The 57,671-nt window shown below is 53.6% G+C and carries 53 protein-coding genes (2 of these 53 only partly in view); 36 read left to right on the top strand and 17 right to left on the bottom strand.

The window, feature by feature from the left end:
- The 9 genes from ptsP to AC0VXT_RS14580 all read left to right on the top strand — a co-directional run.
- Positions 1-2,256, top strand: partial view of a phosphoenolpyruvate--protein phosphotransferase gene (ptsP, locus tag AC0VXT_RS14620; RefSeq protein WP_101299878.1) — the 3' portion only. Its footprint begins 27 nt before the window's first position; only the last 2,256 of its 2,283 coding nucleotides appear in the window; its start codon lies off the left edge, out of view; the stop codon is at positions 2,254-2,256.
- 165 nt (positions 2,257-2,421) lie between these two features.
- Positions 2,422-3,597: a helix-turn-helix domain-containing protein gene (locus AC0VXT_RS14615; protein WP_475546001.1), complete on the top strand. Its 1,176-nt coding sequence runs from the start codon at positions 2,422-2,424 to the stop codon at positions 3,595-3,597.
- Between the two features lie 180 nt (positions 3,598-3,777).
- Entirely contained in the window at positions 3,778-4,902 is a 1,125-nt protein-coding gene (ispG, locus tag AC0VXT_RS14610; protein WP_475546000.1) for a flavodoxin-dependent (E)-4-hydroxy-3-methylbut-2-enyl-diphosphate synthase, read from the top strand.
- Between the two features lie 128 nt (positions 4,903-5,030).
- Entirely contained in the window at positions 5,031-6,272 is a 1,242-nt protein-coding gene (hisS, locus tag AC0VXT_RS14605; protein ID WP_475545999.1) for a histidine--tRNA ligase, read from the top strand.
- Between the two features lie 8 nt (positions 6,273-6,280).
- Positions 6,281-7,636: a glutamyl-tRNA reductase gene (hemA, locus tag AC0VXT_RS14600; protein WP_475545998.1), complete on the top strand. Its 1,356-nt coding sequence runs from the start codon at positions 6,281-6,283 to the stop codon at positions 7,634-7,636.
- Positions 7,633-8,715, top strand: a complete 1,083-nt coding sequence (prfA, locus tag AC0VXT_RS14595) for a peptide chain release factor 1 (RefSeq protein WP_475545997.1) — start codon at positions 7,633-7,635, stop codon at positions 8,713-8,715. Before hemA ends, prfA begins: the two co-directional genes overlap by 4 nt.
- A gap of 4 nt (positions 8,716-8,719) precedes the next feature.
- Positions 8,720-9,634 carry a peptide chain release factor N(5)-glutamine methyltransferase gene (prmC, locus tag AC0VXT_RS14590; RefSeq protein ID WP_475545996.1) on the top strand — a complete coding sequence of 305 codons (915 nt, stop codon included), beginning with the start codon at positions 8,720-8,722 and terminating at the stop codon, positions 9,632-9,634.
- A 316-nt stretch (positions 9,635-9,950) separates the two neighbouring features.
- Positions 9,951-10,805 carry a DUF4167 domain-containing protein gene (locus tag AC0VXT_RS14585; RefSeq protein WP_475545995.1) on the top strand — a complete coding sequence of 285 codons (855 nt, stop codon included), beginning with the start codon at positions 9,951-9,953 and terminating at the stop codon, positions 10,803-10,805.
- 281 nt (positions 10,806-11,086) lie between these two features.
- Positions 11,087-12,670 carry a type IV secretory system conjugative DNA transfer family protein gene (locus AC0VXT_RS14580; RefSeq protein WP_475545994.1) on the top strand — a complete coding sequence of 528 codons (1,584 nt, stop codon included), beginning with the start codon at positions 11,087-11,089 and terminating at the stop codon, positions 12,668-12,670.
- 110 nt (positions 12,671-12,780) lie between these two features.
- On the opposite strand, the gene AC0VXT_RS14575 is transcribed toward AC0VXT_RS14580, so the two are convergent.
- Positions 12,781-13,545, bottom strand: coding sequence for an MOSC domain-containing protein (locus AC0VXT_RS14575; RefSeq protein WP_475545993.1), 765 nt, complete (start codon positions 13,543-13,545; stop codon positions 12,781-12,783).
- A gap of 344 nt (positions 13,546-13,889) precedes the next feature.
- Between AC0VXT_RS14575 and clpB the strand changes: the two genes are divergently transcribed.
- Together clpB and AC0VXT_RS14565 are read left to right on the top strand one after the other, a co-directional pair.
- Positions 13,890-16,481, top strand: coding sequence for an ATP-dependent chaperone ClpB (gene clpB / locus AC0VXT_RS14570; protein WP_475545992.1), 2,592 nt, complete (start codon positions 13,890-13,892; stop codon positions 16,479-16,481).
- Positions 16,482-16,586: 105 nt separating this feature from the next.
- Positions 16,587-17,432: a DUF4197 domain-containing protein gene (locus AC0VXT_RS14565; RefSeq protein ID WP_475545991.1), complete on the top strand. Its 846-nt coding sequence runs from the start codon at positions 16,587-16,589 to the stop codon at positions 17,430-17,432.
- A 9-nt stretch (positions 17,433-17,441) separates the two neighbouring features.
- On the opposite strand, the gene AC0VXT_RS14560 is transcribed toward AC0VXT_RS14565, so the two are convergent.
- Both AC0VXT_RS14560 and AC0VXT_RS14555 read right to left on the bottom strand, forming a co-directional pair.
- Positions 17,442-17,867, bottom strand: coding sequence for a P-loop nucleotide/nucleoside kinase family protein (locus tag AC0VXT_RS14560; RefSeq protein ID WP_475545990.1), 426 nt, complete (start codon positions 17,865-17,867; stop codon positions 17,442-17,444).
- Between the two features lie 8 nt (positions 17,868-17,875).
- Positions 17,876-19,696: an AMP-dependent synthetase/ligase gene (locus tag AC0VXT_RS14555; protein WP_475545989.1), complete on the bottom strand. Its 1,821-nt coding sequence runs from the start codon at positions 19,694-19,696 to the stop codon at positions 17,876-17,878.
- Between the two features lie 446 nt (positions 19,697-20,142).
- On the opposite strand from AC0VXT_RS14555, the gene AC0VXT_RS14550 reads away from it, so the two are divergent.
- The 11 genes from AC0VXT_RS14550 (at position 20,143) to AC0VXT_RS14500 (ending at position 32,143) form a co-directional block, all read left to right on the top strand.
- Complete coding sequence (locus AC0VXT_RS14550) at positions 20,143-21,918, top strand: M3 family oligoendopeptidase (protein WP_412775666.1); 1,776 nt, start codon at positions 20,143-20,145, stop codon at positions 21,916-21,918.
- 1 nt (position 21,919) lies between these two features.
- The gene (locus tag AC0VXT_RS14545) at positions 21,920-23,290 is read left to right on the top strand and encodes an ABC1 kinase family protein (RefSeq protein WP_475545988.1); all 1,371 of its coding nucleotides are present in this window, start codon (positions 21,920-21,922) and stop codon (positions 23,288-23,290) included.
- Between the two features lie 742 nt (positions 23,291-24,032).
- Positions 24,033-25,196 carry a Re/Si-specific NAD(P)(+) transhydrogenase subunit alpha gene (locus AC0VXT_RS14540; RefSeq protein ID WP_475545987.1) on the top strand — a complete coding sequence of 388 codons (1,164 nt, stop codon included), beginning with the start codon at positions 24,033-24,035 and terminating at the stop codon, positions 25,194-25,196.
- Positions 25,189-25,620: an NAD(P) transhydrogenase subunit alpha part 2 gene (locus tag AC0VXT_RS14535; protein ID WP_022733102.1), complete on the top strand. Its 432-nt coding sequence runs from the start codon at positions 25,189-25,191 to the stop codon at positions 25,618-25,620. The genes AC0VXT_RS14540 and AC0VXT_RS14535 overlap by 8 nt, the downstream gene beginning before the upstream one ends.
- A gap of 12 nt (positions 25,621-25,632) precedes the next feature.
- Positions 25,633-27,030, top strand: coding sequence for an NAD(P)(+) transhydrogenase (Re/Si-specific) subunit beta (locus AC0VXT_RS14530; protein WP_475545986.1), 1,398 nt, complete (start codon positions 25,633-25,635; stop codon positions 27,028-27,030).
- Between the two features lie 122 nt (positions 27,031-27,152).
- Positions 27,153-27,740 carry a hypothetical protein gene (locus AC0VXT_RS14525; RefSeq protein ID WP_475545985.1) on the top strand — a complete coding sequence of 196 codons (588 nt, stop codon included), beginning with the start codon at positions 27,153-27,155 and terminating at the stop codon, positions 27,738-27,740.
- Between the two features lie 121 nt (positions 27,741-27,861).
- The gene (locus AC0VXT_RS14520) at positions 27,862-28,626 is read left to right on the top strand and encodes an SDR family oxidoreductase (protein ID WP_475545984.1); all 765 of its coding nucleotides are present in this window, start codon (positions 27,862-27,864) and stop codon (positions 28,624-28,626) included.
- 540 nt (positions 28,627-29,166) lie between these two features.
- The gene (locus AC0VXT_RS14515) at positions 29,167-30,003 is read left to right on the top strand and encodes a transporter substrate-binding domain-containing protein (RefSeq protein ID WP_102784782.1); all 837 of its coding nucleotides are present in this window, start codon (positions 29,167-29,169) and stop codon (positions 30,001-30,003) included.
- A gap of 78 nt (positions 30,004-30,081) precedes the next feature.
- Positions 30,082-30,753, top strand: a complete 672-nt coding sequence (locus AC0VXT_RS14510) for an amino acid ABC transporter permease (protein WP_101299911.1) — start codon at positions 30,082-30,084, stop codon at positions 30,751-30,753.
- Positions 30,753-31,487, top strand: coding sequence for an amino acid ABC transporter ATP-binding protein (locus tag AC0VXT_RS14505; protein ID WP_276650628.1), 735 nt, complete (start codon positions 30,753-30,755; stop codon positions 31,485-31,487). Before AC0VXT_RS14510 ends, AC0VXT_RS14505 begins: the two co-directional genes overlap by 1 nt.
- Entirely contained in the window at positions 31,484-32,143 is a 660-nt protein-coding gene (locus tag AC0VXT_RS14500) for an amino acid ABC transporter permease (protein ID WP_102784784.1), read from the top strand. The genes AC0VXT_RS14505 and AC0VXT_RS14500 overlap by 4 nt, the downstream gene beginning before the upstream one ends.
- A gap of 59 nt (positions 32,144-32,202) precedes the next feature.
- On the opposite strand, the gene AC0VXT_RS14495 is transcribed toward AC0VXT_RS14500, so the two are convergent.
- The 3 genes from AC0VXT_RS14495 to rpsU all read right to left on the bottom strand — a co-directional run bounded on the left by AC0VXT_RS14495 (position 32,203) and on the right by rpsU (position 34,541).
- Complete coding sequence (locus AC0VXT_RS14495) at positions 32,203-33,627, bottom strand: PepSY-associated TM helix domain-containing protein (RefSeq protein ID WP_475545983.1); 1,425 nt, start codon at positions 33,625-33,627, stop codon at positions 32,203-32,205.
- A gap of 86 nt (positions 33,628-33,713) precedes the next feature.
- Positions 33,714-34,106 (bottom strand): hypothetical protein, encoded by a 393-nt coding sequence (locus AC0VXT_RS14490; protein ID WP_475545982.1) that lies wholly within the window; start codon positions 34,104-34,106, stop codon positions 33,714-33,716.
- A 231-nt stretch (positions 34,107-34,337) separates the two neighbouring features.
- Entirely contained in the window at positions 34,338-34,541 is a 204-nt protein-coding gene (gene rpsU / locus AC0VXT_RS14485) for a 30S ribosomal protein S21 (protein WP_007091098.1), read from the bottom strand.
- Between the two features lie 47 nt (positions 34,542-34,588).
- Between rpsU and AC0VXT_RS14480 the strand changes: the two genes are divergently transcribed.
- From AC0VXT_RS14480 to AC0VXT_RS14460, 5 genes are all read left to right on the top strand, one after another.
- Positions 34,589-34,768, top strand: coding sequence for a hypothetical protein (locus tag AC0VXT_RS14480; protein WP_475545981.1), 180 nt, complete (start codon positions 34,589-34,591; stop codon positions 34,766-34,768).
- 138 nt (positions 34,769-34,906) lie between these two features.
- Positions 34,907-35,344: a hypothetical protein gene (locus AC0VXT_RS14475; protein ID WP_475545980.1), complete on the top strand. Its 438-nt coding sequence runs from the start codon at positions 34,907-34,909 to the stop codon at positions 35,342-35,344.
- Positions 35,337-36,569 carry an HlyD family secretion protein gene (locus tag AC0VXT_RS14470; protein WP_475545979.1) on the top strand — a complete coding sequence of 411 codons (1,233 nt, stop codon included), beginning with the start codon at positions 35,337-35,339 and terminating at the stop codon, positions 36,567-36,569. The genes AC0VXT_RS14475 and AC0VXT_RS14470 overlap by 8 nt, the downstream gene beginning before the upstream one ends.
- A gap of 56 nt (positions 36,570-36,625) precedes the next feature.
- Positions 36,626-37,213, top strand: a complete 588-nt coding sequence (gene def / locus AC0VXT_RS14465) for a peptide deformylase (protein WP_475545978.1) — start codon at positions 36,626-36,628, stop codon at positions 37,211-37,213.
- Positions 37,214-37,223: 10 nt separating this feature from the next.
- On the top strand, positions 37,224-37,919 hold the full coding sequence (locus tag AC0VXT_RS14460; protein ID WP_475545977.1) for a COQ9 family protein: 696 nt from the start codon (positions 37,224-37,226) through the stop codon (positions 37,917-37,919).
- Between the two features lie 104 nt (positions 37,920-38,023).
- Here the strand turns inward: AC0VXT_RS14460 and AC0VXT_RS14455 are convergent, their stop codons facing one another.
- The 3 genes from AC0VXT_RS14455 to purE all read right to left on the bottom strand — a co-directional run bounded on the left by AC0VXT_RS14455 (position 38,024) and on the right by purE (position 40,584).
- Positions 38,024-38,707: a thermonuclease family protein gene (locus tag AC0VXT_RS14455; protein ID WP_475545976.1), complete on the bottom strand. Its 684-nt coding sequence runs from the start codon at positions 38,705-38,707 to the stop codon at positions 38,024-38,026.
- A 174-nt stretch (positions 38,708-38,881) separates the two neighbouring features.
- Positions 38,882-39,976 (bottom strand): 5-(carboxyamino)imidazole ribonucleotide synthase, encoded by a 1,095-nt coding sequence (locus AC0VXT_RS14450; RefSeq protein ID WP_475545975.1) that lies wholly within the window; start codon positions 39,974-39,976, stop codon positions 38,882-38,884.
- A gap of 107 nt (positions 39,977-40,083) precedes the next feature.
- A complete protein-coding gene (gene purE / locus AC0VXT_RS14445; protein ID WP_022733116.1) occupies positions 40,084-40,584 on the bottom strand; it encodes a 5-(carboxyamino)imidazole ribonucleotide mutase in 501 nt (166 codons plus the stop codon).
- Between the two features lie 261 nt (positions 40,585-40,845).
- On the opposite strand from purE, the gene AC0VXT_RS14440 reads away from it, so the two are divergent.
- Positions 40,846-41,685: a GGDEF domain-containing protein gene (locus tag AC0VXT_RS14440; RefSeq protein ID WP_475545974.1), complete on the top strand. Its 840-nt coding sequence runs from the start codon at positions 40,846-40,848 to the stop codon at positions 41,683-41,685.
- A gap of 182 nt (positions 41,686-41,867) precedes the next feature.
- On the opposite strand, the gene AC0VXT_RS14435 is transcribed toward AC0VXT_RS14440, so the two are convergent.
- Entirely contained in the window at positions 41,868-42,074 is a 207-nt protein-coding gene (locus tag AC0VXT_RS14435; RefSeq protein ID WP_022733119.1) for a YdcH family protein, read from the bottom strand.
- A 120-nt stretch (positions 42,075-42,194) separates the two neighbouring features.
- Here AC0VXT_RS14435 and AC0VXT_RS14430 point away from each other — a divergent pair, with 120 nt between their 5' ends.
- Both AC0VXT_RS14430 and AC0VXT_RS14425 read left to right on the top strand, forming a co-directional pair.
- Positions 42,195-43,301: an ATP-dependent 6-phosphofructokinase gene (locus AC0VXT_RS14430; protein ID WP_475545973.1), complete on the top strand. Its 1,107-nt coding sequence runs from the start codon at positions 42,195-42,197 to the stop codon at positions 43,299-43,301.
- A gap of 59 nt (positions 43,302-43,360) precedes the next feature.
- Positions 43,361-43,825 carry a TIGR02444 family protein gene (locus AC0VXT_RS14425; RefSeq protein ID WP_475545972.1) on the top strand — a complete coding sequence of 155 codons (465 nt, stop codon included), beginning with the start codon at positions 43,361-43,363 and terminating at the stop codon, positions 43,823-43,825.
- Positions 43,826-43,882: 57 nt separating this feature from the next.
- On the opposite strand, the gene AC0VXT_RS14420 is transcribed toward AC0VXT_RS14425, so the two are convergent.
- On the bottom strand, positions 43,883-44,500 hold the full coding sequence (locus tag AC0VXT_RS14420) for a UbiX family flavin prenyltransferase (RefSeq protein ID WP_101299938.1): 618 nt from the start codon (positions 44,498-44,500) through the stop codon (positions 43,883-43,885).
- 115 nt (positions 44,501-44,615) lie between these two features.
- Here AC0VXT_RS14420 and AC0VXT_RS14415 point away from each other — a divergent pair, with 115 nt between their 5' ends.
- A complete protein-coding gene (locus AC0VXT_RS14415; protein ID WP_081649532.1) occupies positions 44,616-44,780 on the top strand; it encodes a YdcH family protein in 165 nt (54 codons plus the stop codon).
- A gap of 467 nt (positions 44,781-45,247) precedes the next feature.
- On the top strand, positions 45,248-47,143 hold the full coding sequence (locus tag AC0VXT_RS14410) for a propionyl-CoA synthetase (RefSeq protein WP_475545971.1): 1,896 nt from the start codon (positions 45,248-45,250) through the stop codon (positions 47,141-47,143).
- 111 nt (positions 47,144-47,254) lie between these two features.
- On the opposite strand, the gene AC0VXT_RS14405 is transcribed toward AC0VXT_RS14410, so the two are convergent.
- The 3 genes from AC0VXT_RS14405 to AC0VXT_RS14395 all read right to left on the bottom strand — a co-directional run bounded on the left by AC0VXT_RS14405 (position 47,255) and on the right by AC0VXT_RS14395 (position 50,253).
- Positions 47,255-48,067: a DeoR/GlpR family DNA-binding transcription regulator gene (locus tag AC0VXT_RS14405; RefSeq protein WP_276650644.1), complete on the bottom strand. Its 813-nt coding sequence runs from the start codon at positions 48,065-48,067 to the stop codon at positions 47,255-47,257.
- Positions 48,068-48,237: 170 nt separating this feature from the next.
- Positions 48,238-48,918, bottom strand: coding sequence for a DUF1013 domain-containing protein (locus tag AC0VXT_RS14400; protein ID WP_022733126.1), 681 nt, complete (start codon positions 48,916-48,918; stop codon positions 48,238-48,240).
- Between the two features lie 315 nt (positions 48,919-49,233).
- A complete protein-coding gene (locus AC0VXT_RS14395; RefSeq protein ID WP_475545970.1) occupies positions 49,234-50,253 on the bottom strand; it encodes an NAD(P)H-quinone oxidoreductase in 1,020 nt (339 codons plus the stop codon).
- 128 nt (positions 50,254-50,381) lie between these two features.
- Here AC0VXT_RS14395 and AC0VXT_RS14390 point away from each other — a divergent pair, with 128 nt between their 5' ends.
- Positions 50,382-50,576 carry a DUF1192 domain-containing protein gene (locus AC0VXT_RS14390; protein WP_475545969.1) on the top strand — a complete coding sequence of 65 codons (195 nt, stop codon included), beginning with the start codon at positions 50,382-50,384 and terminating at the stop codon, positions 50,574-50,576.
- A 549-nt stretch (positions 50,577-51,125) separates the two neighbouring features.
- On the top strand, positions 51,126-51,575 hold the full coding sequence (locus AC0VXT_RS14385; protein ID WP_475545968.1) for a DUF1465 family protein: 450 nt from the start codon (positions 51,126-51,128) through the stop codon (positions 51,573-51,575).
- A 132-nt stretch (positions 51,576-51,707) separates the two neighbouring features.
- Here AC0VXT_RS14385 and AC0VXT_RS14380 read toward each other — a convergent pair whose 3' ends face one another.
- Positions 51,708-53,522 (bottom strand): adenylate/guanylate cyclase domain-containing protein, encoded by a 1,815-nt coding sequence (locus AC0VXT_RS14380; protein ID WP_475545967.1) that lies wholly within the window; start codon positions 53,520-53,522, stop codon positions 51,708-51,710.
- Between the two features lie 258 nt (positions 53,523-53,780).
- Positions 53,781-54,005: a 50S ribosomal protein L31 gene (rpmE, locus tag AC0VXT_RS14375; RefSeq protein ID WP_022733132.1), complete on the bottom strand. Its 225-nt coding sequence runs from the start codon at positions 54,003-54,005 to the stop codon at positions 53,781-53,783.
- 280 nt (positions 54,006-54,285) lie between these two features.
- Between rpmE and cyaY the strand changes: the two genes are divergently transcribed.
- Both cyaY and AC0VXT_RS14365 read left to right on the top strand, forming a co-directional pair.
- Positions 54,286-54,618 (top strand): iron donor protein CyaY, encoded by a 333-nt coding sequence (gene cyaY / locus AC0VXT_RS14370; protein WP_022733133.1) that lies wholly within the window; start codon positions 54,286-54,288, stop codon positions 54,616-54,618.
- 46 nt (positions 54,619-54,664) lie between these two features.
- The gene (locus tag AC0VXT_RS14365; protein WP_475545966.1) at positions 54,665-56,461 is read left to right on the top strand and encodes an ABC transporter transmembrane domain-containing protein; all 1,797 of its coding nucleotides are present in this window, start codon (positions 54,665-54,667) and stop codon (positions 56,459-56,461) included.
- Between the two features lie 190 nt (positions 56,462-56,651).
- Here the strand turns inward: AC0VXT_RS14365 and AC0VXT_RS14360 are convergent, their stop codons facing one another.
- On the bottom strand, positions 56,652-57,671 hold the 3' portion of the coding sequence (locus AC0VXT_RS14360) for a peptidoglycan DD-metalloendopeptidase family protein (protein WP_475545965.1). It continues 282 nt past the right edge of the window; 1,020 of the gene's 1,302 nt are visible here — the last part of the coding sequence; the start codon falls outside the window, past its right edge — the gene reads right to left on this strand; the stop codon is at positions 56,652-56,654.

The following is a 57,671-nucleotide window of genomic DNA, read 5'->3' as shown; positions in this document are numbered from 1 at the left end:
GGCCCGCGACGCCTTTTAAAGCGCGTCCGCGACGTTATGGCTGGACCGGGGACTGCGGAGGAACGCCTTGGACAGATCGTGACCATTATTGCAGCCGATATGGTGGCAGAGGTGTGTTCGGTCTATGTGATGCGTGCGGGCGAGGTGCTTGAGCTGTTTGCGACATGTGGTCTGTCCAAAGAGGCAATCCACATGACGCGCCTTCGGGTGGGTGAGGGGATTGTCGGGTTTGTTGCCGCCCATGCGCGGCCCCTGAACCTTAAGGACGCGCAAAGTCATCCGAACTTTGCCTATCGCCCGGAAACCGGCGAGGAAATCTATCATTCCATGATCGGTGTGCCAGTCTTGCGCGGGGGCCGTATCATTGGCGTTTTGGCCGTGCAGAACCGCACCGAACGCCTGTATTCCGAGGACGAGCAGGAAGCGCTTGAAAACGTTGCCATGGTGCTGGCCGAAATGGTCGCCGGTGGTGAGTTGGTCAGCCGCGAAGAACTTATTCCGACCGATGGCATCGCACTTTTGCCGCTGCGTCTTGGCGGGGCAAGGCTTGCGCCGGGGATTGGCAAGGGGATTGCCGTTCTGCATGAGCCGCGCATTGTCATTGACCGCATGGTGTCAGACGACCCGGAAGAAGAACTGACCCGGTTGCGTGAAGCCATGCGGGCCTTGCAGAACCATCTTGATAAGATGCTTGAGGCGGTTTCCGATATTGACGGCCTTGATGAGGCGGACGATCCGGGCGACATCCTTGAGGCCTATCGGATGATCGCCCAGGATACCGGCTGGCTGAACCGAATTACCGAGGCGGTCCATACCGGGTTGACGGCCGAAGCCGCCGTGCAGAAGGTCCATGATGATACCCGTGCACGCATGGCGCAGGTGACCGATCCGTATTTGCGCGAACGCCTGCACGACCTTGAAGACCTTGCCAACCGGTTGTTGCAGCATTTGTCCGGCCAGTATCAGTCGCCGGCATTTGGTGATCTGCCCGATGAAATTATTCTGGTGGCGCGCAACATCGGCCCGGCGGAACTTCTGGATTACGATCACACCCGTTTGCGCGGGCTGGCGCTTGAGGAAGGGTCGCATACATCGCATGTGGCGATTGTGGCCCGTGCCCTTGATATTCCGGTTCTTGGCGGGGTTAAGGGCGTTCTAGACAAGGTCGAAGGCGGCGATCCGCTGATTGTGGATGCCGACAATGCCCAATTGTTCGTGCGCCCCAGCGAAGATGTCCGTGCGGTTATTGACGGGGCGCTTAAGGCCCGTGCACAGCGCAAGGCGCTTTATGCGCAGATGCGCGATATGCCGTCGTGTACGACCGATGGGGTGGATGTTTCGCTTAATATCAATGCGGGGCTTTTGATTGATGTGCCCCATGTCATTGAAAGCGGCGCGGATGGTATTGGTCTGTACCGCACAGAAATCCCGTTCATGGTGCGATCTGCCATGCCCGACATCACCGATCAGACAAAATTATATAACCGTATTTTCGAGCAGGCCGAAGGCCGCCCAATCGTATTTCGGACGCTGGATGTCGGCGGTGACAAATTGTTGCCCTATTGGGAAGATATGACTGAAGAGAACCCGGCAATGGGGTGGCGTTCAATCCGCATTACGCTCGATCGGCCTGCCGTGCTGGTGCATCAGCTGCGCGCCTTGATCCGTGCGGGGCATGATCGTGATCTTTATATCATGTTCCCGATGATCGCCGAAGTTGCCGAGTTTGATCAGGCGAAAGCCCTGCTTGATGATCAGTTACGGCGTGAAGCCGAACGTGGTTTTGTGCCGCGCAAGGTTGAAGTTGGCGCGATGCTTGAGGTGCCAGCCCTTATCTGGCAGGCACCGGCCTTGCTTAAGCGTGTTGACTTCCTGTCGGTGGGGACCAACGATCTGTTGCAGTTTATGTTTGCCGCAGATCGTGGTAATCCGCGGATTGAAGGACGATATGATACATTATCACCCAGCGTTTTCGCATTTATGCGCCAGTTGGTGACGCTGTGTGACGAGAAAGATGTCCGGTTAACCATTTGTGGCGAAATGGCCGGGCGACCGTTAGAGGCAATGGCCCTTATCGGCTTGGGAATAAAGCGTTTATCTATGGCACCTGCGTCTATCGGTCCTGTAAAGGAAATGGTTAGAAGTATGTGCAAGTATGAAGTTGAACGTTATGTTCTGACGATAATGAATAATTCCACCAGATCATTGCGATCCCGTCTTAAGGCTTTCGCAATAGATCACGGTGTAAAACTTTAAAAACAATCGCTTTTGGTGGGGATTTCTGATATTTTTATTGCTAGATCGTAACGTGGGGGTGCGGAGTTGGCGATCAAAAAGCGAAAGGAAGATCATTTGAATGAGGATGCCCGCGGGCGCCTGCGCTTCAGGCCGTTGTCCGGGGATAATCCCTCGAATGATATTATGATGGAAGCAGAGAACAACCAGCTCGGCGGTCACGCCGATGTCGGACAACTCTTGAAACAGACCCGTATCGGGTTGGGGCAAACCGTTGAAGACGTTTGCCAGCTTCTTCGTATTCGTAAAATTTATGTCGAAGCCATCGAGAATGGGGAGTATTCGCTTTTGCCGAATGGTCCCTATGGTCTTGGCTTCGTCAAAGCATATGCTGAGCATCTTGGCCTTGATGGGGCTGAGATTGCGCGTCGTTTCCGTGAGGAAAACAACGCGCCGGCAGCACGAACGCAATTGACGTTCCCAAAACCGGTTCAAGAAAGCCGGGTTCCAGGCGGGGCAGTCCTTTTGATTGCCGCGATGCTTGGACTTGGGGCTTACGGCGGGTGGTACTATCTTTCAAGCCAGGGCAAAACCATTGCCGATCTGGTCGATCCACTGCCTGAACGACTGGCAAGCTATACGACGTCTGCACCGAAAGAACCTGAGCCGCGGACACTTGAAAACGCGGCTGAGGCACGGGCAGCCGAAGCGCCGGTTTCATCGACGGATACGTCTGACACTGCAAACGAACCTGCCGGGGTGGAAACACCCGTTGCAAGTTCAGCCACCACGCCGGAAGGTGAGGGTGCAGGGTCAAATGATGTTGCCGTTGTCGAAACCGCACCAGAACCTGCTGCGGCCCCGGTTGAAGAAGCCGAAAATACGGCGGCAGACGTTGCAGAACAGCCCGTAAGCGAAACGGCGCAAGCAGAACCTGCTGCGGAGCCGCAAGCACAGGTGGCTCAAACACCGGAACCGGCACCTGAAACGACACCGGCTGCGCCAGCCGCAGAAGTTGCGTCTGTACCGGAGGTACCTGACGTTGACGATGCGGGGGGTGCGCGCGTGTTTGGATCGGTCAATGTTGACAGCCGTGTAACGATTTCAGCGACGGAAACCAGTTGGGTTCGCATTCGCGAAGCTGATGGTAATGTGTTGCTGACCCGGATGTTGACGGCGGGCGATACGTACCGCGTGCCGAATCGTGACGGGCTTAAGCTTGAAGTCGGTAATGCCGGTGCCCTGACCTATAGCATCGACGGGAACGAAGCCCTTCCGGTTGGTGAATACGGGGCGGTTATTTCGGACTTTTCGTTGAATGTTGATGATTTGACCGAAGCTGAAACATCGACTGTTCAGTAAACGCTAGAGCCGGTAAAATGGTTTGTGTGACAGATTAAATGTCAAAGGCGGCCCTGTTGGGTCGCCTTTTTCGTGCCTGCCATGCAAAATCGGTGAGAAAATCCGTCAGCCAACGGTTTCTAATCGGCGTTTGATAAGCTATATACACCCCAAGACACCTTGAACATTTTGGAACCGGAAATGAGCGTCCGCCCATATCGCGATATTGAACGCCGCAAAAGCCGCAAAATCCTTGTCGGGAATGTGGAAGTTGGCGGCGACGCACCGATCACGGTGCAGTCGATGACAAACACCCTGACCACCGATGTGAACGCGACAGTTGCGCAGATCCATCGTCTGGAAGAAGCCGGTGCAGACATCGTACGTGTGTCCTGCCCGGATCAGGAATCCTCGTTCGCGCTTAAGGAGATTGTCAAACAGGTCAATGTCCCGATCGTGGCCGACATCCATTTCCATTACAAACGCGCGATTGAAGCTGCCGAATCCGGTGCGGCGTGCCTGCGGATCAATCCGGGCAATATCGGGTTGACCGAACGTGTGCGCGAAGTCGTCAAGGCGGCAAAGGATCATGGCTGTTCAATGCGGATCGGGGTAAATGCCGGGTCGCTTGAAAAAGAACTGTTGGAGCGTTACGGCGAACCATGCCCCGAGGCGATGGTTGAAAGTGCGCTGAACCACGCTAAAATCCTTGAAGACCTTGATTTCCGCGAATTTAAAATCTCGGTCAAGGCATCAGACGTATTTCTGGCGGTGGCGGCCTATTACGGGCTGGCAGAAGCATGTGATTATCCGCTGCATCTTGGCATTACCGAGGCCGGTGGCCTGCGCGGTGGGACGGTGAAATCAGCCATCGGGATGGGCAACCTTCTGTGGGCCGGTATTGGCGATACGCTGCGCGTGTCATTGTCCGCCGATCCGGTTGAGGAAATCCATGTCGGGTACGACATCCTGAAATCGCTGGGGCTTCGCACCCGTGGTGTTCAGATTATTTCCTGCCCGTCATGTGCGCGTCAGGGCTTTAACGTGGTTGAAACCGTGGCCGCCCTTGAAGAGCGTCTTGCCCATATCTCAACCCCGATTTCGCTGTCGATCATTGGCTGTATTGTTAATGGGCCGGGCGAAGCGCGTGAAACCGATATCGGTTTGACCGGTGGCGGTGGTGGCAATCACAAGATGTATATTTCCGGGCGCCCGGATCATAATGTCAGCACGGAAAAGATGGTCGATCATATCGTCGATCTGGTCGAAGAACGTGCGGCAAAAATCGAAGCCGAAGAAGCCGCCAAGCTGGCTGCGGCGGAATAGCAAAGTTGTATTGATCAGTTTTGGCTTTCCGCCACACCGGCGGAAAGCTATTTTCATGTTCGCATGAATTTGCGCCCAATTGCCTTGTGCGCAAATTGCTGGATTTAAAGAAAGATCGGAGACCCAAAGTGGCATCGCTTCAACCCGTCCGTGGTACGCATGACCTTCTGCCTGAACAGAACCGTCTGCAGGATCATATCGCGAATACCGCACGCGACATTGGCGAGTTGTATGGTTATCAGCGCATGACCACGCCGATCTTTGAATTTACCGACGTGTTTGCCCGCACCCTTGGCGATACATCCGATGTCGTAACCAAGGAAATGTACACCTTTGAAGATCGCGGTGGTGAGCGCATCACCCTGCGCCCCGAAGGAACAGCCGGTATTGCGCGTGCCTATATGTCCAATGGCATGCAGCAGATGTCCCCGGTCAAGGTCAGTTACTATGGCCCGATGTTCCGTTATGAGCGTCCGCAAAAAGGCCGCCAGCGCCAGTTCCACCAGATCGGTGCCGAACTGCTGGGTGTTGAACAGGTTGCCGGCGATATCGAGATGATCGGGTACGGCGCGCATATCCTTAAAACCCTTGGTCTTTGGGACAGCATCACGCTGGAGCTGAATACCCTTGGCGATCCGGAAAGCCGTGCGGCATACCGCGACGTTCTGGTTGATTATTTCAAGGGTCATTTTGACAAGCTGTCGGAAGACAGCCGCAATCGTCTTGAAAAGAACCCGCTGCGTATCCTTGATTCCAAGGATGACGGGGACCGCGAACTGGTGGTCAATGCGCCGCTGTTTGCCGAGTACCTTAACGAACACAGCAAGGAATTCTTCAAGGGCCTGACCGAAGGGCTTGGCGATATCGGGATCAAGTATGAATTGAACCCGCGTCTGGTGCGCGGGCTGGATTATTATTGCCACACCTGTTTTGAATTCACGACCAACACCCTTGGTGCGCAGGGCACTGTCATGGCCGGTGGCCGGTATGACGGGCTGATTTCGACCATGGGTGGCCCGCAGACGGCTGGTGTTGGCTGGGCGGCAGGTGTTGAACGACTTGCCCTTATGGTCGGCGAGGCACCAGCAGGACCACGCCCGGTTGCGCTTATTCCGATGGGGGATGCTGCCGAAGCCAAATGCCGTGCACTGGCCCAGACGTTGCGCGAAGCCGGTATTGCGGTTGAGCTTGGCTATTCCGGCAATATGAAAAAACGCCTGAAACGGGCAGACAAGGCCAATGCCCGTATGGCGGTGATCCTTGGTGATGACGAACTGGCAAACGGTGTTGCCCAGTTGCGCGATCTTGATAGCAGCGAACAGCGCGAAGTGGCCCTTGATCAACTGGCTGGCGTGATCAGCAAAGGATGAGTTAAGGCGTGACAGACGGGGCAGACGGGATTTCGCATGAAGATGCCGGGGATTGGCCGCTAGATCGCCTATTGGTGATCGGCACCAATCATCGGCGGTCCAGCGAAGATACCCGCGATCGTCTGTTCATTGACGAAGCCCGCCTGCCACAGTTTCTTGCCGCGATTGCCCAAGCCCGTTTGGGGCAGGCGGTTGTGGTGTTGACCTGCAACCGCACTGAAATCCATCTGTTGGCGTCCGAGGCCGAACGCGGCCGGGAACGGTTGATTGATCTGATGTCGCTTTGGGCGGATGTCGATCGGGATCAACTGGCCGCCGAGCTTTATATTCGTTCGGGCCGCGATGCGCTGCGCCATATGTTTGCGGTGGCGGCATCCCTTGACAGTCTGGTGATTGGCGAGCCGGAAGTTTTCGGTCAGGTCAAGGATGCGCACCGGATTGCGCGCAAGCATGAGCTTGTCGGGCGTGAACTTGAACTGGTCTATCAGGCGGCCTACGCCATTGCCAAAAAGGTCCGCAATCAAACCGGCATCGGGCAGGGGGCTGTTTCAATTGCGGCGGCGGCCCAGTCGGTGGCGCGCGATTTACACGGTGATCTTAAAAACTGCACCCTGTTGCTGGCAGGGGCCGGTGACATGGGTGAATTGATTGCCGCATCGCTAGCCGAACGGGGCATTGGCCGCATTCTGGTGACGGACCGTTTGGCCGCACGCGCCCGTCTTGTGGCGCGACGCCTTGATTGTCATTGGTCGGAAATGGATGACCTTGATCGTCTGATGGCAGAGGCGGACCTTATTCTGACTGCGGGGGGATCGCGGCGTTACATGATTGACCGGGACCGTGCGTTGGCGGCGGTCAAACGCCGCCGGTATCGCCCGGTCTTGATGATTGATACGGCTGTGCCCGGTGATATCGACCCGCAGGTCGATGAGATTGACGAGGTTTTCCTTTATCGGATCGAAGACCTTGAAAATATCGCCGCCGAAGGGCGCGGTGGCCGTGAACAAAAGGCCGAAGAAGCCTGGGCCCTGATTGAAGCGGAAATCGACGGGTTTGTGCGCGACCGTGCACAGCGGGCCGCCGTTCCGGCAATTGCAGATTTGCGCAAACGATTTGAAACGGTGCGTTCTGATGTTTTAAACGAAAGCCAGGGGGATGCGGAAAAGGCAACGCGGCTTTTGATTAATCGATTGTTGCATACGCCGACCCAGGCCCTAAAAGATCTGGCGACGACAACGGATGGTGCAGGCACTGTCGAATGGGTGAAGGCCCAGAAACTGTTGGCGCGCTTATTTGAACTTGATGACAAACCGGTTGGCGATAAAAACACCCCAACCGACCCCGAACAGGAGAATAAAGAGTGAGTTTGGACCTTGGTAAGCTTGATGGCGTCGTACGCCGGTTCGACGAGCTCAATTCCCTACTGTCGAGCGGCGAGCTTGATGGTGATAACTTTGTCAAACTGTCGCGTGAACATGCGGAACTGTCGCCGATTGTTGAGGCGATTGAGGTCTATACAAAGCTTCTGAGCGATCTGGATGATGCCAAGGAAATTCTGGCCGACCCGGATGGCGATCGCGATATGCGCGAAATGGCCGAGGCGGAAAAATACGAAATTCAGGACAAGCTGCCTGAGGCCGAACACGCTGTTAAGCTGATGCTGATCCCCAAGGACAGTGCGGATAGTAAAAACGCCATCCTTGAAATTCGTGCGGGTACGGGCGGCGAGGAAGCCGCGCTGTTTGCCGCCGATCTGTATCGGATGTATCAGCGTTATGCCGAAGGGCGCGGCTGGAAGTTCGAACAGATGGACGCCAGCGAAAACGATCTTGGCGGGTTTAAGGAAGTCATTGTCAATGTGTCGGGCACGGACGTGTTTGCCCGCATGAAGTTTGAAAGTGGTGTTCACCGCGTACAGCGTGTGCCCGTTACCGAGGGCGGCGGGCGCATTCATACGTCTGCGGCAACAGTGGCGGTTCTGCCCGAGGCCGAAGAAGTTGATATCCGCATTGATCCAAAAGACCTGCGGATTGATACCTATCGCTCGCAAGGGGCGGGTGGCCAGCACGTCAATACCACCGATAGTGCGGTGCGGATTACCCATATTCCGTCCGGGGTGGTTGCGGCCAGTCAGGAAGCAAAATCCCAGCATAAGAACAAAGAAAAAGCGATGAAGATGCTGCTGTCGCGCCTATATGATCAGGAACGCGAAAGCAAGGACACCGCACGTGCGGCTGACCGTAAATCGCAGGTTGGTTCCGGGGATCGGTCCGAACGCATCCGGACATATAACTTCCCGCAAGGACGTGTGTCGGATCATCGCATTAACCTGACCCTTTATCGTCTTGATGATTTCATTGCCGGTGGCCCGTCAGTTGATGAAATGATTGATGCGCTGATTTCCGAAGAACAGGCACAGAAACTGGCTGAAATCGAAAGTTGAGGGGATGGTGGCCAGTAATTCGCAGCATGATGGATCGACCCTTGGTGTCTTGATGGCCGATGGGGTGTCGGCGTTGAACGCCGCCGGGATCGAAAATGCGCGTATGGATGCGCGTATTTTGCTGGCACGTGCCGCCGGTGTCGATGGGGGCCGGATCACAGCATGGCCCGAAGATGACGTTGCGCCCGAAAAGGCCGCAATATTTCGCGATATGATTGCGCGCCGCGCCCGACATGAACCGGTTGGACGGATTTTGGGCGAGCGCGATTTCTGGCGCCATACCTTCAAACTCGCCCCTGATACGCTTGAGCCGCGTCCCGATAGTGAAACGCTTGTTGAGTGGGCGATTGATTTTCTTGAGGATGCGGATGCGCCGCGCATCCTTGATTTGGGGACGGGGACCGGATGTCTGTTGTTATCGGCCCTTGGCGATTTGCCGGGCGCAACCGGTATTGGTCTTGATATCAGTGAAGGGGCGGTTGACTGTGCGCGTGAAAATGCCCGCGCACTTGATATGGCCGAGCAGGCCGAGTTTCGGGTTTCGGACTGGGCGGGGGCGCTTAGTGATGGGGAACGGGCCGAGGGGTTTGACCTTGTGATGTCAAACCCGCCCTATATCACGCGCAACGAGATGGACATGCTTAGCCCGGAAGTGCAGAAATTTGATCCGCGCCGTGCCTTAACCGATGAAGGCGACGGATTGGCGGCCTATCGGATATTGTCGCAGGTGGCGTTTGATCTGACCAAGCCAGCGGGATTTGTCATATTTGAAATCGGGCGCGGTCAGGAAAACGATGTTGGCCGCATGCTTGTCGAGGCGGGATTTGTCGGTGTGGAACATCGCGAAGATCTGGGCGGAATTGTCCGTTGCGTCGCGGCAAAGAAAACCCGTTGTTCGGTAGGGCGCTGCGTGATGTAGAGCGTGCTGCACTTAATCTGCAGCATTTTGCATATGTCCTATGTGAAAAAAAGCGTTTGGGACTGAAAAAAACAGTTGGAATAACCGAACAAGCCATATAGGTTGATTTGAACGGGCCGGGTGCCCGACGCGCTTATGAAAGCGCCGTGTTCCCCAGTAAACAGTTAATAATCTCCGTTCCTGATTAGGTTCTTGGTTGATTTGTCTTGAGACCGTTTGATCGGTGCTGTTTAGCGGGAAATATGTTTTTCAGACGGAGTGGTTCCGGGGCCGATGATGTCACCGGATTGTCCTTCAACACCAAAGTCATGTTGATATGAGAAATAACAATAAACGTCCGCGCGGACGGCAACAGCCTAATAAACGTCCAGTAAATCCTAAATTTCAAACTTTTGACAGCAACGGTCCAGATGGACGCGTTCGTGGCAATGCCCAACAGGTTCAAGAGAAATACGTTTCTCTGGCCAAGGATTGCACCGACGATCCGGTTTTGGCTGAAAACTATTACCAGCATGCTGAACATTACCATCGCATCCTGCAAGCTGCGCAGGAGTGGGAAAATCAGCGTCGCGACGAACGCGGCAGCGATAATAGTAACAACAATAACAACAGCAATAGTAATAATCGCCCGCGTAATCAGCACGTTAACCGTGATGGCCGCGGCGAGAACCAGTCCAATCAAAGTGATGATCAGGGCGAAAACACTGAAAATGCGGCAACGTCTGACACTCCGTCAAACGCGTCCGCAAACAGTGAAAACGCCAGCCAGGAAAATACAGCACCTGCATCGGCTGATGGCGTAGAAGACAAACCGAAACGTGCACCACGTGCACGCCGTACGGACAGTCGTAGCAGTCGCAGCCGCAGACCTGAAAATTCCGATGGTGCACCGAACTCTGATCGTCCCAATGCCAATGCCGGTTCTTCGGCTGAACCCCCGGCGCCAGTTGCTTCTTCATCTGAGGGTGAAAGCACGGCACAGGATTCAGGGCAGGATGCCGGTTCGGACGGTGAAGAAAAGAAACCGCGTCGCGCATCAAGCAGCACGACCCGCACACGTGGGCGTCATCCGACCGCACGTCGCGGGCGCAGCCGGGCTGCTGGTCGTGATGAAGACGGCGAAGGTGGTGAAACCGTATCTGATGATGGTTCCGAACCCGTTTCGGCCTGATACGAACAACACCTGATATCTTTTACGTAAAAACACCCCCGCAGAAATAGATCTGCGGGGGTGTTTTGCTGTGTGCGATGCGTGCTTTTCGCGGCACCTTGTGGGGATGGTTGCGGGTAAAATGCAGTGTAAAACTTTGGATTATAAAGCCGAATAAACCGTGCAACCGTTGATTATTATTGGTATCAGTTTAACCAACGTCACACATAATAAGTGACGAGATGACCGCAATGCGGCGATGGGTTGGCGTGGTGCAGATTGCCACTACTTGGGAGTCTTTGATGGGGACTGGCTTATTTCGCGTCGTCATGGTGCTGCTTTGGGCGCTTGGCGCAATGGTTGTTGCTCTTGGGTTGTTTAACGGCGACTACGAGTTAGCACTTCTTGGTGCGGTCTGCTTCATCATTCCAATGTTCCTTCCTGTTGTGGTGATTGCCTTGAACCGGATGAAGGGATCATCCCCAAGCAAGAACAAGAAATCCATGTCACCGGCACAGGCCGCCAAAACAAAGGCCGAAGGCCAGTGGGCAAAGCGTGAAGATTTAAACGCGCGCAAAATGCTTGAAAGCAATCCGTCGATGGTTCTTGGCCGTTGGGGCGATGACAAAAGCCTTATCGGGGCATCCGGGCTTAAACGTGTTTTGACATTTTCGACATCGCCCGAAGAATATTACCGCGCATCAGCAGAACCGAATGCGTTGCTTCACACCGGAAATCTATTTGTTTATGAACGCCATGGCAGCATTTTTCGCGCCATTCATGATCGGCGCAAGAAGCTTGGTCAGAACCTGATTGTCATTGATCCGCACGGTCAGAGCGGCTTTGAGTCAGATCAGTTTAATCCGTTTGATTTCATCCGCCAGCAGGGCGAAGGCATGATCACCGATACCGGTTTGATCGCCGATACGTTGCTGGCCCCGATGTTTGTTCAGGAACTTGACGAGCAGGAAGTGCGCATCGCGCGTTCGCTGTTGCAGGGCTTTATTGTTCATACGATCCAGACAAGCCCGAAAGAAAACCGCAATCTTGGCGAGGTGCGCCGCAACCTGATCATGCCGTCACACCGGTTTTACAAGATCCTTGAAGAATTGATGAACATTGAATCCGCCGACGGCCGGATTTCAGACGTTGCGCTTAATATCCTTGATATGACCGAAGATCAGCGCATGAAGATCATCGAAGCCTGTCGTGCGTTGACCGCAGAATTTGATAATCCGCAAATTTCGCGTGTTCTAAGCAAAAGCAGCTTTGACATTGACGACATTGCCAGCAGTGCGGTTTCGATTTTTGTGATTGGTCAGGTGGGCGGGGATACGCCCGATGTTCAGCCGTCCTTTAGCCGCGTCATGCTGGCCGGGATGATGAATATGATCAATCAGCGCAATTGGAAAAGCGGTGATCCCGAGTTTCTTGTGCTGATGGACGGGATCGAAAGTGTTGGGCGCATGCCACTTTTTGAACGCTTGCTGGGCGGTGGGTACGGCGAAGGCATGATCGTCTGGCCGGGCTTTAGCGGCGTCAGTGCCTTGATGGATGTGTGTCTGAACTGGGAAAACGTTGTGGGCCGGGTGGATGCCATTTCAGTGCTTAGTCAGGATGGGGCATTCAACCTTGATTGGGTGGCTGGCCTGACGGCGATGTCAAAATTTGATGATACGGGGGGTGGCAGTTCGACAGACCGTCCTGTTCATTTAAAGGGACAGGATGCTCAGCCAATTCTGCGGTCAGCAGAAGTCGCACGGTTCCCCAAAGAGGAACAAATTCTGTTTCGCAAGGGCGTGCCGCCGATCAAGGCGCACCGGATTGACTGGTATCACGATGAACTGTTCACCGGGATTGCTGTTCACGCGCCGACGTTTAATTAGGGTCTGAACCCAAGAGAGGGTTCTCCCAAAGAAAACGCCGGACCCCGAACGGCGTTTCATCGCAGCAAAAGATCAGGCGTTTTAACAGGCGGCTGTTGTGTTCGATAAGATCAGGCGATGGTTACGGTGTCGCCCGGTGCGATGACCGCATCGCTGACGGGCTCAATATACATGCCCATATAAAGGTGATTGACCCCTTTGCGCAGCATCAACGGCACATTGATATCCGAGACAGCGGTATCGGGATTGATGCTGGTGGCTTTGCAGCGCGTAATGGGGTGAACAACCCGGAAGGTGCCATCATTGATTTTGATGATCTGGTCTTCTTCCCATTCCAGTTCTTTCCACGGAGCCAATCCGTCAATCAGCAGGTTTCCACGAAAACGCATCGGATCGATTTCGGCCTGAACAATGCGTTCGCCAAAATCACGGATCGAGGCCAGATTGAGGATCGAAATATAGGGTTCCTTCATGTCGCCAAACTGGGTGTTCGGAACAGAATATATTTTCGGTGTGCCGGCAATGTCGTTTTTCAGGAATGCCTTGAGGAAATCCTCGATGACAGTGCGGCCCATGGCGTCATCAAGTTTGCCTTTGCAGATTGCCCGACCATTGCGCATCACCGTCAGGGTTGATGTGGCGTCGTCATACTCGGTGCCAAGCTCGGCCAGTTTCGGGGTGTTGACCAATTGCAGGAAATTGCTTTTGCGCGTCCACTCATGCACACCGTCCTGCCCGGTTGACGACTGGGTGGCAATCACAAAACGCCGATCATCGGGTATCATTTTGTGGGCGGTGATGGTGGCTGTGGGCATATCAATCCCGCGCATCCCCTTGACGGGGTAACGTCGGATGGCTTTGAGCTCGACGGTCATTGTCTTGTTTCCTGTATGGCGCATTGTCCATGCCGTTTAAATTTGGGCGAGCCAGCATGGATTTATCGTGACGTTAATGTGTTGTTTTGCGCTGGGCAACCCCTGCTTTCGCAGTAAATTCAGGTCGTTTTCACGCAGACTGTAACAATGACAGAAAATCGTGTTGCGGTGCACAATTAATTCTTGCAACTTTTGTAGGGGTATCTGCTTGCAAACGGGTTAAACTGAGACATATCAAAGTAGTCGGCGGTGAAAAAATCTATAATTTCTTCATCGCTTACGCCGTGGATGCTTCCAAGAAGGTCCACATCTCATAAACACTGTTGGCTCAAGGAGTGACAGGAATGGAATTTGAAAACTTTACGGATCGGTCCAAAGGTTTCCTTCAGTCTGCGCAATCGCTGGCGTTGCGGGAAAACCATCAACAATTTGTGCCCATCCATCTTCTCAAGGTGCTGCTGGACGACGAAGAAGGTCTGGCAGCCAATCTGATCAAGGCATCGGGGGGCAACCCCAAACTGGCACAGCAACGCTGTGCGGCCGAGCTTGCCAAACTGCCGAAGGTTTCCGGCGGGAATGGTCAGATTTACCTTTCATCGGAATTTGCCCGCCTGATGGATCAGGCGCAGGAGGTCGCCAAAAAAGCCGGTGACAGCTATGTCACGGCGGAACGGTTGCTTTTGACCATTGCCCTTGATCCGAAATCAACGGCGGGCAAGGTTTTGGCCGATGCCAGTGTGACCGCGCAGTCGCTTAATGGTGCGATCAATGACATCCGCAAAGGCCGCACAGCCGACAGTTCCGGTGCCGAAAGCCAGTATGACGCGTTGAAAAAATACGCCCGCGACCTGACCGAAGCGGCGCGCGACGGCAAACTTGACCCGGTGATTGGCCGGGACGAGGAAATCCGTCGTGCCATTCAGGTCCTGTCGCGCCGGACAAAAAACAATCCGGTGATGATCGGCGAGCCCGGTGTGGGTAAAACCGCGATTGCCGAAGGCTTGGCCTTGCGGATTGTGAAGGGGGATATCCCTGAAACGCTTAAGGACAAGAAGCTTCTGTCTTTGGACCTTGGTGCACTGATTGCCGGGGCGAAATTCCGCGGCGAATTTGAAGAACGTCTGAAAGCGGTTCTAAGCGAAATTGAATCCGAGGCCGGTGAAGTCATCCTGTTTATTGACGAGCTGCATACGCTTGTCGGGGCGGGCAAGGCCGAAGGATCGATGGATGCCTCCAACCTTTTGAAACCGGCGTTGGCACGCGGTGAGCTTCATTGCATCGGTGCGACGACACTCGATGAATATCGCAAGCACATCGAAAAGGACGCGGCCCTTGCCCGGCGGTTCCAGCCGGTGTTTGTGTCTGAGCCAACTGTGTCTGACACGGTATCGATCCTGCGCGGGATCAAGGATAAATACGAACTTCATCATGGGGTTCGCATTGCCGATGCAGCACTTGTTGCGGCGGCAACGCTTTCGAACCGCTATATCACCGATCGGTTTTTGCCCGATAAGGCAATTGATCTGATGGATGAGGCCTCATCGCGGCTGCGGATGGAACTGGATTCCAAGCCAGAAGAAATCGATGAACTTGATCGCCGGATCATCCAGCTTAAAATCGAACGTGAGGCGCTTAAGAAAGAAGACGATGCGGCATCGAAAGATCGTCTTGGTCGCCTTGATAAGGAGCTGTCGGCCCTTGAAAGCAGTTCGGCCTCGCTGACTGCGAAGTGGGAAGCACAGAAAACTGAAATGGCGGCATCGACCCATATCAAGGAACAGCTTGATATCGCGCGTGGTGAACTTGAACGTGCGATGCGCGATGGCAAACTTGATCGTGCCGGGCAGCTTCAATACGAAGAAATCCCTGCCCTTGAGCGTCTGCTTGAAAAAGCCGAGGACGATCAGGCCGATGGCATGAAGGAAGAGGCGGTGACTGAAAAGCACATCGCATCCATCGTGTCACGCTGGACGGGTATTCCGGTGGATAAGATGCTGGAAGGTGAACGCGAAAAGCTGCTTGAAATGGAAGACACCCTGCGAAAAAGGGTGGTCGGTCAGGACGATGCCGTGCGCTCGATCTCCAATGCGGTGCGGCGCGCACGTGCGGGCCTTCAGGATCCGAACCGTCCGATGGGGTCGTTCCTGTTCCTGGGGCCAACCGGGGTGGGTAAAACCGAGCTTACCAAAGCACTGGCGCAGTTCCTGTTTGATGATGAACAGGCCATGGTACGGATTGATATGTCCGAGTTCATGGAAAAACACGCCGTTGCGCGGCTGATCGGTGCACCTCCGGGCTATGTCGGTTACGAAGAAGGCGGGTCGTTGACCGAGGCTGTTCGTCGCCGTCCGTATCAGGTGATCCTGTTTGACGAGGTCGAAAAAGCACATCCTGATGTGTTTAACGTCCTTTTGCAGGTTCTTGACGAAGGGCGTTTGACCGACGGGCAGGGACGTGTTGTCGATTTCCGCAATACGCTGATTATCCTGACGTCCAACCTGGGTGGTGAAATTCTTGCCAAGCAGGAAGAAGGTCATGACAGTGGCGAGCTTCGCAGTCAGGTGATGGAAATTGTCCGGGCATCGTTCCGGCCGGAATTCCTGAACCGTCTGGACGAGGTGATTTTGTTCCATCGTTTGCAACGTGCGCAGATGGGGACAATTGTCGAAATCCAGCTGGGTCGTTTGGCAAAGCTTCTGTTTGATCGCAAGATTGATCTGGCTTTGGATGACGCGGCCAAGGATTGGCTGGCGGAAAAGGGCTATGACCCGGTTTATGGCGCACGCCCGCTTAAACGCGTGATCCAGCGGTATCTGCAAAACCCGTTGGCGATGCAGATCCTCGAAGGTGGAATCAAGGATGGCGATAAAGTCCCGGTTTCTGCCGAGGGTTCCGATCTTTTGCTGAATGGTAAAAAGGTCGATGTCGTTGAATAACGCGGCCTAACCGCATACATGCAAAACCCCGATCATCGCATCGGGGTTTTGTCTTTTTCGGGCCATGATTATTGGCCACCATGTAACAATCGCCAGTAAACACACATGACAGTAAACACACATGACAGACCGGGATATGAAATGCAGCTTTTGAAAAACCATTCGACGGTGCGCGTGGGTGCCGTGACATTTGCCATTGCGATCATGGCAGGCGGCATCGCGTCGCCGGTGATGGCGCAGTCGTTTTTTGACAAGGCAAAGGACGCGCTGGGCGATGTTATGGAGCAAAATGGCAGTGGTAGCACGTCTTCTGGAACTGCGAGCAATTCGGCCATTTCTGCCCTGTCGTCAGACACGGTTGAGCAGGGATTGAAACAGGCACTTGATGCCGGGGTGGAGGCCGTTACCGCCCAGCTTGGCGTGAAGGATGGCTTTAATGCCGATCCGGTGGCGCATATCCCCCTGCCTGACAGTGTGAAAACCGCCCAGCAATTGATGAATAAGGCCGGACTTGGCAGCTATGCCGATGAAATCGAATTGCGCATGAACCGTGCGGCGGAAGATACCATGAGCGAGGCCGGTGATATTTTGGTCAATGCGGTCAGTCAGATGACGCTTGAGGATGCCAAAGGCATTCTGAGCGGCCCTGATGACGCGGCGACAAGCTATCTCCGTCGCGTTTCGGGGACCGATATCGAAGCCCGCCTGCGCCCGGTGATTACCGATGCCCTGGCCGATACCGGGGCACTTTCGATGTATGATCAGATGGTCGGGCAATATGATACTTTGCCGTTTGTGCCTGATTTGAAAACGTCGCTGACCGATCATGCGACGGATAAGGCAATGGAGGGGCTTTTCCATTATATCGCGCTTCAGGAAGCCGATATTCGCAGTGACCCGGCGCGCTGGACAACGGATGTGCTCAAAAAGGTGTTTTCCGCCGCGAATTAAGATCAAACCTTAGCGATATTTGGCGGGCGGGGCTTCCCAGCGGTCCTGCATCGCCTTGATCTTATCAACCGGCACGCCGTGGATATTGTCAAACTGGCCGTGGCATTCGATGACTTGCAGGGCAACGCCATGGCGGTCTGCCATGTCGAGATAAGACTGCATTTCCCATATCTGGGTGAAGGTATTGGCAACAATGACGCTGTTGCCGGTACGGAGGGCCTCATCGCATGCGGTTTCGCAGTGCTGGTGGGCATCGCGAAGCTTTCGCGCATCGAACCGGTATTTCCCCGCCCGGTCGACCATAAATTGATCGGCTTCAAAATGCTTGGCACCGGTTTGGGCGGCCAAGGCAATGGCCATGGTTGATTTCCCTGATCCGGGAAGACCACGGATCAGGGTCAGGGTTTGTAGTTTACCGTCATCGGGGGTGCCCATCGCGACGGTTACTGCCCTTTACGTTTGCGTTGATACAGCCCGTCTAGCTGCTGACCATAGGCATCGCGGATTTTATGACGGCGGATTTTCATTGATGGTGTGAGCATTTCGTTGTCGATGCCAAAGGCGGCCTCGGCGAACATAAAGCTGCGCACCTTTTCAATCGTCAACAGGCGGGTATTCACCCGGTCAATCGCGGAGCGGATAATTTTGCGGAACGTGTCATTCTGCGACAGTTCGTCAATGTCATTGTTGATCGAATTGTCACGGGCAAATTCGCGCATGAAATCTTCGTCCGGCCAGATCACCGCCACCAGATACGGTTTGTCATCGCCGTAGACCATGGCTTGGGAAATCTCGGTTTCCAAGGTCATCAGGCCTTCGATCCGCTGCGGCGAAATATTGTCACCGCCGGAATTGACGATGATGTCTTTCTTCCGGTCGGTGATCATCAGGCTGCCCTGTTCATCGAACTTGCCAATGTCGCCTGTCTGAACCCAGCCATCAACAATCGTCGCGGCGGTCACGTCGGGCAGGTTCCAGTATCCCTTCATCATGCTTTCGCCGCGCAGAAGGATTTCACCGTCATCGGCAATGCGAACTTCGGCCCCGACCATGGGCGGCCCGACCGTGCGCAGTTTGTTGTTTTCAGCACGGTTGCACGAAACGACCGGGGCAAATTCCGTCTGGCCATATCCTTGCAGGATGCGGATGCCGCACGATACAAACAAAACACCCAGTTCGTAATTCAGCGGCCCGCCGCCTGATACCATGGCCTTGATCCGGCCGCCAAAACGCTGACGCAGTTTCCGGCGCAGCAAAATCTCGCAGGCAAAGTTCTGAAGCTTTTCAATCAGGCCAAGATGCTCACCTTCGTAGGTTTTGCGACCAAGGCGAAGGGTCAGTTCAAACAGTTTCTGTTTGATGCCGCCTTCCTTTTCGACCATGCGGCTCATGCGTTGATAGAGCATCTCATAAAGACGCGGCACAGCCGTCATGATGGTCGGGCGGACTTCGGTCAGGTTGGCGGCAAGCTTGTCGATGCCTTCGGCGTAGTAAATCTGAGCACCGATACTGATCGGGAAATACAGCCCGGCAGTATGTTCATAGGAATGTGACAGCGGCAGGAATGACAGAAATACTTCTTCGCCGATGCCAAGCGTTTCAATGATATCAAACGCGCCCATACAGTTTGATATGATCGCCCCGTGCGACAGCATTACACCCTTGGGCGCGCCACCGGTGCCCGATGTATAGATCAGGCAGGCCAGATCATCGCGTTTGATGTTGGCAACCCATTCGTCAATATCATGTGCAAGGCCACGGCCCTTGGCGATGACGTCGCTCCAGCGGGTGATGGTGATATCGCCGACAAAGCTTTGGCCCCATTCTTCCATCATGATCGCATGACGGCAGCGCCCGCTATCAAGGGCGGCATGTAAAAAGGGTTGGGCCAGTTTTTTGGTCGAAATGATGGCAATCGCCGCACCACTGTCTTCGATCGCGTGCAAGTGGTCGCGCTCGGTATTGGTGGTATAGGCCGGAACAGTCATGGCGCCGACACACATCACGGCAAGGTCGGAAATGCCCCATTCGGTGCGGTTTTCCGACACCAGCAAAACACGGTCGCCACTGCGCACCCCAATGTCATAGAGCGACCGGGCCAGTGCGCGCACCTGATCGGCGGCCTCCGCCCATGAGGTCGCGACAAATTCCCCTGTCTCGCTATCCTTGGTCCACAGAAACGGCGCGTCGCCGTATGTCTGGGCTTTTTCGAAAAACATCGAGGGCAAGTTCTGCCAGTTGGCATAATCCTGCAGGCTTGTCATGACGTTTCCTTGCCTTGTTTTCGTTTCTATTTATCGCATCAGATGGATTTCAAGTCACTTAATACGTGATCCGCGTGAGACAGATCATGGTGGCATGCGCACGATGTAGCGGCGAAATCTACAGGCGCAATCCATCTTCTTTTTGTTATCAGGGATTAAGTCGTTTCGCAGCCGGAAAATGACAATCCCTGTCATGAAATCGCAATCTTGTGATCTGGCGTGCAGAAATAATACACCGATTTGGGCAATCGGAGGTGTGATCTTGGTTGCAGCCCGCATCATGACTTATATGTTCAGCAACAAGACAAGGCCGGATATAACGACTGGTCTGAGCATAGGGACTGGCACAGGCCGCATGCGCGTCATATATGATCGTTGCGCATCGGCCTGCCCAACCCATAAGATGCAGCGCACAAGATACATAACGCCGACCGTCTGGAGGACAAATGAACGCGATCAACAAGAATTTGCCGACCTGGGATCTGACTGATCTCTATAACGATCCGAAAGACCCGGCCATCCGGCGCGATCTTGATGATGCCAAGTCCCGCTCGCAAGCGTTCCAGAAAAGCTATCAGGGCAAATTGAATGATCTGACCGGGGATGAGCTGATGGCAGCCATCGCCGAATATGAAGCCGTCAGCGAAATTTGCGGCAAAATCGGGTCATATGCACAACTGCTGTATGCCGGGGATAGCTCGGACGCGGCAATTGGTCAGTTCTATCAGTCGGTTCAAGAAGAAATGACCGGCATTTCCAGCCTGACCTTGTTCTTCGGGCTTGAGATCAACCGCATCGACGACGCATCGCTTGATGCCAAATACGCCCAAAGCGAAGAACTTCGTCGGTATCGCCCGTTTCTCGATGAAAACCGTGCGTTCCGCCCGCATCAGCTTTCTGATGAGGTCGAGCAGGTTTTGCATGAACGCCGTGTTGCCGGATCGGCCGCATGGGTGCGCCTGTTTGATCAGACGATGGCTGAGCTTCGTTTTCCGATCAACGGCGAAGAGTTGACCATGTCAGATGTCGCCAACATGCTGTCCTCGACCAAGGTTGAAGAACGTAAAGCTGCGGCGAAATCCATTGGCGACGTTTTGGGCAAAAACATCAAACTTTTGGCGCATGTCACCAATACCCTTGCCAAAGATAAGGAAATTGATGATCGCCTGCGCAAGTTTGCCACCCCGGTGTCATCGCGCAATCTGGCCAATCAGGTCGAAGACGAAGTTGTCGATGCGCTTAATACCGCGGTGAAAGACAGCCATGCGGACCTGTCGCACCGTTATTACCGTTTGAAGGCCAAATGGTTTGGTGTCGATCAGCTTGATTATTGGGACCGTAATGCGCCACTCCCGGATGATGATGATCGTCAGATTGACTGGGATACTGCGCGTTCGACCGTGCTTAAGGCATACGGCGAATTTTCGCCGGAACTGGCCGAGGTTGGTCAGAAGTTCTTTGATAATCCATGGATTGATGTGCCGCCGCGTGCGGGGAAATCATCGGGGGCCTTTGCCCATCCGACGGTGCCGTCCGCCCATCCTTATTTGCTGTTGAACTATCACGGAAAAACCCGCGATGTGATGACGCTGGCGCATGAATTGGGCCATGGCGTGCATCAGGTTTTGGCCGGTGAGCAGGGGTATTTCCTGTCTGATACGCCGCTAACACTGGCGGAAACCGCGTCGGTGTTTGGTGAAATGCTGACGTTCCAGTCGATGTTGCGGGCGGAAACTGATCCGAAGATGAAGCGCATCATGCTGGCGGGCAAGGTTGAGGATATGCTCAACACGGTCGTGCGTCAGATTGCGTTCTTTGAGTTTGAAAAACGCGTTCATGAAAAACGCCGTGAAGGTGAATTGACGGTCGATGAGATCTGCGACATCTGGATTGCCGTACAGCATGAAAGTCTGGGTGATGCGATCCGCTATGAGGACGAGTACAAATATTACTGGTCCTATATTCCGCACTTCATCCATTCACCGTTTTACGTTTACGCCTATGCGTTTGGCGATTGTTTGGTCAATTCGCTTTATGACGTTTATGAAAATGCCGAAGACGGTTTCCAGCAGAAATACCTTGATATGCTGAAAGCCGGCGGCACGAAGCGCCATAAAGAGCTTCTTGCACCGTTTGGTCTGGATGCATCTGATCCGGCCTTCTGGCAGCGTGGGCTTAACATGATCAAACGCATGATCGACGAGCTGGAGGAGCTTTCCTGATATGAGTAACGACGACGATTATACCGCGCCAAATGAAGAAAATCGATTTGGCGGACGGGTTCGTCGTTACGCACGGGTGGGGGCGTCGGCCAGCAAGCTGGCCGCGCGCCTTGCCACCGGGAAAGTGTTCGGCGGCGACGTTGATCATGCCAAATACGCCGCCGAACTGACATCTGCACTGGGCGGGCTTAAAGGCCCGTTGATGAAGGTTGCACAAATCCTGTCAACCATCCCCGATGCGCTGCCCAAGGAATATACCGAGGCGCTGGCGTCCCTTCAGGCCGATGCACCCAGCATGGGGTGGCTGTTTGTCAAACGCCGCATGCGCAGCGAATTGGGGGCGGGATGGCAATCAAGCTTTCCCGAGTTTAGCCGTGAAGCCGTGGCCGCCGCATCCCTTGGGCAGGTGCATAAGGCGACCTTGCCCGATGGGCGCGCGGTTGCGTGCAAGCTGCAATATCCTGATATGTCGGCAACCGTTGAAGCCGATTTAAAGCAGCTTCGTGCCGCCTTTGCGATCTATAAGCGATATGACAGTGCGATTGACGCGCAAAACATTCAGGAAGAACTTTCCGCCCGCCTGCGCGAAGAGCTTGATTACAAGCGCGAAGCAAAACACATGCGGCTGTATCGCCATATGCTGGCCGATGAAAATGCGGTGCATGTGCCCGAACCGGTGGATGATTTAACCACCAGTCGGTTGCTGACCATGACCTGGCAGACCGGGCAGAAATTCCAAAGTTTCCTTGATAGTGATGCCGATCAGGATGCGCGCAATCAGGTCGCCCTTAATATGTTCCGCGCATGGTATGTGCCGTTTTATCGGTATGGCGTGATCCATGGTGATCCGCATTTGGGCAATTATACGTTGCGCGAAGATCGGTCGGTGAACCTTCTTGATTTCGGGTGTATCCGCATTTTTAAACCCGATTTCGTGCACGCGGTGCTGACCCTTTATGAGGCATTGCGTGACGGGGATGAGGACAAGGCGGTTTCGGCTTATGAAAGCTGGGGCTTTGAAAATCCGTCGCGTGAATTGATTGATGTGCTCAACATCTGGGCCAGCTTTGTCTATGGCCCGATTTTGGATGACCGCAAACGCAAAATGGGTGAAACCAACTCGGTCGCCTATGGCGCGGAGGTCGCGGCAAAAGTTCATAAGGAACTTAAAGCCGTTGGCGGGGTAAAGCCGCCACGTGAGTTTGTTCTGGTGGATCGGGCCGCCGTGGGCCTAGGCGCGGTATTCCTGAGGCTTGATGCGCACGTAAACTGGTATCAGCTGTTCCATGATCTTGTCGGGGATTTTGATCCGGCCAAGCTTGCAGCCAATCAGGAGGCAGCACTTCAGTCGGTTGGGCTGGAACGCCCATAAGTAAAAGGCGCAAATGGTTGGTGGTGGGCGTGTGGCGATTCGTCCAAAACCCGTGCTGGAATCGCGATATCACTGCCGGAAGTTTCCCCCAAAGCCACTTAATATTATTTGAAAATGCCGCCGGGTTTGAAGCCTGCGGCATTTTTTTTCGAGAACCTTTTGCCTTATTGCGCGTTCCGTTAGAGTTGTTATCGTGCTTATTGATGCAGACTTCTGCGTTCTTTTGTAAGATAATGTTCACTTACCGCGTGGGGGTAAAATGAGGGAAACTGCCCAATATCAAGGATCTATTGTGTGAGTATGGGTTCAAAGACCTGTTCCACAGTGGAAATAAACTGTGCGGTTAATCGCACATTAATCGCGTGAAAATGATTAAACTTAATTCCGGTTAAAGTGTTTTTTCGTCGTTTTTTGATATTGAGGTTATCGGTCGGAAATCGCATCTTGCTTTCAACGCAGACATGGCAGGGCGTCATTGATTGTTTGTCCTGAGCACCAATGGCGGGTGGGACCTGACATGTCGCCAAGGCTTTATCGCCTTGGAATGCGTGGTGGGAAAGTGGGCGGTTTCTTCTGCGTAAGCTGGAAGAACCGCCTTTTTCTTTTCTGGTTCTTTACTTGGCAAGGGAAGCTTGTAATCGGATGCAAACAGGGCGCACTGTGATGTCCTGATATCGATCACACCGTAAATAATAAAAAACACCATGCTTATCATATGATTTAGGGAAGGAGGTCGAACGCGATGAAACTGGCCGTTCCAAAGGAAATATGGCCCGGAGAGAAGCGCGTTGCCGTCACGCCAGAGACAGTCAAGAAGCTGAAGTCACTGGGGTTTGACGTTGCAATTGAGGCTGGCGCCGGAATAGATGCCGCCATACCGGATGATCGCTTTGTCGATGCCGGGGCAACCATTGCCAAAACAATGAAAACCACCGTCAAGGATGCCGACGTTATCTTTAAGGTACGTCCACCTGTCATTGACGGCAAAACCAACGAATTGACCGCCTATAAAAAGGGGGCCGCGGTTGTGGCCCTGCTTGAGCCGTTTGACCGTAAAGAGCTGCTTGATGCCATGGCCAAGGCCGGTGTTGATGGTTATTCCATGGAACTGATGCCGCGTATTTCGCGTGCGCAGTCGATGGATGTTCTGTCATCGCAATCGAACCTTGCGGGCTATCGCGCCGTGCTTGAGGCCGCCCATGAGTTTGGCCGCATTTATCCGATGATGATGACAGCAGCAGGGACACTTGCTCCGGCGCGTGTTCTTGTGGTTGGGGCCGGTGTTGCCGGTTTGCAGGCGATTGCAACCGCCAAGCGCCTTGGTGCTGTGGTGTCGGCATTTGATGTGCGCCCGGCGGTCAAGGAACAGGTCCAGTCGCTTGGCGGGACATTTATTGAAGTCGAAGACGACGAAGCGGACGCTGCCGAAACATCGGGCGGCTATGCCAAGGAAATGTCGGACGACTATAAGAAAAAGCAGGCCGATAAGCTTAAAGAGGTTCTGGCGAAAACCGACATCGTCATTACCACAGCGCTTATTCCCGGCCGTCCGGCCCCGGAAATTGTCACGACCGACATGGTTGCAGGCATGAAGCCGGGTTCGGTGATCATTGATCTTGCGGCCGAACGCGGCGGCAATGTCGCCGGGGTTAAACTTGGTCAGACCATCACGACGGCCAATGGGGTCAAACTGATTGGTCCGGAAAACATCACAAGTGCGGTCGCAACCGATGCAACCGCGATGTATGCCAAGAACCTTTTGAATTTCATCACGCTTTCTGTTGATACGGAAAAGGGCGCATTAGTGTTTAACGGCGAAGATCAGATCATTGCCGAAACCCGCCTGACCCATGATGGAAAGATTGTTCACCCGAAATTCGGTGGGGAGGCGGTCGCAAATGGCTGATCAATCCGTTACCCAGAATGCTAACGAGCTGCGCGATGCAGCCCTTGGACTGGCCGAGCAGGCCGCACAACTGGCCGATAAATTGGCCAATGGTGCGGGTGATGCGGCAATGACGGTGACAACCACTGTTCAGGGATCGGGCGTCAGCCCGACCGTGATGGGGTTGACCGTTTTCGTACTGGCCTGCTTTGTCGGCTATTACGTTGTGTGGAAAGTCACCCCGGCCCTTCATTCGCCCTTGATGGCGGTGACCAATGCGATTTCATCGGTGATCATTGTCGGCGCGCTTCTGGCGTCCGGTCCGGTTGACATGAACCTGTCAAAGGTCATGGGCTTCCTCGCCGTGGTGTTGGCGTCCGTGAACATCTTTGGCGGCTTCATCGTTGCGCAGCGCATGCTGCAAATGTTCAAGAAAAAGAAGTAGGGGGAACACACAATGTCGGAAAACCTATCGGCTTTCCTGTATCTGGTGGCCTCGGTCTGCTTCATCCTGTCATTGCGCGGGCTGTCGTCACCTGACTCTGCACGTACGGGCAACATCCTTGGCATGGTGGGGATGGCAATTGCCATTGCGACCACGCTGGCGTCGCCCCAGGTGCTGTCTTACACCACCATTATCGTCGGCATTCTGATTGGTGGCTCGATCGGTACTGTGATCGCGCTCAAGATCAAAATGACCGCCTTGCCACAACTGGTGGCGGCCTTTCACTCGCTTGTCGGTCTGGCGGCGGTGTTTGTCGCCGGTGCGGCACTATATTCGCCGGGCGCTTATGGCCTTGGCACGGCGGGCAATATTGGTGCGGCCAGCCTGATTGAAATGGGGCTGGGTGTTGCGATTGGTGCGATCACCTTTACAGGCTCACTTGTCGCCTTTGGCAAGTTGCAGGGGATTGTTTCGGGAACGCCCGTGCGCTTTACCGGGCAACATATGCTGAACCTTGCCATCGGGATCGGGATTGTTGTCTTTGGCATCATTCTGGTCACGACCGAAAGCCATATGGCGTTCTGGATCCTGGTGGCATTAGCACTTGTTCTGGGCATCACGCTGATCATTCCGATTGGCGGGGCGGACATGCCGGTTGTTGTTTCCATGCTGAACTCCTATTCGGGGTGGGCAGCATGTGGCATCGGCTTTACGCTTCAGAACAATGCGCTGATCATCACCGGTGCGTTGGTTGGTGCGTCAGGTGCGATCCTGTCTTACATCATGTGTAAGGGTATGAATCGCTCGATCTTTAACGTCATCTTTGGCGGCTTTGGTGCCGAAGGCGAAAGTGCGGCTGTTGCCGGCGGGGATGCGGATCGTCCGGTTAAATCGGGTTCTGCTGATGATGCGTCGTTCATCATGAAAAACGCATCGAGCGTGATCATCGTGCCGGGCTATGGCATGGCGGTGGCACAGGCACAGCACGCGCTGCGTGAAATGGCTGATATCCTTAAGGCCGAAGGCGTTAAAGTTCGTTATGCCATCCATCCGGTGGCCGGACGTATGCCGGGGCATATGAACGTGCTTCTGGCCGAGGCAAACGTGCCCTATGAGGACGTCATGGAGATGGACGAAATCAACCGTGATTTCGGGTCTGCGGACGTGGCGTTTGTCATCGGGGCGAATGACATCACCAACCCGGCGGCGAAAACCGATCCGGCCAGCCCGATCTTTGGTATGCCGATCCTTGAGGTCGAAAAAGCCAAAACGGTGCTGTTCATCAAACGCGGCATGTCTGCGGGCTATGCCGGCATTCAGAACGAATTGTTCTTTAAGGACAATACGATGATGCTGTTTGGGGATGCCAAAAAGATGTGCGAGCAAATCGTCATGCATCTGGATGACTGATCGAACCATCTGGTTTGAGAAGGCGAAAGGCGGCTCCATTGGGGCCGCCTTTTTTTCGTCAGGTCGGCACTTTATAAGGTCAGTCCGCGTTCATCGGTTAAGGTCAATGTTCGGAAGGTTCTATGTTTCGATTGATAAAAGTCTCTGTGCTTTCTATCGCGTTGCTAACGGTGGCTTTGGCGGGGTCCATTGCGCTGACGGTGCTGACCTATACGCGCCTGACCGATGAAAAGCCGATTGCGTCGCTGTATTTTGAGCCGGTTGCCGAGGAAGAATTCATCGCGCATTTGAGCTCCCCGCATGCGGATGTTGACGGGACCTATAAGCTTCATGGGGATCAATGGCGCATTGATGCTGCGTTCATGAAGCTTCAGCCGTGGGCCAATATTCTGGGTATGGACGCGCGCTATAAGCTGGTGCGGTTTGAAGGCCGGTATAGCGATATCGAACGCGAGAATACCCAGCCGCATATCGCATATGAACTGGGTTCGGACGGTGGGTTTGATCTTGGGTATCTGCTGGTAAAATTGCCCTTTTTGATGGATGCCCAATACGGTAGTTCGACCTTTACCGACATTTCCGAAGATGCGGTCTATACCGTCTATCGCACCCAGTTTGGCCTTCTTGTTCGAAGCGAACCCAAGCCTGAGCCGATTGGGGAAAAGGCGTCTGTCTTGGGGCAAGTCAGAAGCTGGATCGAGGGGAACTAAGCGATAAAAACGTCAGGTCCGAAACTGGCGAGCGGTAATTTCGGGGGCGTCATATCTTTCTTTCCATCGTGAACTGCACCGGGTTGATCAGATGCCCGCTGCCAGATGGATTGGAAAAATCATGTTACTTCAAGATAAGATTGTCATCATCACCGGGGCCAGCAGCGGCATCGGTGCGGCGTCCGCAAAACTGTTTGCATCCGAAGGGGCCAAGCTTGTGCTGGGTGCGCGTGGTGCGGACCGGCTTGATCAGGTTGTTGCTGAAATTGTTGCTGCCGGTGGAGAAGCTTTTGCACTGGCGGGTGATGTTTGTGACGAAGCTTACGCCAAGGCACTGGTCAATGCTGCCGTTGGGGAATATGGCGGGCTTGATGTCGGCTTTAACAATGCCGGGCGGCTGGGAACACTGGGATCGCTTGATGATATTACGGTTGATGACTGGGACAAGACGCTGCGTGCCAATCTGACATCGGCAATGTTCGGCGCGAAATATCAACTGCCCGAGATCGCCAAGCGGGGCGGTGGATCGGTGATTTTCACATCGACTTTTGTCGGGCACACGATTGGAATGCCCGGCATGACGGCCTATGCCGCCAGCAAGATGGGGTTGCTGGGGATGGCGCAATGTCTCGCGGTGGAACACGGCGCGGCCAATATTCGGGTCAACGCCCTGGTGCCGGGCGGGACCGATACGCCGATGGCGGCAAGCTTTACCAGTGATCCGGAAACCCGTGCGATGGTCGAGCGGTTCCATGCTTTGGGCCGTATTGCGGATCCAGTTGAAATCGCCAAGGCGGCCTTGTTCTTGGCATCAGATGCTTCAAGCTTTGTGACCGGATCGGCAATGCTTGTCGATGGTGGCACGTCGATCTGCAAGGCGGCGTAAAATGGTGCCCCCGCCCAAACATCCGGGCGGGGTTCTTTTTATTAGCCAAGAGCGGGTTTGAGAACCGGCACGTTTGAGGCGATTAGAGCATCAATTGCCAATAATGGCCTGTGATGCCCGCTAACAGGGCCTTCATCAAGTTTACCTTTGTCATCGGAAATGCGCTTGAGGCACGGCATGTCGAGCCCCGGATTGCCAGAGACAATGAAGGATAATTTTTGTCATGATACAAACAAGGTGATGTGAGGTGTAAATTGATTTTAAGGTTGAACTGTAAATAAATAAAAGTGCCGATTGATATTAAAGGTGTAGTTTTTTAGATGAGTTGACAAATTTAACTCATCTTTCTTTGATTTTATGTCTTGTAAGTAATTGTTGGTATGCATTTTCACATTGCGGCATTTAGATTCGACATTGTTTTATTTCGTAAGTATGTTTCAAAAACTTTGCTGTTGGCGCTTGATGTTTGTACTGGGGTTGGGAAAGTCCCCTGTGAACAGACAAGGCCCATAGCAGCAATTATCTAATCAGGAGGCATATATGAAAAATAGATTTGGGAAACTGATCCCGGCTGCCGCGATGCTTGCCCTAGCATCCTTTGGGTCAAACGCAGCGCAGGCTGAAACCCTGACCGCGGGTGTTGAAGCCGCTTTCCCGCCGTGGGCCTATGTCGAGAGTGGCGAGTATAAAGGCATTGCGATTGATGCCATGCGTGCCATCGCCGAAGATCAGGGTATGGACGTTGAGTTCAAGGATTTGCCATGGCCGTCGTTGATTCCGGCCCTTGTTAAAGGGCGTATTGACCTTCTTGTGACCGGGCTTAACGTGACGCCGGAACGCGCCGACGCGCTTGATTTCACCATTCCGTGGTGGGAAAATGACGACGAAATTCTTGTGCCCAAGGATTCCGACAAAAACCTGATTACCGCAATGTGCTGTGGCGCGACGGTCGGTGCGCAGGGTGGCGCAACCCAGTTTAAATGGCTTGAAGACAATCTGGCGTCCAATGATGACGTCGATGTGACCCTGCGGGGCTATGAGGACTATGTCACCGCCATTGAAGATATGCTTGCGGGGCGTCTGGACGCTGTTGTGACCTCGACCGATACCGCCGAGGACTTCATCGCCAAAGGGCGTCCGGTCAAAATCGCCGGGACCATTCAACAGAACCAGCCGCAGGCACTTGCTGTGGAAAAAGGTGATCCGAAGGAACTTCTGGGCAAAATCAATGCCGGGATTATGAATATTTATAAATCCGGTAAATGGGCGGAAATTGTCCATAAATATGCACCGCAGTCTTCCATTCGCGATATTCCGACCTCGATGCCTGATTATGTCGATACCTATCAGGGCGACATTCCCGGTTACTCGAAGTAGCTGATTTCGGGCCGTATCGCTGCAACCGCCTTGGCTGTTGCGATACGGCCTAATTTTTTGTTCCTGTGGGCATAAATCATGATTTTCGAAACAATATTGAGCCAGATGCCCTATCTGGTGCACGGCTTGTCCGTGGCAATTGCGTTGCTTGTTTGCCTGTTGTCACTGGGGCTTGTTCTGGGGCTGCTGTTGTCGGTTGCGGAAGTCTACGGGCACTGGACGTTGCGCATTCCATGTACGGTGTTTGAACGTATTTTCCGTGGCATTCCGGCCATTGTGTTGCTGTTGCTGTTTTACTATGGCGTGACCGATTTCATTGAAATGGGATCATTTATGGCGGCTGTTCTTGCCTTGGGCCTTCGGTCCGCAGCGTATCAGTCGCAGATTTTTCGGGGGGCATTTCTGTCTGTTCCCCAAGGGCAGATGATGGCGGCGCGCGCGATGGGCATGAACAAGTTTCAGGCGATCCGTGACATTGTCCTGCCGCAGGCACTGCGTATGTCTATCGGACCGTGGACCAACGAATTTTCCAGTGAACTCAAGGCGACATCGCTTGCCTATGTCATCGGTGTTGTCGAACTGACCCGTCAGGCGAAATATATCATTTCCAATACGCAGGGAAACATCCTGATTGTTTTTGCGGTGGTTGCGTTGATGTATTTCATCGTCAATCGCGCAGGCAACTGGGCCCTATACCGGCTTGAGAACCGTCTTGCTCTTCCGGGCTTTGAACACAGAGGAGACGCCTGATGTTGTTGCGCGTTGAAAATATTCATAAAAGTTATGGCGATGCGGAAATACTCAAGGGCGTTTCCTTTGATATGGAGCCGGGGCAATCCAAGGTTATTATGGGGCCATCGGGCACGGGGAAATCGACCCTTCTTCGGTGCATCAATCATTTGACCGAGCCTGATCAGGGGCATGTCTTTGTCGACGGCGAAGAACTTACGTCAAAGAACCTGAATGCGATGCGTCAGAAGGTTGCGTTTGTGTTTCAGGATTTCAATCTGTTTACCCATTTGCGTACGGTGGACAATGTCGCAATCGGGCCGCGTAAATTGCGTGGTTTTGATAAAAAGGCCGCCCTTGATCTTGCCTATCAGGAACTTGATCGTGTTGGTCTTTCTGACCGCGCGGATGCGTATCCGGCTGAACTTTCCGGGGGGCAGCAGCAGCGTGCCTCGATCGCGCGTGCGCTTGCGATGGAGCCCAAGCTGATCTTGTTTGATGAACCAACCAGCGCGCTTGACCCGGAATTGACCGGCGAAGTTGTTTCAGTGATGAACAAGCTGGCATCCGAAGGGATGACGATGCTGGTTGTAAGCCACGAAATCGGATTTGCCCGCCAGGCCGCCGATGAAATCATCTTCATGGAAGGTGGCAAAATCATCGAGCAGGGCCCGCCGTCACAGATTTTTGAAGCCCCCAAGCAGGATCGTACACGCGCATTCCTGAACGTGATAGAACACGGAGGCCATGAATGAGCGAGTGGTTCGATTTTGCAATTGAACATTTGCCCTATGTGCTCCAAGGGATTCCCACCACGTTGGGACTTTGGGCGTCGGCCATGGTTATTGGCGCGGCATTGGGGCTTGTTCTGGCGTGGGCGCGCATTTATGGCAGTCGCCCGATCTATTTGGCAGCTACGATTTATGTAGAGATATTTCGCGGCACACCGATGCTGGTCCAGATGTTATTTATCTATCTGGGCTTGCCCGAAATCGGCATTGTCTTTGACCCGCTTACTGCCGCAATCATTGCCATTGGTCTGAATACAGCAGCATATCAGGCGGAATACTTCCGGGGCGCTGTGCGCTCTGTCCCAATCGGGCAGATGGCAGCGGCCCGTGCACTTGGCATGGGGCAGTTTCAGGGTTTTAAAAACATCATTTTGCCGCAGGCATTGCGCCGGGTTATCCCGCAGTGGTCGAATGAAGCGATTTTAGAACTCAAATATACCTCTATCGCCTATGCCATCGGGGTGACCGAAATTACCGCCCGTGCTGAAAAGATTGGCTATGAAACGTTCCAGTTTTTCGAGGTCTTTTTATTGATTGCGGCAATCTATGTGGTCATGACCAGTGTGGTCGCACAGGTTTTGCTGTTTGTCGAAAAGCGGGTTTCTGTTCCGGGACTTTAACAGACGTTGCTAAACACAAAATACCCGCCCGACATACGTCGGGCGGGTGATAAAACGGTTTAGCCAATCGCGCGTTTAAGAACGGGCAGGTTTGAGACGATTAGCACATCAATTGCCAGAACTGTGACCAGCGTGATGCCAGTCAGTGGGAAGGCTAATGATAGCGCTAACATCATAAACACCGCGCCTTTCCAAAGAGGTAGGTTATTGGGAAGGGGCGGGGGTGACAGGTGCAAACTGCCGGATGTCGGGCGGCGCAGCCACCACATGACAATGCCGCTGATGCACAGGAAAATCACCGTCAGGCAGAAAGCCGTATTAGCAATCACGTTCCACCAGCCAAGATCGCCTTGGTGCAGGGCAATACCAACCGCCATGCTTTTGGCCCCCAGTGAATAATCGGCAAAGCCAACATTGGCCAGAACCTTGCCGGTATATTGGTCGACATGGATGGTGCGGTCGCCGGTGGGCGAGACGCTATCGCCGCTCATGGTGTCGGCCGATATGGTGTAAACACCGTTTTCATTCCGCGGCAGATTGACGCGGAACTGGCCAACAAAGCCGATGCTGCGCGCAAAGGCGGTTACGGTATCAAGATTAACCGGTGTGCCATCAGCAAGGCCGGTGATCCCGGCATCTGAGCCCGATGCGGGCATTGGCGTTTGTTCAAGTCCCCAGGGTGCATCATGCAAAACCCCGTGGTTCATATCGGCATGAATGTCATCAGACAGCGGGACATTATCCCATTTTTCAGCGGGAAAGGTGCTCCAGGCTTGCACAAACTGACCACCCCAGATGCCCGCCCATGACAGGCCGGAAATCAGAAAGAAGAACAAAACGACCGAGATGTAAAAGCCGCTTGTGACGTGCAGTTCTTTCCAGAAAGTCCGGCGTGTTGCGCGGAAATCCGGCCAAAGCACGGAGGCAAATCGTTTGCCGTCGCGCGGCCACCACATGTAAAGCCCGGTTACGATCAGGATAATGCCAAGCCCGGCGGCAATTTCGATCAATCGGTCGCCAAGGTCGCCCATCAGAAGTTCGCCGTGAATGTCGCTGGCCCAGTAAAACCAGCTGTCATCGGTGATGATGGTTTCGCGGATGTTGGTTGTGACCGGGTCAACGGTGACGACATGCTGCCTGCCGCCACTATCGACCAGAAACATGGTGGCAAGATCATCCTCAATCGGGGCAATATATTGGCTGACCGTGGCGTTGGGCAGGGACGTGGCCGCGGCATCTGCCTGTATCTGAAGGCTTTGGTGTTGGCCGTCGGATGCAAGAATGCGGTCACCAAACCGGGTTTCAATGACATTGAAATACATCATCGTCAGGCCGGTAACGGCCAGCATGAGGAGAAACGGCACAACATAAAGCCCGGCATAAAAATGCCAGCGCCATGCGGCCATATAGAATTTACGGGTTAACGTACGGTTTTCGCGGTCGCGCTGAGGCGCATCCGCCGACTGTGCGGGATGGGTTGTCATCAAGTTCACCTGTATCATCGAAAATGCGTAAAGCACGGTATTGCTGTGCCAGATAAGCGGCATGCAAAACGTGCGATTGGGGCAGATCAGATGATAACGGGTGGCGCGCGGGGGACGGATGGCGTGTCATAGGTGGTGGCCTGCCATTCCACACGGGCGGGCAAATGCGCGAGTGCACGTGAGACAAATTCAACTGGTTCAGGCAACTGCGGATTATCCGGCAGGGTAACGGATGCGGCGATCCGGCAAAATTCACAAGTATCAAGCATCCCGCGGTCATTTTCGGGATCGGCAGCCTGTCCGCCAAGACACAAAATTGGCAATGTGCCATCGGGGAGGGCATAACTTGTCAGGTTGGCTTGCGTGTTTTGGGGAAGCGTTCCAAAGGATGCCAGCTTATGCGAAAAGCCGACAAGCATCAGCGCGATCACGCATAAAATGCGGATTCCGATATGTGCCTGTGATCGCAATGAAGACATGAAGTGTTCCCCGGCCAATGTCATCGTGTCATGACAGCTACGCGCCGAAGCTCTGAAAGGTTTCAAACAGGCGTGCCATGACAATTGTCATGTTTGAAGAAATTGGAAAGCAGAAAAACCAAACCCGCCTGGATTGCTCCGAGGCGGGCTTGGCGCACGGGTCCGAACTTAGCAAGCTAAATTCGACCATGCAGTATCACGTTCGAGGAACCCCGAAAGTGAAAAAGAAGACTAGAAGCCTTCACGCTCGATGCGCTTACGCTCCAGCTTGCGGGAACGACGGACTGCTTCCGCCCCTTCGCGAGCTTTCTTCTCCGACGGCTTTTCAAAGTGACGACGGAGTTTCATCTCACGGAAAATGCCCTCACGCTGCATCTTTTTCTTAAGGGCTTTCAGAGCCTGATCGACATTGTTGTCGCGAACGATTACCTGCACGGAAACCACGCTCCTTTCAAAAAAACAAAAACACCCGGAAAGGCGGAATGCCTACCGGTTGGATTTACGGTCAACATGACCGTGGGCTGTATATAGTGCAAACCAGCCAAAAAGAAAAGAGGGAAGAGGATATTCGCCTTGGGCGTTTATTCGGCCAATGGGTGCAAAACGCCAAGGCATGGATGCCACATTTTGCGGTCAGCTCTGTGATCGCGCCGCTTGCGTGAATTTGAGGATAATAATTATCCGAAAAGTTGCTATAATGGCTTGGTAATAGTCCATATATCAATGGATTGGCAATGGGTGGAGTATCCTGAGGGCAGTGTCCTGATGGGATTGAGCAGTGGTTTGGTTGGGATAAAATAATGGAAAACAGTTTGCGAGAGGCGGCAATTGCACATGCGCCTTTCTTTATTACAGCACCGGGGGAAACAGATATTCTGTTCCACGGTATCGCATGGTTTGTGGTTTTGGCGGTGTTTGCGCTTGGCGCGTTCTATCTGACCTTGCATGCCTTGCCTGAGAAACTGGCGCATCACGCCAATCACACGCAGATACAGTTGATCGGTGTTCTGACCCTTTTGGCGCTGTTTACCCATAACGGTGTTTTCTGGGTGGCCGCACTGGTTCTTGCGGTTGTCCGGTTCCCTGATTTTATTTCCCCAATTCAGGCAATTGCAGATTCCTTAAAAACAATGGCACGGAACAAGGTCGGATTTGGCGACTCGGCCCCGCAGGAGCCCGTCACCAAAGCATCTGTGACGCCCGACATGACCCAGCAGGAGAACCCCAAAGATGTTTGAGCTTCTTCTGTGTTCAATGTTTACCATCCTGCCGGATTATCTGGTGCGCCGGTATCGTCAGGGCAAACGTATCGGTAAGGAAATCAACCTGTTTTCGGTCTGGTATGAATTGCGGTATGGCATCACCGCATGTGCGATCCTGACCCTGTCGCTGATCACGCTGATTTTCTATTTTCACCCATCAAGTCACAACGTCGGGTCATTCTTCAGGACGTTGACAATCCTGCCCGAAAAGAACGGTCGGGTGGTTGAAATATATGTCGATAATGATCGCCGGGTAAAATCGGGCGAACCGCTGTTCCGGCTTGATGACCGTGCAGAGACGGAATCGGTCGAAATGGCCCAGCAAGACGTCGAACAAATTCGTGCCCAGATGGCGGTCACCGAGGCCGATCTTGCCGTGGCGCAAGGCAACCTGGAACAGGCACAAGGTGCCTATGAGCAGGTTCGCGAGGAATTGTCGGTGAAGGCGGATCTTTTGTCGCGCGGCACAAACGCGGTTTCCCGGCGCGAGGTCGAACGGCTTGAAGTCGCGTTGACGACACGACAGGGTGGGGTGAATTCGGCAAAGGCGAGTGTTAATGCCGTGCAAACCAAAATGGAAACCCTGTTGCCCGCCCAGCTTTCAAGTGCAGAGGCATCCTTGCGTGCGGCACAGGTGGCGTTGGGCAAAACAGTTGTTCGTGCCGGTGTTGATGGCATCGTACAGCAATTTGCATTGCAAATTGGGGATGTGGTGAACCCGTTATTGCGTCCAGCGGGCATCCTGATCCCCGACAAGCCCAAGGAAGTGGTGTTTCAGGCAGGTTTCCAGCAGGTATCGGCACAGGTTGTCAAAGTCGGCGGCCTTGCGGAAATGACATGTGCTTCGCTGCCATTTGAAGTCATTCCGATGGTGTTTTCAAGCGTGCAGCCGGTTATTGCCGCCGGTCAGTTCCGACCGACCGACAGGTTGCTTGATATAACCGAACGCAGCGCGCCGGGAACGTTCCTGGCCAAGATGGTGCCGCTTTACCCCGAGCAGATCAAGGATGTGCCGTGGGGCAGCCAGTGCGTTGCCAATGCCTATACGAATACCCATGATCAACTTGAAGATCCGGAAATTGGTGCGGGGCGCTGGATGTTCCTGCATATGGTCCAAACGGTTGGGGTCGTGCATGCCTTGTTGCTGCGTATTCAGGCACTTCTGTGGCCGGTCCAGACACTGGTTCTTACCGGGCATTAGGATCGCGGGGCGCATAGGGGCTTTACAGCCGGGCAATTTTGGTTGGATATAGGGTTATGTCGATCCTTAAAATTGCCCGGATGGGCCACCCGGTTTTGCGTGCTGTCGCGGATCGGGTCGAAGACCCGCATGACCCTGAAATTCAGCGTCTGATTGCGGATATGAAGGAAACCATGAAGGATGCCGGGGGCGTTGGCCTTGCGGCGCCGCAGGTGTTTGTATCCAAGGCGATCATGGTCTATTTCGTGCCGAGTTTACGCAAAAGCGATGATCCAGACGATGGCGAAGTGCCAGTTAGCGTTCTGATTAACCCGGAAATTGAGCCGATTGGCGATGAAGTCGTTGATGGTTGGGAAGGGTGTTTATCGATTCCCGGATTGCAGGGCGTTGTGCCGCGATGGAACAAAATCCGTTACCGCGGGTTAAATGAGAAGGGCGATGAAGTTGAACGCATCGCCGGTGGTTTTCATGCGCGCGTGGTCCAACACGAATATGATCATTTGATCGGCGTGATGTATCCTGAACGTATAGAAGACATGACGTTGCTTGGATTTAACGAAGAATTACGCGAATACCCGCCTGAAACCGCCTTCAGGCAAGCTGCGGCATCAGATGATGCGGTGGCACACCCTGATGAACCTTAAGGAGGCATAAATGACCGTTTCCGAAAGCATGTCCCGATTGCGCGCCCAGCGCGAAGCATTGGTCGAAGCCGCATTGGAACATGTGCCTTTTGATGGTTGGACCAAACAGGCATTGATCGCCGGGGCCGAGGACCTTGACCTTGCACCGGGCGAGATTGACCGTCTGTTGCCCAAGGGGACGGGGCAGGCCATTGTGACCTATGTCGAGATGACGGATCGCAAGATGGTCGATGCCCTTGACGCACTTGAACTTGATCAGATGAAAATTCGCGAGCGGATCGCCGTTGCGGTTAAAACGCGTCTTGATCTGGTTGAAAATCACAAAGACGCGGTGCGTGCCGCCGTTGCATGGACCGCCCTGCCGCAGAATGTGGCCAAGGGGCTTAAGCTGACCCACGGGACGGTGGATAAAATGTGGATTGCGGCGGGCGATACATCGACCGATCACAATTGGTACACCAAGCGGATGTTGCTTGCGGGCGTCTATGGCTCAACCTTGGCCTATTGGCTCGATGACAAATCCGAAGGTCACAGCGACAGCTGGGCATTTCTGGATCGTCGTATTGGCAATGTCATGCAAATCCCGAAAATCACCGGAAAGATCAGTAAGGCAGGACAATTTGCCGCAGCACCGTTAAAGCTTGGTGCAAAGCTTGCGCGCTGCATGCCGACGCCGGGAAGGGTTCGCCGTCAGTTTGGCGGGTAGCACCGCAAAGATACTTGTGATGTTAAACAAAACGCCACCGGCATAAAGCGCGGTGGCGTTTTTGATTTTAGCACAGGAAACTCTTGGGCCGGTCGTCCGTCCTGTTAGGACGTCGGGTCAAGGAAGCTCAGAAGTGTGCGATCCGGTTCGTTGGCTCTTTTCAGGTCGGCGGCAAGGTCAATGCCAAACGGCGATTTGAAGAAATGCTGTTGGGTATCACCATCCTTGGCATCTTTGTCGCGATTGGCTGCATCGTCCTCGGTCTGGATTTCTCTGGACGTGGGTTTGGCGGCAAGGGCGACCAGTTCGTGGGGCGGGTTGCCCATCCACATGCCTTTGCGGTTTTCCTTGGCAAAGGCCTGATCGCGCAAGTAGGTCGGGCAGGTCGGGTTGCTGTCGCAGCTTGCCATATCAACCAGTGCCCATCCGGCACGGAGCAACAGACGGTTGAGGTCACTGCGCCCCATCGTGCATTCGGTCAGCATCGGAAACAGTTGGACGTCGGAAACCTGCTGACATTTAACAGCATAGTTTTCGATGATGCGGGTCAAGGCCTGTGTGGCGGCTGCACCGCATTGGAATTCAATGCTGCCCGCCCGGCAGATCATGCCGGTACGTGGGGCGCGAATGCCAAACAGTTCGACAATCATGTTGCCAAACCGCAGCTTGTCGCCTTCGACCACTTCGGGGAAGCCTGCCGCGCCGGGGGCGGCAACTGCGCGGGTTTGATGGCTTTGGATGGCAAGGAGGCCAAGCGTTACCAAGGCAATGAACAGAATTTTCTTCATGACGTTCTATCCGAAAAGAGTTTCCTGCCCCCATAACAGCAAGTCTGATGCCAGTTCGCCCGGCATAAAATGCTTGGGTTCCTCATTTTCGGTTAAGATGTTGAAGTGTCATAAAAAAGCTCCGGATATGCCATGATATCCGGAGCCAGAATGCGTCAGTTGATGAGGCTGTGATCAGCCTTCTTTGGGCAGAACCCACGTCACATGGCCCATTTTACGGCCCGGTTTTGCTTCGGCCTTACCGTACAGGTGCAGTTTTGCAGTGGGCTCGGTCAAAATTGCCTGCCAACCGTCAATGTCATCACCCAAAAGGTTCTTCATCCGGGCACTGGAATGGTGGCTTGGATCGCCAAGCGGCAGACCGCAAACAGCGCGAATGAATTGTTCGAACTGGCTGGTGACACAGGCATCAATCGTCCAGTGACCGGAATTGTGCGGGCGCGGGGCCACTTCATTGACCAGAATATCACCATCGGTGGTGACAAACATTTCAACCGCCAGAAGCCCGACAAACTCCATTGCCGTAACCAGCTTGATGGCGATGTCTTCGGCCTTTTTTGACAGGCCTTGTGCAATTTCGGCTGGCGCGACAGTCACATCAAGAACGTGATTGGTATGGACGTTTTCGACCGGGCAGAAGCAGGCGGTATCGCCGGTGACACCGCGCGCGACAATGACCGAAATTTCGCGTTCAAACGAAATAAACCCTTCAAGGACGGCTTCGGCGTCCTTCATTTCAGCCCATGCCCCGGCAAGATCGGTATCGTCGGTAATCTTGACCTGACCTTTGCCGTCATAGCCCATCTCGGTGGTTTTCAGAACCGATGGGCGGCCAAGTTTGGCAACGGCGGCCTTTAGATCAGCAAGGGATCGGACGGCTTCAAACGGGGCGGTGCCGATGCCATGATCATTGCAGAAGGTCTTTTCGCGCAGGCGGTTCTGGGAAAGATGCAGGCATTTCCAGCCCGGACGTACCGGGACCAGTTCAGACAGCAGTTTGACGCTGTCATGCGGGACATTTTCAAATTCAAATGTCACGACATCGACGTCATTAGCAAAGGCGCGCAGAGCGTCCAGATCGCTGTAATCGGCAATGGTTGCCTTCGCACAGACCTGCTCGGTCGGGCTATCGGCCCCCGGGCCAAAGACATGAACCTTATAGCCGAGTTCTGCAGCACAGAATGCCGCCATCCGGCCCAACTGGCCATTGCCCATAATGCCGATGGTGCTGCCCGGTGCGATAACGCGCGTTTCGAAGTCCTGCGTCATGTCTTCCTCGAATGATCATTGGATGCCGATTTCCGGCACAGGGTATTTAGGGGCTGAACCCAATTGCCAAAACAAAAACGCGCCCGAATGGGCGCGCTGATCGTGCTTTATGGTGCCGGATCAACCGGCGCGTCGGCGACAGCATCGGTTTGTGCGGCACGCCAGTCATCAAGACGGCTTGCCAGACCATCATCCATCAGCGCCATGATGCCCGCGGCCATCAACCCGGCATTCTTTGCCCCGGCTGATCCGATGGCAAGGGTTCCGACCGGAACCCCACCGGGCATCTGGACGATTGAGAGCAGGCTATCAAGCCCTTTAAGGGCTTTGCTTTGGACGGGAACACCCAAAACCGGAAGCGGGGTCATGGCAGCCGCCATACCCGGAAGATGTGCCGCACCGCCTGCACCGGCAATAATGACTTTCAGGCCGCGTGATTTTGCCGTTTTGGCATAGTCATACAGGCGATCAGGTGTGCGATGGGCCGAAACGATTTTCGTCTCATAGGCGACATTCAGCGCATCGAGGACATCTGCTGCGTTTTTCATGGTTTCCCAGTCAGACTGGCTTCCCATGATGATGCCGATGACCGGGGATTGATCGCTCATGTTGGCGGCTCCGTTTGCGGGCGGTTTCGTGAAGGGCCGCATTATATGCAGCAACCGGTATCATGCAAGCCTGCAGAGTGCCTACGCATCCGTAAAATCCTTATGCAGGGCCTGTTTGCGGGCCGATGTGTTGGTCCTGATCGTAAGGATAGTTGAGCTATTCTTATTGATGGTTGAATTTTATGATGAATAAAATGTACTTTTGATTTATTGTTTACTTATTGCTTATATAACTGTGCACGTAGCACGGGAAGGTCAGACATGAAAGTCACACGGCCCCCATCGACGATCCCATCCATGGGGGCAGGCGATGGAAGGTATTCATCAAATCAATATACCGCGTTTGCCTATGGCAAGGACGCCGTGCGTCGTCGTTCGTCCATGCATCAGCATCACGAAGTTGATATTGATACTGGCAACCTGCCCGACGCAGTTGATGATCAACCGTTTCATACGCCAGACATGGCCAATGTTCTGGGCATTCCCGATAGTCAAGTGACGCCTGCGGTTGAACAGGCGATTGGCCGGTTGATGGTGCGCATCAATGGTTTGAGTGAAAATCTGTCGGACCTTAAGAAACATCAGGCCTATCTTGCCCGGTCTGAGGGGCGCGATCCATTCACGGGTGCGATGAGCCGACCCGCCTTTATGCAAATTCTTGAAAATGAAATGGCGGTTCAGGGCACGGACAGAACAATACGCATGCTGCTTGTGTGTGAGCTGTCAAACATCGACGAGATTCTGCAACGTCATGGACAGGAATGCAAAGACGGCCTGTTCAAGTATGTCCATCAGATCATGGCCGATTTCATCATGTCGCCCCATCACCTTGGGTATTTGGGCTGTAATGATTTCGCCGCCCTGCTTTATAACGTTGATAAAGACGATACGCGTTTGCGTATTGATGCGGTTGTCCGACAGATCAATCAGTCACCGTTTTCGCACAAGGGTAAGTTCATCGCCGTAAAGCCGGTCTTTGGCATTTATCAGGCGCGCAATGGCGATACCGCAACTTCAGCATTGAATGCGGCCGATTTCGCATTACGTGCGGAAAAAGAAATGCGTCTGGCACAGCTTGAACGTATCCCCTTCGGGATATGATCGAAGGTGCCGTGACCGGTCGATTACCGTGCAGATTACCCAGCCCACCATCGCATTTCATCACCTGCCCACCGTGACAAAACATACGCCAGACACCAAATGCGTCAAACATTTGGTTCGCGCGAGACAGGACCTAAGCCTAGGTGGTTAATTTTCGGAGCAGGCTGAAACAGGTGCCAAAATCAGGCAATAATATCCGGAACAAGCTGCGACTCGACGTAGCGAATTTCGTCTTTTAAGGCGAGTTTGCGCTTTTTCATGCGGCCCAGACGAAGCTGGTCATGATGCGGGGCGACAACCATTTGTTCGATGGCAATATCGAGATCCCGGTGTTCCTCGCGTAACGACATCAGTCTCTTTTCAATCTCGATCTGATTGATTTCGTCCATTTTTGATCCAGCTTAATAATCAACGCGAAGGGACAATGATATTAACAGATATCAGATAGTGGACCCATATGATTTGTACCACCTTTAAAAACAAATCTGCCGATAGCCGGAGGAAAGTGCATGCGGATCGGAATTTTGACCAGCGGTGGCGACTGTGCAGGGTTGAATGCCGTCATTCTTGCTGTGGTGCGTCGTGCGGTGCTTGGCTATGGCTGGGACGTGATTGGTATCCGTCAGGGTGCGCACGGTTTGATGCAGGACCCGCCACAGGCAGTTGATCTGAATGATCAGGTCAATAATGACGCGATGCTGCGCATGGGCGGGACGATCCTTGGCACGATTAACAAGGGCGACCCGTTTAACTATCCCATGCCAGATGGCAGCTTTGCCGACCGTTCCGATGACGTGATTAGAGGTTATCGCACTTTGGGGCTGGATGCGCTGATTGGGGTTGGTGGGGATGGCAGCATGGAAATCCTGCATCGGCTGGCCATAAAGGGCGGCATCAATCTGGTCGGGATTCCCAAAACCATCGATAACGATCTGGCACTGACCGAATATTCGGTGGGCTTTACCACGGCGGTTAATGTTGCGGTCGAGGCGCTTGATCGGTTGCAGCCAACCGCAGCATCCCACGACCGGATCATGATCCTTGAGGTCATGGGGCGCGATGCAGGGCATATTGCGCTGTTTGCCGGGGTTGCGGGCGGTGCCGATGCCATCCTGATCCCGGAAATGGATTATGATCTTGATGCGCTGACCGAGCATTGTCTGAACATTCGTAAACGTGGACGCAATCATGCCTTGGTGATTGTTGCCGAGGCCGTCAAACGCGATGATGGTGCGGCAGTGACACAGGGCAATGACGGCCAAAAGGCCCGATATGGCGGCATTGGTCATTGGTTGGCCGATGAGTTGGGCGCGCGGACAGGCTGGGAAACACGTGTGACGGTTCTGGGCCATGTCCAGCGCGGCGGCATTCCATCCCCACGTGATCGGGTGATTGCATCGGCCTTTGGTGTGCATGCGGTTGACCTGATCGCCGATCAGAAATTTGACCGTGTTGTCGCATGGTCGAAACGCAAAGTGATCGATGTTGCGATGAAGGATGTTATTGTTGGCCCGCGCCTGGTTGATACCGCAGGGACAATGGTTTCAACGGCCAAGGGACTTGGGGCCTATATCGGGCAGCCGCCAAAGATTGCACGCACGGCAAAGACGGTGTGATCACCACACCACCGCAAAGCACGTTAAAGAAAACAAAAAACAAACAGGTTGGGTTTTTGATGGACCATGAAGATGTCTGGCGTTTTACGGTCGAGATGTATGGCCGTGACGGGGTCGCACCATTATTTTTGACCCTTCAGGAACGATGTGGACTGGATGTGAACATGATGCTGTTCATGTTCTATCTGGGACAGAAAGGGCGTGCACCACATAGCATTTCGGCACTTGAAATGGCGGTGAAGGATTGGCGCGACAAGGTCATTATTCCGTTGCGCCAAACGCGGCGCTATTTGAAAAATCAACCCCGCGAAACAGCGCAGGCCTTACGTCAGAAAGTCAAATCAGACGAATTGCAGGCCGAACGCATTGAACAGCATATCCTGTGCGACGCGGTTGAAACGATTGAGGCCACTGACCCGCTGGCGGCGGCCCATGCCTATTTATCGCCAAACCGCTTTGATTTGACGCAGGCGGAATGTGATGATGCGTTTGATCAGCTTTGTCTATTGATGGGGTTGCGCTGATACGCTGGTGTTGCGCACATCGGTGCGATGCAAACCATACTGCGTCGCGGCCCGAGGTTATTCGCGGTTTCGCGGCTTGCCGGTAACGGGGATGTGGTTTTGGGCATCTTCATCGCCCCAGCGTGCGGTTTCGGGCAGATCAATGTCAAACAGATCAAGAATCCGTCCGCAGCTTTGGGTGACCATCTCATCAAGGGATGTCGGGCGGGCATAAAAGGCCGGAACGGGTGGGGCGATAATCGCACCGTTTTCAGTGGCTTGCGCCATGTTGCGGATATGTCCGGCATGCAGCGGGGTTTCGCGCGCCATCAGGACCAAACGACGGCGTTCCTTAAGCATCACATCAGCAGCCCGTGCGATCAAATTATCTGCGACTCCGCTTGCGACCTCGGCCAATGACTTCATCGAGCAAGGGGCGATCACCATGCCGCGCACCCGGAATGACCCCGACGCAATCGGGGCCCCAATGTCCGCATTGTCATGCAGCACGTCTGCCATGTCCTTGATTTCGCGAATTTTGTAATCGGTTTCATAGGCGATGGTACGCTCGGCCGCCTTGGAAAGAACCAGATGGGTTTCAATCGGCGTGTTTTTGAGCAACTGCAAAAAACGTATGCCGTAAATCACCCCGGAAGCACCGGTTATGCCAATGATAAGTCGATCTTTTTGCGTCATGCCGATCCTTGCTGGACTGTGTTCTTGTTCACGATGATGATTGAAACACTGGAAATCATGTTACAAAATTAATACCATCTTCTTGTGGGCAATGTCAGATATAAGGAGTAGGCGAATGAGCGTTCAAAGCCATATCGAAGCTCTAACTGCCAAACACGCTGCACTTGAGCAGGACCTCCATCACGAGCAGCGCCGACCGGCGCCAGATGATTCCCTTGTCGCAGACATTAAACGTCGCAAGCTTGAAATCAAGGACGAGATAAACCGAATAACCCATTAGCCGTCCGGGCATGGCCGTAATCACGTGATGATCAGCGTGAACGTGCCAGTGCTGACGGTGTAGCGACCTCGTAAAATCCAATCCTTTATCTTTTGCCGCCTCCGACTGTCGCCCACGACGTGAGGCGGCATTCTCGTGGGCGTCTTTCAAACATTCAATTTGGTTCAGACCCTAATCCTCCCCAAATATACGGTGAGGCCGACGCACCTAGATCACGCCGGCCAAATGACAGGTGTTTTGGAGTAATAATAATCTGCACGTTTCTGCGGATTTTTGGCTCTCTACCAATGTCTAAGGGGTAATTGGAGATTAAATCGGTATTATGATGCCGATTTATTGGCGCATGCCAGTTCAACTGCCCTCTGACCTGATTGTCACCGTTTAATTTATCGGTCAGGGGACTGCGCGCCACACAGACGCATACCATTTGGGCATCAGACCCAACTTTGCGGGAGGACGTTTTGCCTATGACCGGTCGCTATCAGGAACTCTATGATCGTTCGATGACCCACTCGGAAGAATTCTGGGCCGAAGCCGCCCAGAAACTGTCCTGGTATAAAAAGTGGGATCGGGTTCTCGATGACAGTAACGCCCCATTTTATCGATGGTTCAGCGGTGGCGAGGTCAATACCTGCTTCAACGCGCTGGATCGGCATATCGAAGACGGACGCGGTGATCAGGCGGCCCTGATTTATGACAGCCCAGTAACGTCCACAGTTGAAACATTCACCTATACCCGTTTGCGCGACGAGGTTGCGCGTCTTGCCGGGGCGTTGCAGGCACGCGGTGTGACCAAAGGCGACCGGGTGATTATCTATATGCCGATGATCCCGCAGGCCGCGATGGCAATGCTGGCCTGTGCGCGGATCGGGGCGATCCATTCCGTTGTGTTCGGGGGCTTTGCCGCCAACGAGCTGGCAACGCGCTTTAATGATGCAAAACCAAAACTGGTTATGGCGGCCAGTTGCGGCGTCGAAGGAAGTCGGGTGATTGAGTATAAGCCGCTTCTTGATCGCGCGATCGAGCGTGCCGATCATAAACCCGAGAGTGTTTTGCTGTTTCAGCGTTCGCAATGCGAGGCACCGATGCAAGATGGTCGGGATTATGACTGGGTTGTTGAATGTGCCAAGGCTGCCCCAGCAGACTGTGTGCCAGTCGCGGCCACCGATCCGCTTTATATCCTTTATACGTCGGGAACCACGGGGCAGCCAAAGGGCGTTGTGCGTGACAACGGCGGACATATGGTCGCACTGCATTGGTCGATGAAGAATATCTATGGCGTTGAGGCCGGTGATGTCTATTGGGCGGCATCAGATGTGGGTTGGGTGGTCGGTCATTCATACATTGTCTATGCGCCGCTTTTGGCAGGCTGTACGACGATCATGTATGAAGGAAAACCGGTTGGAACACCTGATGCCGGTGCGTTTTGGCGGGTGATTTCACAGCATCAGGTCAAGGTGCTGTTTACGGCCCCAACGGCCTTTCGTGCGATCAAGCGTGATGATCCCAATGCAAAGCTGATGGGCGATTACGATCTAAGCTGTTTTGAAGCGCTTTATCTGGCCGGGGAGCGTTCCGATCCCGATACCCTGCAATGGGCGGAGAAAAGTCTGGGTGTGCCGGTGATTGATCATTGGTGGCAGACCGAAACCGGCTGGCCGATTTGTGCCAATCCGCGCGGGGTCGAATTGCTGCCAATTAAATATGGGTCACCGACGGTTGCTGTCTGTGGCTGGGATGTTCAGGTGGTGGACGAAGGCGGCAATTGCCTTGAACGGGGCAAGATTGGCGCATTGGTTGCCAAGTTGCCGTTGCCGCCGGGAACATTGCCGACGCTTTGGCAGAACGAAGAACGATTTAAATCATCCTATCTGGAAGAATTCCCGGGATATTACGCCACCGGGGATGCCGGCTTTATTGATGAAGATGGCTATATCTATGTCATGTCGCGTACCGATGACATTATCAATGTCGCCGGGCATCGTTTGTTGACGGGCGGCATGGAAGAAGTTCTGTCAGGCCATCAGGATGTTGCCGAATGTGCGGTCATTGGTGTGCATGATGATCTTAAGGGGCAATTGCCGCTGGGCTTTGTGGTGCTGAAATCCGGGGTGACCCGACCGCACGATACAATCATTGCTGAAATTGTTGCGATGGTCCGCGATCAGATCGGCCCGGTGGCGGCATTCAAGCAGGCAACGATTGTGGATCGGTTACCCAAAACCCGGTCGGGTAAAATACTGCGTAAAACAATGCGGTCGATTGCTGATGGGGAAAGTTACAACACCCCGGCGACGATTGATGATCCGGCGATTTTGCCAGAAATTGCTGATGCGCTTAAAGAGATCGGTTACGCCAAATAACGCAAGCTCCTTCACCTTGCTTGCACAAAGAAACACCCGTCATTTTCCCAATGACGGGTGTTTCTTTGTGCGTGCCGTTACGTTCGATACCAAGAGCGAGAAGGGAGGACCTTAGCTATCGTCGTTTGGCATGAAAAAGGTCGGGAAATCGGCGTTTGCTTCGGGGATGTGAAGATCAACTCCGGCCTTTGAGATCATCTGTGAGATGTGATCAGGCGGCAGGCGGTCGGTAAAGAATGCGGTAACCTGTGTGATCGAACCGCCGCGAACAACCGCATTGCGTCCAAACTTGGTGTGATCCGCAACCAGATAGTTTTTGCGCGAATTCTTCAGGATGGCGGACCGGGCACGGACTTCCTGTTCGTCGAAATCAAGCAGACTGCCGTCGCTTTCAATTCCGCCGACCCCAAAGATACCGTAATCAACTTTGTAGCTGTTAAAGAACTCTTCGACTTCGGGGCCAAGCACGTCCCGGTCACGGTTGCGCAAGCGTCCACCGATTAGGGTAACGTCAAAACTGTCATTGGTTGCCGCAACATAGGCAACATTCAGATTGTTGGTAAATATCCGTAAATTGCGATGTTGCAGCAGCGCGCTTGCCACCAGTTCCGGTGTGGTACCAATGGAAAAGAACAGCGATGCTTCGTCGGGAATCGCACGTGCAACCAGTGCCGCAATTTTACGTTTTTCGTTAACGTTGAGAACCTTGCGCGCCCGATAGGCGATGTTTTCATGTTCAAGGGCGGGTTCAACGCCGCCATGGCGGCGGCGCAAGAGGCCTTCTTCACACAGGGCGTTTACATCCCGTCGGATCGTTTGTGGTGTGACGTCAAAGCGTTCTGCCAATTGCTCGATGGTGCGAAAACCATCGGCGCGAACAAGTTCAACAATGCCAGCTTGGCGTTCGGTTGGACGTTTTTGCATGGAAACGTTTCTTCGGTGTTGTTCGTCTGAAAAGCTGGCGCATGGTATGCTGCGCGCATGTCGGTTCCGTTACAGTTTAACGGCGTTCATATGAAACAAATCATACGCACTTTTTGTGGGACGGCTCAAAGAAAAAAGGCCGCCTGTAAAAGGCGGCCTTTTGAAAGAAATCAGGAACGGAAGAGGTTTTCCGCGGCTTCCATGTAATCGGAAGTCTTGAGGTCTTCTTTCTTGTCGCTTTTTTTCTTGCCCGGGAAATCTGGTTCCGGATTGATCTGCAACTCTTCTGGCAGCGGATCGGGCTCGACGTTGGTGACAATCTTTTCTGGATTTTTGGAACGCGCGATCACGACCTGTTTTTCAAGGTCAAGTTCGGTGCAAAGGCCCATTGTCACCGGGTTACGCGGTGCAAGGTTTGCTGAGTTCCAGTGGCTCTTGTCACGGATTTTGCCGATCGTGTCCTTGGTGGTACCGATCAGTTTGCAAACCTGTGCATCTGACAATTCCGGGTGATGCTTAAGCAGCCAAGCGATCGCATTCGGGCGATCCTGGCGCTTGGAAACCGGGGTGTAACGGGCACCTTTGGACTGCGCGCGCGGGCGCGGCAAATCGCTTTTGGCCATTTTCAAAAGAGCACGCGGGTCTTGTTCGCAACGCGTGATTTCTTCCTGGGTCAATTGGCTGTTGGCGACCGGGTCACGGCCAACAATGCCCTGACTGACGTCACCGTCGGCAATGGCCTGAATTTCCAGCTCGTGCAGTTCGGTAAAGGCAGCAATCTGCCGGAACGACAAGCCGGTATTGTCGATAAGCCATACAGCGGTTGCTTTGGGCATGAGGGGCTGTGCCATAATTCCTCCTAGTTTCCTTTTATCTCTCTGGAGACCGGCGATGGGTCTAAGCCCAAATACGCAGGAATGTATGCCCCAGAATATAATCTCTTTTGGTGATCCGGCAATGCTGCGAAGGCAACCACGAGTGTTGCCGCGCATCAACGGACCCGCCACAGCGTTCTTTTCGATCAATGTGCGGTTAAATGCAACAATCTGTTGCGGGTTTACCAAAAGAATATTTCTTCCGCGTGCCGCAATCTATGGACTGTCACCCAAGATCGGTCAGACTTTACGTGCCAACCGTTATCCGTAAGCGATTGAAAGTGCCTCAATCTACACCTCAAGTATCACTTTTCCGACATGGGCGCCACCCTTCAAAATCGCGTGGGCGTCATTGGCATCACAAAGCGGCAATGTTTTATAAATCACCGGTGCGATTTTGCCCGACTCAATCAATGGCCATACCTTTTCACGCAGGCTTTGTGCAATCGCACCTTTGTTTGCCACCGGCTGTGCGCGCAGTGTTGATCCCATCAGGGTCAGGCGTTTAAGCAATAGCGGGGTGAAGTTGGTTTCGGCCTTTGGACCATTCAGGAAAGCAATAATCAGAATACGGGCTTCGACGGCGGCTGCCTTGAAGTTGCGACTGACATAATCGCCCGCAACCATATCAAGGATGACGTTTGCGCCTTTGCCATCGGTGGCGGTTTTGACTTCTTCGACAAAGTCGTGGGTTTTGTAATTGATGGCGATATCGGCGCCAAGTTCCCGGCAGGCCTGACATTTCTCGTCAGTTCCGGCGGTCGTGATGACTTTGACACCAAATGCCTTGGCCAACTGAATGGCGGTTGTGCCAATGCCCGACGTCCCGCCGTGCACAAGCAATGTTTCGCCCGCGCTCAAACCGGCCTTGTCAAACAGATTGTGCCAGACGGTAAAGAACGTCTCGGGAAGGCCCGCGGCCTCAACCATGCTAAGCCCGTTTGGCACCGGAAGGCACTGTGCGGCGGGTAGCGCAGCATATTGGGCATAGCCACCGCCGGTCACCAAGGCGCAGACTGTGTCGCCAATCTGCCAGTTCGTGACATCTGCACCGACGGCAACGATTTCACCGGCCAGTTCCAACCCGACAATTGAGGATGCACCGGCTGGTGGCGGGTACATGCCCGCAACCTGCATCAGATCAGGGCGGTTGACCCCGCTTGCGCGAACACGCACCAGAACGTCTTCTGGTCCAAATTCGGGCAGGGCCGTTTCCCCCAATGCCAAATAAGGCTTTTCACGGTCGTTGCGTATTTCGATGGCCTGCATGTGTTTGGGCAAGTCGGGCTTTTGCAAATCGGACTGTGACATAGCGACCTCCGTGGCGAATGGAAACATTTGTGCCTATCTCATAACGGTAAAAGACGGCTGGGAAAACCAACAAACCCTTAAATCAACGAACGCGTGCAGGTATGATGTTCGCAGCAATTTAATGGAGGATGGTCGTGAACGAGGATGATCTGGTAGCCGCGAAGGCGAAAGAATTTGGTTTGCCACGCAATCTTGAAGGCATGTCTGTAGACAGTTTGCATGCCTATCGCACCGCGTTGGAACAAGAGATTGCCAATGTCGAGTATGCGCTTTCACACCGTGAAGGTGCGTTGGCCGGGGCACAGGCGCTGTTTAAGTCCTGATGGCAATATCGACCTGTCTAGCAAAGCAGACAAGGTCCTCGTTTCAAGCAATCATTTGACCGTGGTCTTGCCCGGTGCATGTTGTGCGTATCAGGTGTCACCGTTTATTAGACGTAAGGATGAATTTTTAAACCTTGGGTTAATTGAAATTTAAACTTGCGGTCTTATATATGGAATACGGGTCACTTGTTGACCCCTTGTCGAACGTGATGTTTCGATGCCTCCCTGTTAAACTGGACCGCCCTTCATTAGGGCGGTTCTTTTTGTTTAGTTGATTAGTGAATTGCTTGTGTAAGCGGGCTTGTCCCATGTGAGAAAGATCGCGCAGGGACATACGGGTTAATACGTATTGTCACAATTGTGCAATTAATAGCCTTGACCGCTTATGAACCGCTGGCTAATGTTCGCGCACAAGAAGAACAAAACTTAAAAAAAGTCCGGCAAGTTTAGCAGGTTGAGGTGAGGCCGCCCTAAAAAGGGCGGTCTTTCTATTTGGTGCTCAATAGAACGATCCTTGAAGCATGCCTGTGTCTTTCCAATATACTTTAAATGGACCAAGAGCACCCAGCGGCGTCAGGTCAGGCGTCCTACAAAAGCAATTTCGCAGTCGTTCATTTTTCGCGAACCTATGATGAGGCCTTCACCTTGCTTGTGGAGGCACGAAATTACCTTTCTGCACATAGAAAAAATCGCGGAAAACCGGGGCGATCTGTTGACGCCATGACGCAATGCTTGGAAGAAATGCGTATGACAACGCGTTTGATCCGCGCGATGGGGTGGCTTTTGACAGTGCGGGCGGTTGAGGCCGGTGAAATAGACTGGGACGAAGCCGTTGATACGGACAATCTCATGACCGATCTTCGGGTCTGCATTGATGATCAATGCGCACAATGTGCATTCCTGTCGCCAGAGTTGCTTGATCTTATGGAACGCGCCCATGGGCTTTATATGCGCGCGGCACGGATGGAGCTTCAGGTGGCTGCGCGGTGCAATGCCTGATATCCCGGTTTCTCCCCCAACAAACACCCTAAGACGGGGCCTCCTCCCATACACGGTTAAACAGCCTGTGCATGAGCATGGAGGGCGGTTAGAAATATGTCTGCGGAAAGAGGGGCTTGGTGGGTGAGCTGCTTAGATGCGTGAGGTCGCGGAAAACACTTCTATTGGCTCGGCAAAGCCCTTCATCGTACGTGTGCCCTGAGAGGTAAAGTTGGCGCGACTGCCAGCATAGGTGTTCTTGGTGTTCTGGGACACCAGAATTTCGTCCCCGCCAGCTTGGGCGCAAACGCGTGCGGCAAGCTGAACGACAGTCCCAAACAGATCATTTTCTTCGGCAATGGCCTCGCCACTATTAATCCCGATCCGGATCTGGAATTTCAGGTCCTGACTGGCGTTATGTGACGCCATGTTTTTCTGGATTTCAATTGCGGCTTCAACGGAGCTTGCCGAAGACGGGAAGACGGCCATGATGCCGTCACCCATATGTTTGACTTCCTTGCCATAGTTATTGATCAAGGCCGTCCGTACGATCTGGTTATGGATATGGACCATTTGCTGCGCGCCGTGATCTCCCAGTTCCTGTGTTTTCTGGGTCGAATTGACGATATCGGTGAACATCAGCGCATGCAGTTTTTTTCCAGCAGTACCTTGCGGCCCGGCGGCGGGCTTTTCGCTCCAGCTTTCCAGTGCCTTTGAGACGGATACATTTATGCTGGTTTCATCTTCGATATAAGAGGCCATGGATTGGCGTCCTGCGCCATACATGTCCTTATATTTCGGCTCAAGGATGTAGTTGTCTACATTCTTGCAAAACGTGTCTGCCATGCCTTTGTTGGCACCAAGGGCCGTAATGCAATCACGTAGAACCGCGCGGCCATCTTTTTGCTGAAGAGCATTCTTTTCACTGCATGCATCACATGCCCCGGCGACATAAAGGTTCACACCGAATTTGTGATAGGCATCCAGATTGGGGACATTTTTGCGAATTGCGCGCATTGAGCCGGAGATAAATGCCTTCATTTTGTCGCGGGTCTTACGCATATCGGGCGTTTCGACAAGCGGTGCATCAGGAATATCGTCGCTCTGTACGGTTTCGTTGCCGTTGGCGTTATCCTCGGGTGATACCGGATCGGTGTTCTCGCTATCCTGCGGGACATCGTTTTCGCTGATTTCAGCGGCAAGCTCGGCAGCCGACTTCTTCGATCCAGACATTTCCGAGGAGTTATACCCTCCAAACGATCCATGGCCGCGCGATTGAGCCGCTTTTACGCTGCGCTGGTTCGGTTGTGATGTTCGTGCTGATGACGGGTTTCTGCCGTTACCTTTGTATTTTTTGGTAACCGACATCAGCATCGGTACGACGCTGGCAAGGAAGCCGACGGTAAAGGAGACGAAGTTGGCCTTGTCGTAGAAGCCCTGACTAATGGTAACACCCATACTGGGCAGATATTCAAGCCCCTTTGCCGCGGCAAGCATTGCGGCGAGCCCAATCGCGATAGAAACACAAAAGGCGATCGCCATCTTCAGGATAAGACCGATCAGCCCATGTTCACCAGATTGAGTACTGTTGTGTCTTACGACGGGTTTTTTGGCCGGTGCAGGTTTTTGTGCTTTTGGGGCGCAATTTGCCACAGGCTGCTCAAACGCTGCCGGTTTGTTCGCAGGTTTTGGCGCAGGGGCCTTGGCTTGCTTGTCAGGGGACGCTTTGCCGCCTTTGTCGCGGGTTTCGTAAATGACGTAGTCGTCGGAGCTGTTGGTGCCGTGATTGTAAACTTCGCGAATCACCTTTACCGCAGATACATGTGCGGCACGTTCGATCTGCTTTGCTTCTTCTTCGGCCTGCTTTTTTTGCGCACCACTAAAGTGGGCGTGGATTTGCCAACGCCCTGAACGGTCTTTTACATAGACCTCATAACTTACCTGGTTACGCGCAGCCACTTGGTTCATTTACAAGCCTGGTAACTCTTACAAACCGAAACAGACAGCAAATTCGATGCTGACACAGTACGGCGAATTGTGAATTATGGCAAAAAAATGCCCGATTCACCATCAGATATGACGGTGCAGTCGATTATTTGACGGTTTTCAACAGGTTTTCTGTCGGATGGAGCCGCCGATTTGGTCCTCTGGCAAAGAAAAACGCCCGCGGCATCAAGAAGATGCGGCGGGCGCTGATCCGTAAGAACACAAAGAAGTGTTCTTTGCTTAATTACCGATGTTGAAACCAGCGAAGCGCTTTTTGAATTTCGCAAGCTGCCCGCCGCTATCGAGAAGACGGTGAACACCAGTCCAAGCCGGGTGGCTTTTTGGATCGATGTCGAGCTTCATCAGGTCGCCAGGTTTACCCCAGGTTGACTGAGTGGTGAAGCTGCTGCCGTCAGTCATCTGAACGGTGATCTCATGGTAATCGGGATGGATATCTTTTTTCATCGCCTAATCACTCCGGAATTTGAAGCGCGGTGTATAGTGTAAAAAATCGGCTCGCGCAACCCCTGTAACCGGTAATTATCCGATTAACGTAAATAGATAGGGAGTGCAGTAGCGATCTCGCGGTCGTTTAGCAGTCCAGAGCCCACGTTTCAAGCTTTTCTCGCAGGCACGTTCTTATGCATACTTGCACAGCACTCTTTATATAGTATGGTGCGCCAACAAACGATTATCGCCTATGCGGGGGCTTGGTTTCCCGCGATGACAGACGGAGAACAGGACTGTGGCCCTTGAGGAAACGCGCTTTCATCAGATTGCAGACGACACCATTGAAAATCTCTCCGACACCATTGATGACGCGCTGGGGGACTCCATTGACGTCGATTTGCAGTCAGGAATTCTGACCATCGAACTCGATTCGGGTGAGCAATTCATCGTCAATAAGCACGGTCCCAACCGTCAGGTCTGGCTTTCGTCACCTGTGAGTGGTGCCAGCCATTATGACTTTGACGACGATAATGAGACCTGGACCTCGACCCGTGGATCCACGACCTTAAACGATCAATTATCTGCCGATCTGGCTGTAAAGACCGGGCATAAACTTGATCTTGGCTGATCTGTGATCGGCTTTCGTGTTTCCTTTGAGTACGGGATAGGGTGCCGTGGCGCGTAGACCTTCTGCTTCCGCAAAATTGTCCGACCGCGAAACAAGTCGGGATATGTCCTCTTTACGGGCAATCTTGCCGTTTATCGCGCCCTATCGCCTGCAGCTTGTCGGGGCGCTGCTTGCGCTGGTGACGGCATCCGGTACGGTATTGGCGTTGGGCAATGGTTTGCGCATGCTGGTCGATCAGGGCTTTGCCGAAGGTGATGGCACGCTGCTTGATCGTGCGCTGTTTGTGCTGTTTGGGGTGACTGTACTGCTCGCGGGCGCAAGTTATGTGCGGTTTTATCTGGTGTCGTGGATTGGCGAACGTGTGGTCGCTGATATCCGGTCGGCTGTTTATCGCCATATCATCCGACTTGATCAGGGATTTTTTGAAGTTACCCGCACGGGTGAAGTTCTATCGCGGCTTACCACCGATACGACACTGCTTCAGGCCGTTATCGGGTCTAGTGTTTCAATCGCCCTGCGTAACATCCTGATGTTCATTGGTGGGCTGTCGATGCTGGCCATCACCAGTCCCAAGCTGACGGCGCTTGTGCTTCTTGTCGTGCCATTGGTGGTTGTGCCGATCATTGGTTACGGTCGGCGCGTGCGGCGTTTGTCACGCGAGTCTCAGGACCGGGTTGCCGATGTCAGCGCCTTTTCCGAAGAAACGCTGAATGCCTTGCGCACGGTGCAGGCTTATACCCACGAAGAAATTGAAAGTGCCCGGTTTGGCGGTTTCGTCGAAGGCGCCTTTAAAACCGCAGTTGCACGTATCTCGGCGCGCGCTCTTTTGACCGCCATTGTCATTGTCATGGTGTTTGGCGCGGTTGGAACGATCCTCTGGATTGGCGGGCATGATGTTCTTGATGGCACGATCTCGGCGGGTGAGCTTTCTGCATTTGTTTTTTATGCTGTGGTGGTTGCCGGATCTGTTGGCGCGATCAGCGAAGTGATCGGGGATTTGCAGCGCGCTGCGGGTGCCGCCGAACGGCTGGTGGCGTTGCTGGCGACCAAGCCGTCAATCGACGCACCTGAAAATCCAATTGCCTTGCCAGTGCCCCATCAGGGGTATGTCAGCTTTGACAATGTGACGTTCCATTACCCGGCACGACCGGATAATTCCGCGCTTGAAGGGTTTTCGCTTAAGGTAAAGCGCGGCGAAACGGTTGCCCTTGTCGGGCCGTCAGGTGCAGGAAAAACCACGGTGTTTCAGCTTTTGCTGCGGTTTTATGATCCCGACAGCGGGATCATTTGCGTTGATGATGTCAATATTCGCGATGCCAACCCGGTTGAGGTGCGCGAACGGATCGGGCTTGTTGCGCAGGATCCGGTGATCTTTGCTGCCAATGCGTGGGAAAATATTCGCTATGGCCGTCCGGACGCATCCGATGAGGACGTCCGTGCCGCCGCCGATGCCGCATACGCCACTGAATTCCTTGAACGCTTGCCCGAGGGTTTCGACAGTTTCCTTGGCGAAAAGGGTGTTCGATTGTCGGGCGGACAACGTCAGCGTATTGCCATTGCACGCGCGATCTTGCGCAACCCGTCGGTGTTGTTACTTGATGAAGCGACCAGTGCGCTTGATGCTGAAAGCGAACAGGTTGTTCAAAAGGCACTTGAAACCATCATGAAAGAACGCACCACACTGGTCATTGCCCATCGTCTGGCAACCGTGCTGCATGCGGACCGGATTGCGGTGATTGATGATGGTAAACTGGTTGCCATTGGCTCCCATCAAGAATTGCTCGAAAGCTCACCGCTTTATGGGCGCTTGGCAAAGCTGCAATTTGAACGCGATGCTGCCTAACAACCTTTAAAGTCTCACCGTTGATTTGATGTTCCGTTACAAAAGCCCCTGCCAACTGGTCAGGGGCTTTTTTGTCGGTACTTCAGTGCTGTGACGTTAACGCGTGAAGGACCGGGCGATGCCGCCAACAAAAAAGCCCGCCGGTTTGGCGGGCTTTTGTCTGGCAATATATTGCCGTGTTGGATGGTGTTTAGTCCGCGCTGGCGATCTTTCTGTTTTCAAGTGACAGTTCGGCATATTGCTTGCGCAGGATTTGTGCGTCGGCCAGAAATGTCTCAAGCTCTTTGTCTTTAAGCTTTTTACCACTTGGCATCTTGATCCGCATCGGATTGACCTGCACGTTGTCTTTGAGGATTTCATAATGCAGATGCGGTCCGGTGACACGGCCGGTTGCGCCGACATAACCAATAACGTCGCCCTGTTTAACACGTGATCCCTGACGCAGGCCTTTGGCAAAGCCTGTCATGTGGGCATAGGCAGTTGAGTAGGAATCATTGTGACGAATGCGGATATAGTTACCATAGCTGCTATAGGGGCCGATCCGCGCGATGTTGCCGTTACCGGCTGCAAAGATCGGGGTGCCCGGTGGGGCGGCAAAATCGACGCCCTTATGCATTTTGGTATAGCCAAGAACCGGATGCTTGCGACCACCATACCCCGACGACAGGCGTGCGCCGTTGATCGGGGTACGCATGAGGGCACGACGATAAGACTCACCCTTCTGATTATAGAAGTCGGTGTCGCCATGGCTGTCGGTATAGGAATAAAGCCGGACTTCATGACCGCTCAGCGTCATGCTGGCGTAAATAACATCACCATACCGAACGCGTTCGCCGGCATCGTTGTTCAGTTCCTGATACATCACTTCAAAGCTGTCGCCCGGCTGGATGTCGCGCTGGAAGTCGACCTCATAGGAATAAAGCTCGATCATTTCCATCAGAACCGGCAGGGGAACACCGTTACGTTCAGCGGCAAGGAACAGGCTTTGTTCGATCGTACCTGCCGCAACATTCTGTGCCATCGTCAGTTCGATCTTATCTGACGATGCATTAAAACCATCGTCAGTGCGTGAGACGGAAACAATTGTTTCTGGGTCTGGCTGGAAACTTAAAACATCAAGCAGTTCATAACTGTCTTGCGTGTCACCGGAATACACCAGTTCAAATTCCTGACCGGCGCGCAATTTGCGCGGATTGTAAACATCACGCAG

The sequence above is a fragment of the Thalassospira sp. Z349TD_5 genome (assembly GCF_056173045.1).
Note: the sequence above shows the minus strand (reverse complement) of the source record. Positions and strands in the feature narration are given on the sequence as shown.

Bases quoted from the DNA above. Each gene is read 5' to 3' on its own strand.
- AC0VXT_RS14615 (WP_475546001.1), top strand. From the start codon at position 2,422: ATGATGGAAGCAGAGAACAACCAGCTCGGCGGTCACGCCGATGTCGGA.
- ispG (WP_475546000.1), top strand. From the start codon at position 3,778: ATGAGCGTCCGCCCATATCGCGATATTGAACGCCGCAAAAGCCGCAAA.
- prmC (WP_475545996.1), top strand. From the start codon at position 8,720: ATGGTGGCCAGTAATTCGCAGCATGATGGATCGACCCTTGGTGTCTTG.
- AC0VXT_RS14585 (WP_475545995.1), top strand. From the start codon at position 9,951: ATGAGAAATAACAATAAACGTCCGCGCGGACGGCAACAGCCTAATAAA.
- AC0VXT_RS14580 (WP_475545994.1), top strand. From the start codon at position 11,087: ATGGGGACTGGCTTATTTCGCGTCGTCATGGTGCTGCTTTGGGCGCTT.
- AC0VXT_RS14575 (WP_475545993.1), bottom strand. From the start codon at position 13,545: ATGACCGTCGAGCTCAAAGCCATCCGACGTTACCCCGTCAAGGGGATG.
- clpB (WP_475545992.1), top strand. From the start codon at position 13,890: ATGGAATTTGAAAACTTTACGGATCGGTCCAAAGGTTTCCTTCAGTCT.
- AC0VXT_RS14565 (WP_475545991.1), top strand. From the start codon at position 16,587: ATGACAGTAAACACACATGACAGACCGGGATATGAAATGCAGCTTTTG.
- AC0VXT_RS14560 (WP_475545990.1), bottom strand. From the start codon at position 17,867: ATGGGCACCCCCGATGACGGTAAACTACAAACCCTGACCCTGATCCGT.
- AC0VXT_RS14555 (WP_475545989.1), bottom strand. From the start codon at position 19,696: ATGACAAGCCTGCAGGATTATGCCAACTGGCAGAACTTGCCCTCGATG.
- AC0VXT_RS14550 (WP_412775666.1), top strand. From the start codon at position 20,143: ATGAACGCGATCAACAAGAATTTGCCGACCTGGGATCTGACTGATCTC.
- AC0VXT_RS14545 (WP_475545988.1), top strand. From the start codon at position 21,920: ATGAGTAACGACGACGATTATACCGCGCCAAATGAAGAAAATCGATTT.
- AC0VXT_RS14540 (WP_475545987.1), top strand. From the start codon at position 24,033: ATGAAACTGGCCGTTCCAAAGGAAATATGGCCCGGAGAGAAGCGCGTT.
- AC0VXT_RS14535 (WP_022733102.1), top strand. From the start codon at position 25,189: ATGGCTGATCAATCCGTTACCCAGAATGCTAACGAGCTGCGCGATGCA.
- AC0VXT_RS14530 (WP_475545986.1), top strand. From the start codon at position 25,633: ATGTCGGAAAACCTATCGGCTTTCCTGTATCTGGTGGCCTCGGTCTGC.
- AC0VXT_RS14525 (WP_475545985.1), top strand. From the start codon at position 27,153: ATGTTTCGATTGATAAAAGTCTCTGTGCTTTCTATCGCGTTGCTAACG.
- AC0VXT_RS14520 (WP_475545984.1), top strand. From the start codon at position 27,862: ATGTTACTTCAAGATAAGATTGTCATCATCACCGGGGCCAGCAGCGGC.
- AC0VXT_RS14515 (WP_102784782.1), top strand. From the start codon at position 29,167: ATGAAAAATAGATTTGGGAAACTGATCCCGGCTGCCGCGATGCTTGCC.
- AC0VXT_RS14510 (WP_101299911.1), top strand. From the start codon at position 30,082: ATGATTTTCGAAACAATATTGAGCCAGATGCCCTATCTGGTGCACGGC.
- AC0VXT_RS14505 (WP_276650628.1), top strand. From the start codon at position 30,753: ATGTTGTTGCGCGTTGAAAATATTCATAAAAGTTATGGCGATGCGGAA.
- AC0VXT_RS14500 (WP_102784784.1), top strand. From the start codon at position 31,484: ATGAGCGAGTGGTTCGATTTTGCAATTGAACATTTGCCCTATGTGCTC.
- AC0VXT_RS14495 (WP_475545983.1), bottom strand. From the start codon at position 33,627: ATGACAACCCATCCCGCACAGTCGGCGGATGCGCCTCAGCGCGACCGC.
- AC0VXT_RS14490 (WP_475545982.1), bottom strand. From the start codon at position 34,106: ATGTCTTCATTGCGATCACAGGCACATATCGGAATCCGCATTTTATGC.
- AC0VXT_RS14480 (WP_475545981.1), top strand. From the start codon at position 34,589: ATGCCTACCGGTTGGATTTACGGTCAACATGACCGTGGGCTGTATATA.
- AC0VXT_RS14475 (WP_475545980.1), top strand. From the start codon at position 34,907: ATGGAAAACAGTTTGCGAGAGGCGGCAATTGCACATGCGCCTTTCTTT.
- AC0VXT_RS14470 (WP_475545979.1), top strand. From the start codon at position 35,337: ATGTTTGAGCTTCTTCTGTGTTCAATGTTTACCATCCTGCCGGATTAT.
- def (WP_475545978.1), top strand. From the start codon at position 36,626: ATGTCGATCCTTAAAATTGCCCGGATGGGCCACCCGGTTTTGCGTGCT.
- AC0VXT_RS14460 (WP_475545977.1), top strand. From the start codon at position 37,224: ATGACCGTTTCCGAAAGCATGTCCCGATTGCGCGCCCAGCGCGAAGCA.
- AC0VXT_RS14455 (WP_475545976.1), bottom strand. From the start codon at position 38,707: ATGAAGAAAATTCTGTTCATTGCCTTGGTAACGCTTGGCCTCCTTGCC.
- AC0VXT_RS14450 (WP_475545975.1), bottom strand. From the start codon at position 39,976: ATGACGCAGGACTTCGAAACGCGCGTTATCGCACCGGGCAGCACCATC.
- purE (WP_022733116.1), bottom strand. From the start codon at position 40,584: ATGAGCGATCAATCCCCGGTCATCGGCATCATCATGGGAAGCCAGTCT.
- AC0VXT_RS14440 (WP_475545974.1), top strand. From the start codon at position 40,846: ATGAAAGTCACACGGCCCCCATCGACGATCCCATCCATGGGGGCAGGC.
- AC0VXT_RS14435 (WP_022733119.1), bottom strand. From the start codon at position 42,074: ATGGACGAAATCAATCAGATCGAGATTGAAAAGAGACTGATGTCGTTA.
- AC0VXT_RS14430 (WP_475545973.1), top strand. From the start codon at position 42,195: ATGCGGATCGGAATTTTGACCAGCGGTGGCGACTGTGCAGGGTTGAAT.
- AC0VXT_RS14425 (WP_475545972.1), top strand. From the start codon at position 43,361: ATGGACCATGAAGATGTCTGGCGTTTTACGGTCGAGATGTATGGCCGT.
- AC0VXT_RS14420 (WP_101299938.1), bottom strand. From the start codon at position 44,500: ATGACGCAAAAAGATCGACTTATCATTGGCATAACCGGTGCTTCCGGG.
- AC0VXT_RS14415 (WP_081649532.1), top strand. From the start codon at position 44,616: ATGAGCGTTCAAAGCCATATCGAAGCTCTAACTGCCAAACACGCTGCA.
- AC0VXT_RS14410 (WP_475545971.1), top strand. From the start codon at position 45,248: ATGACCGGTCGCTATCAGGAACTCTATGATCGTTCGATGACCCACTCG.
- AC0VXT_RS14405 (WP_276650644.1), bottom strand. From the start codon at position 48,067: ATGCAAAAACGTCCAACCGAACGCCAAGCTGGCATTGTTGAACTTGTT.
- AC0VXT_RS14400 (WP_022733126.1), bottom strand. From the start codon at position 48,918: ATGGCACAGCCCCTCATGCCCAAAGCAACCGCTGTATGGCTTATCGAC.
- AC0VXT_RS14395 (WP_475545970.1), bottom strand. From the start codon at position 50,253: ATGTCACAGTCCGATTTGCAAAAGCCCGACTTGCCCAAACACATGCAG.
- AC0VXT_RS14390 (WP_475545969.1), top strand. From the start codon at position 50,382: ATGGTCGTGAACGAGGATGATCTGGTAGCCGCGAAGGCGAAAGAATTT.
- AC0VXT_RS14385 (WP_475545968.1), top strand. From the start codon at position 51,126: ATGGACCAAGAGCACCCAGCGGCGTCAGGTCAGGCGTCCTACAAAAGC.
- AC0VXT_RS14380 (WP_475545967.1), bottom strand. From the start codon at position 53,522: ATGAACCAAGTGGCTGCGCGTAACCAGGTAAGTTATGAGGTCTATGTA.
- rpmE (WP_022733132.1), bottom strand. From the start codon at position 54,005: ATGAAAAAAGATATCCATCCCGATTACCATGAGATCACCGTTCAGATG.